Here is a 56856-nt window from a genome sequence, read left to right on the forward strand (position 1 = left end):
CGCCGGAATCTCGTCCTGAGTACACGCTCAACGCACGGGTTTGCCGTCTCGCAGGGTGGGTACACCCTTGCGGTGCCAATACCAGAAGGAGTGAGGCGCGATGTTCTCCAAGATCGCCTTTAAGACGACGGCAGCTGCCGTCGGCATCGCCACGGCGGGAATCCTGACCGCGACACCGGCGTGGGCGGACCCGCAAGCCGTGCCGTTTGGCCAGTCGGCGGAAATTCCCAGCCCCGGCGGAGCCATCAACTACACCGTGGGCGACCTGCAGCCCAGCGGTCACAACGACGGCATCTGGTACTCCGATGTCACGGCCACCGCCGTCAGCGGCACCCCCACCCCGAACATCGCCGACTTCAACGCGCGCGCGGTCAACAGCTCGACGTATGCGGTGATGAAGGGCAATGAGGTGGACGGCCTTCCCAACCAGCCCATCACGATGGGCAGCGAGTCAACCGGACGGCTGTACTTCGACGTCAAGAACGGCACCGCGCCCGACAGCGTCGTCTACCGGGACGCCGCCGGCGTCGACAAGGTTGTCTGGAAGAGCTGACGGCCTCGCCAGCGCCCAGCGTGCACTGGTGGCGGCAATTCTGTGAAATCCCGCCGCCAGCGCACATTCGATGAGTGGAGTCAACTCGCGCGGCCGATGAAGGCGCTCACCGTGCGGCAAAACGCGTCCGGTTGCTCGTGCTCGACGAGGTGACCGCACTCGGCGATGACGACTGCCTGGCAGCCGGGGACTACGGCCGATTTCTTCCGAAAGCGTGTGGCCGGTTTCGGCGCGGCTGGATTCCCCGGTGCCGCGTTGGTCGGGGACCACGACGTAGTGGTCGGCGGCGAACCGGTCGATCTGGCCGATCCAACTTTTACCGGTGCCGCCCGGGCCCGAAATCAACAGCACCGGCGAGTGGGCCGGATCACCGTACGTCTCTTAGTACAGCGAGATGCTGTGGCTCAACGTCGCAACGCGGCACCTGCATCGGGTGGCGAGCAGATCGCCGCCCACGACGAGGTCGCGTTCGTCGCCGCGGTCGGCGGCCAGCACAACCTCATGGCGGTGCTCATCTGCCGCGACGCCGACGATCTGTACCGCTATCTCACCGCAAACCTCGCGGCCATCGACGAGGTCCACGGCTACGACATCAGCGTCCGGGCCCAGCGGCTCAAGCAATCCGCGTCGCTGGTCGCCGGCGGCCGCCTGGTTACTCCCCGCCACGGTTGAGCGCGCCCACCCGTACCGAACGTGCACTCAGATCGAAGAATCCGCGAAAATATCGGTCTGAGTGCACGTTCGGCGAAAAGGGGAAGGCGTCAGTCCATGAGTGACAGCGCGATCCCGTCCAGGATGTCGTGCTCGCTCACGGTCAGCCGGTCGATGCCGGCGCGCGCACGCAGGGCGTAGGCCAACTCCTGCACCACAATCGAGCCTCCCCCGATCACGTCGGCCCGGCCGGGATGCATCGGCCCCAGCGCCGCGCGTTGCGCACGGGTCATGCCGATCAACCGGTCACACACCGCCAACAGATCATCGAAGCCGACCTGCGAAAGATGAATGGCCGCAGGGTCGTACACGGTGAGCTTCTGAGCCAGCGCCGACAACGTTGTCATCGTGCCGGCCACTCCCACCCAGGTGTGAGCACGATCGACCGGAACCTCACGCAGGACCGCGGCGAGCCGTTCGCGAACCACCGCTCGAGCGGCGTCCACCTCGGCGTCCGTAGGCGGGTCGGAATGCAGGCAGCGTTCGGTCAATCGGACACACCCGATGTCCACCGAAAGGCTGGCCCGCGCACCGTCGACGTCTCCGAGCACCACCTCTGTCGAACCGCCGCCGAGATCCACCACGACGTAGGGCGCACCGGCAGAACCCAATTCGGCCACCGCGCCACGAAACGACAGTGCGGCTTCCTCCGTACCGGAGATCACCTCGGCCACCGCGCCGGGGACCACCGCACCAAGAACGTCGGCCGTCATCGCGAAGAACGTGTCCCGGTTGGCCGCATCGCGGGTCGCCGATGTGGCGACCATCCGGACCCGCTCGACGTCGTGACGCGCCAACAATCCGGCATAGTCGACCAGCGCGGTGCGGGTCCGCTCGATCGCGTCCGGCGCGAATTCGCCGGTGGCGTCCACACCCTGGCCGAGTCGGACGATACGCATCTCGCGGTGGATCTCCCGCAGCCCACCATCGGCCGGCTCAGCGATCAGCAATCGAATCGAGTTGGTGCCGCAGTCGATTGCCGCCAGGGCACTCATGCCCACTGCTCCGGCCGCAGAATTCCCGCCATGCCCGGCTCGCCGGCCAGGATCGCCAGCGTCTCATCGCCGAACGGGTTGACCCCGCGACCCTTGGCCAGTGAATGCGCGATCAGCACGTGCAAGCACTTCACCCGGTCCGGCATCCCGCCCGCGGAGAACGTTGTCCCCAGCGACTCGATCGCGTCGCGCTCTGCCAGATACGACTCGTGCGCCCGCCGGTAGGCAGCCGCCAGTTCCGGATCCTCACCGAGACGTTCGGTCATGTCGGCCATCAGCCCCGACGATTCCAGCCGGCTTGCGGCGGCGGTCAGCGCGGGATGGGTGAGGTAGTACAGAGTCGGAAACGGCGTACCGTCAGGCAGTTTCGGTGCGGTCTTGACCACAGCGGGCTCACCGTTGGGGCACCGGTAGGCGATGTCGAGTATCCCGCGGGGGGCACGGCCCAACTGCCGTGTCACCACCTCCAGGTCGGCCGGTTCAACCACCGGGCGAAGCCGGGCCGGGCGGGGGCGCGGGGCTGGGAGCCGGTGGTGGGCCGTGCGGCTCATCGGCGATGGTGTGCCACAGCGCGGTGTACCACGGCCCCTGGCCGGCGGTCGGTGCGTTGCCGGCGCCGTCATCACCGGGAGCGGTGGCCGTTGCCGGCACCTGCACCTGGTACGGGGTTTCGCCCGGCATCACGTAGCCGAGCCGTTCGCGGGCGGTGGCGATGATGTAGGCCGGGTCGGCCAACTGGTCCTTCTTGCGTTGCAGGTCGTTTCGCTGCTGCTCCGTGCGTGCCTCGACGGCGGCCAGCTGCTTCATCTCGGTGCGCTGCGCGAAGTAGGTGCGCACCGGGCCGGCGATGGTCAGGGTCAGCACGCAGACCACTGCGGCCAGGATCGCCGCCCGCCGCGCGGTCAGGCCCAGCCGCTGTTCGGAACGCAGCTCCGCCGACTCGACGATCGACCGTCGGATCGGCTCCACCACCGGGTCCGGCGGCTGATCGGCCGGCCGGCGGGTGGCCGCCGATCGGCGCGGACGCCCCCGCGTCGAATTACCGGGCCGACCCGGCCGGGAGGCCGGGGACCGTCGTTTCGGATCGGGTCGTTTCGCGTCGGGCATGTCAGTGCCGGTCGGCGGTCTACCTGGATTCCGGCGCGTAACGGGGGAACGCCAAGTCACCGGCGTAGCGGGCGGCATCCCCGAGGGCTTCCTCAATCCGCAGCAACTGGTTGTACTTGGCGACGCGCTCACTGCGCGCCGGGGCGCCGGTCTTGATCTGCCCGCAGCTGGCCGCCACCGCCAGATCGGCGATGGTGGTGTCCTCGGTTTCGCCGCTGCGGTGGCTCATCATGGTCCGGTATCCGCTGTGGTGTGCCAGGGCCACCGCGTCCAGCGTTTCGGTCAACGTCCCGATCTGGTTGACCTTGACCAGCAACGCGTTGGCGGCACCCCGCTCGATGCCGTCCTCGAGGCGTTCGGGGTTGGTGACGAACAGGTCGTCGCCGACCAACTGCACCCGGTCGCCGATCTCGGCGGTCAGCGCCACCCAGCCGTCCCAGTCGTCCTCGGACAGCGGGTCCTCGATCGACACCAGCGGATAGTCGTTCAGCAGCTGGGCGTAGAACTGCGACATCTCGGCCGCCGTACGAGTCTGCTTCTCGAAGCGATACCCGCCGTCGGTGTAGAACTCGGTGGCCGCCACATCGAGCGCGAGCACCACGTCGGTACCCAGCTTGTATCCGGTGGATTCGATCGCCGCGCTGATCAAGTCCAGCGCCGCCGCGGTGCCCGGCACATCGGGGGCGAACCCGCCCTCGTCGCCCAACCCGGTGGACAGACCCTGCTTCTTCAACACCGCCTTGAGCGCGTGGTACACCTCGGCGCCCCAGCGCAACGCCTCGGCGAAGCTGGGCGCCCCGATCGGAGCCACCATGAATTCCTGCACGTCGACGCCGGTGTCGGCGTGCGCGCCGCCGTTGAGGATGTTCATCATCGGCACCGGCAGGATGTGCGCGTTGGGGCCGCCCAGGTAGCGGAACAACGGCAGATCAGCCGAATCGGCGGCGGCTTTGGCCACCGCCAGCGAGACACCCAGGATGGCGTTGGCGCCGAGCCGGGACTTGTCCGGGGTGCCATCCAGGTCGAGCAGCGCCTGGTCGACCAGCCGCTGGTCGTCGGCGTTGAGGCCGATGACGGCCGGAGCGATCTCGTCGAGCACGGCCTCGACCGCCTGCTTCACGCCCTTACCGCCGTAGCGGGACCCACCGTCACGCAGCTCGACCGCCTCGTGCTCCCCGGTCGAGGCGCCCGACGGCACCGCTGCCCGGGCGAACGTCCCGTCGATCAGGGCCACCTCGACCTCGACCGTGGGGTTACCGCGGGAATCGAGGATCTCGCGGGCGCCGATCTGCTCGATGATGGGCACAGGGTTTCTCCTTGCGTCGTAGGCCGCGGGGGCGGGCGGTTCCAGTCCCTAAGCGTAAAGTGTCGCTTTCAAAGCGGATGACCGGCCGCATAGGCCGTCGCCCAGTCGCGGACTGCGCGCGCGTACTGCGTCGAGTCGTTGTAGGCGTACAGCGCGGTGATCCAGCCGCGCGGGGTGGCCAGATTCTTTCCGGTCCAGCACAGGTACCCGGCCGCCGACAACGCCGCGTCGTCGACGTTGTCGACGTTGACCTTGCCGTCGTTGTTGGCGTCGACCCCGTAGAGCCGCCAGGTCTCCGGGATGAACTGCATCGGGCCCATCGCACGCGCCACGCCGTCGTCGTCGGCGAGGTCGGCCTGCTCGCTCTCGATGATGCGCAGGTTGCCGCCGGTGCCGTCCAGGCGTACGCCGCGGATCGGTGGCGATACGTCCCCGTTGGCCGCCACCTGCGCGTGCCGGTAGGTGCCGTGATGGCTTTCGATCTGCCCGATCGCGGCCAGTGTCGGCCACGCGATGTGGCACTTCGGGTTCTCCACCTCAGCAACCCGGGCGGCGTAGGCGTAGGCCTCCAGCGCGGTCACCGGGATGGCCAACGCCGGTGCCCGCTCAGCCGCCCAGCCGTGCAGCTGGTCGGCGGGCCGTCCCTTGGCCAGGTGGGTGTCGACCGGCGGCACCGGATCCCCCACCGGCGGCGGCACCCCCGCGGGGATCGGGGTGCCAAGTTCCCAGGTGCAGCTGGAGGCCATGAGCACGGCCGTCGCTCCCACGACGATCATGGTTCGCAGCCAACGCACCGGCGACACCACCTACCCCTTACGACTCGTTCCCGCCATCGTCCCATGAGTTCGGCGGTGCCCGCGTCGGCCGCCGACGCACACCCGGGTCACTGCAGCGTTTCGCTGTCCGGGCTACCCGGCCATCCGGCCCGCCATTCCTGCTCACTGATCCCGTCCAACGGCGCGTCGTCGAGTTCCCCGCCGCCCTCGCCACCGCGGCGCGCCTCGGCGATCGCCGCCTCGGCCGCGCGAACGGCGTCCATGAACTCCAGAACCGCCGAACGCAAGGCGGTTTCCGCGTCCACACCCGAATCCACGGTGATCGAGGTGATCTCATCCGGGATCAGATCCGGCGGTACACCGGCTTTGCCCGACCGCTCAACCACCTTCTGCGCCAATGCCAAAGCCGGCTGGCCGGTCGCCACGTCGTCCATCGCCGAATAGCGGCGTTTCTCCCGCTTTTCCAGCGCTTTACGTTCCTCCCACTGCGCCAGCTGGTCCTCGAGCGAAATCTCCTTGCCGGCAAGAACTGCCGGAACGCGGTTGACGAGTTTGCGCAGCAGCGTGTCGGCGACATCGTCGATGCTGAACGGCTGGGTGAGCGCGTCCTCGGCGATACGGGCGTGGAAAAGCACCTGCAGCAACACATCACCGAGCTCTTCGCGCAGCTCGTCGACGTTGCCGCTGCGGACGGCGTCGAAGAGTTCGTAGGTTTCCTCCAGCAGAAACCGGCGCAGCGAATCGTGGGTTTGTTCGCTTTCCCACGGGCCGTCGGTGCGTAGCCGGTCCATCATGGCGACGGCGTCGATCAGCCGTTCGCCCGGCGGTGGTTCCGGGGCGGCGATCAGGGTCTCCCCCGCCGCCAGCCGCGCCACGACCTCGGGATGGTCGCGGTCGGAGGACAGCAACACCGGGGCGTCGGCTCCGGAGTGCACCGGCCGCGCCGACGGCAGCGACCAGGGCACCGCGACCGGCATCTCCTCGGTGTAGGCCACCTCGCCGGCCAGCAGCGCGATGGCGGACACCGGGACCAGAGCGGGGCGTCGCGGGTCGACCAGGACGACGGTCATCGGACCGGATCCGGTGTCGCGGGCAGGCTGGTGATGTCGACCGTGCCCTGAGGTTTCCCGTCGAGCGCCAGCACCAGGTCGGCCACCATCTGCAGCAGTTCAAGGTCGCGGATCCGCGGCGCACCCAGGGCGGCACCGGCCCCTCCGGCACGGGGTATCGGCACCTGGACGGCCGAGGTGGTGGCCCGGTACTGCGCGCCGGGATACACCCGCTTGAGCCGCAGCTGCGCCGAATCCGGCAGCGTCAGCGGCGCCAGCCGCAAGGTGGACGCGCTCGCTGTGCTGACATCAGTGATGCCGTAGCCGCGGCACAGCAGCCGCAACCGGGCCACCGCGACCAGCAGTCGCGCCGGTTCGGGCAGCGGACCGTAGCGGTCCATCAGCTCGGCTACCACCGCGCCGACCCCCTCGTCCGAGGCCGCTGCGGCCAATCGCCGGTAGGCCTCCAGGCGCAGCCGGTCGCTACCGATGTAGTCCGGCGGCAGGTGGGCGTCCACCGGCAGATCGATCCGCACTTCCTTGGGTTCCTCGGTGGTCACGACCTCGCCCTGATAGGCCGCCCGATAGGCCTCGACGGCTTCGCCGACCAGCCGCACGTACAGGTCGAAGCCGACCCCGGCGACATGCCCGGACTGCTCGACGCCGAGCACGTTGCCGGCACCACGGATCTCCAGGTCCTTCAGCGCGACCGCCATCCCGGCACCCAACTCGTTGTTCTGCGCGATGGTGGCCAGCCGGTCGTGGGCGGTCTCGGTGAGCGGGGTGTCCTGCGGATACAGGAAGTAGGCGTAGCCGCGTTCCCGGCCCCGGCCGACCCGGCCGCGCAACTGGTGCAGTTGCGACAGGCCGAAGGTGTCGGCCCGCTCGACGATCAGCGTGTTGGCGTTGGAGATGTCCAGGCCGGTCTCCACGATCGTCGTGCAGACCAGGATGTCGTAGTCGCGGTTCCAGAAACCCTGCACGGTGGTCTCCAGCGCGTCCTCGGGCATCTGCCCGTGCGCGACGACGACCCGCGCCTCGGGCACCAGCCCCCGCACCCGGGCGGCCGCGGCGTCGATCGAGCTGACCCGGTTGTGCACGTAGAACACCTGCCCGTCGCGCAGCAGTTCACGGCGCAGCGCCGCGGCCACCTGCTTGTCGTCGTGCTGGCCGACGTAGGTCAGCACCGGGTAGCGCTCCTCGGGCGGGGTCAGGATCGTCGACATCTCGCGGATACCGGCCAGGCTCATCTCCAGGGTCCGCGGGATCGGCGTGGCGCTCATCGTCAGCACGTCGACGTGGCTGCGCAGGGCTTTGATGTGCTCCTTGTGTTCGACGCCGAACCGTTGCTCCTCGTCGACGACCACCAGACCCAGGTCCTTCCAGCGCACCCCGGTCTGCAGCAGCCGGTGGGTGCCGATCACGATGTCCACGGATCCCTCGCCCATGCCGTCGAGCACCGCCCGGGACTCGGCGGGGTCGGTGAACCGGGACAGGCCCTTGACGGTCACCGGGAACCCGGCCATCCGGGTCGAGAAGGTCTGCAGATGCTGATCGGCCAGCAGCGTGGTGGGCACCAGCACCGCCACCTGTTTGCCGTCCTGCACCGCTTTGAACGCCGCGCGCACCGCGATCTCGGTCTTGCCGTAGCCGACATCACCGCAGATCACCCGGTCCATCGGCACCGGCTTTTCCATGTCGGCTTTGACCTCGGTGATGGCGGTGAGCTGGTCGACGGTCTCGGTGAACCCGAAGGCGTCCTCCATTTCGGCCTGCCACGGGGTGTCGGCCCCGAACGCATGCCCGGGGGCGGCCTGACGTTTGGCGTACAACGCCACCAGTTCGGTGGCGATCTCGGCGACCGCCTTGCGGGCCTTGGTTTTGGTGCTGGTCCAATCGCTGCCGCCCAGCCGGCTCAGCGCCGGGGCCTGCCCGCCGACGTAGCGCGACAGCTGGTCCAGGGAGTCCATCGGCACATACAGCTTGTCGGTGCTGTTGGCGCCGCCGCGTTTACTCGACGCGTACTCCAGCACCAGGTATTCGCGGCGGGCACCGCCGACGGTGCGTTCCACCATCTCCACGAACCGCCCGATGCCGTGCTGGTCGTGCACCACCAGGTCGCCGGCGGTCAACGCCAGCGGATCGACGATGTTGCGCCGCTTGGCCGCCAGCCGTTTGCCCTGCGGGCCGGTGACCCGGTTCCCGGTCAGGTCGGTCTCGGTGATGACCACCAGGTTGGCCGGTGCGCCGGGGATGATGACGCCGTCGTGCAGCGGTCCCTGCAGCACCCCGACCACCCCGGGTTTCGGGGCGGCGCCGAGCTCCAGCATGGCGGCCGGGGTGTCGGATTCGGCCAGCTGCTCGACGACGCGGTGGGCGGTGCCGACGCCGGGCGCCACGATCGCCGCGCATCCTCCGGTGATGACGTGCGCGCGCAGCATCGCGAAGATCTCGTCGATGTCGCGCTGGTGCCCGCGCGCCGACGGCGCCGCGCGGATGTCGAGTTCGATCGCCGACTCGTCGGACAGCTGGGACAGCGTCCACCATCGGTACCCGGCCTGCACCGCGATGTCCTGCGCCTGGTTGAGTTCGACGAATCCCGAGCCGCCGAGCTGCTCGACGTCGACGGGTGCGTCCCCGCCGATCGCGGCAACCGACCAGGATGCCTCCAGGAATTCCCGTCCGGTCTTGATCAGGTCGGCCGCGCGGGCGCGCACCTTCTCCGGGTCGCAGACCAGCACCGCGGTGTGTTCTCCCAGCTGATCGGTCAGCAGCGCCGGCGCCCCTTCCTCCTGGGGGCGCAGCACCGACAGCAACGCCTCCATCCCGTCGACCGGGATGCCTTCGGCGAGCTTGGCCAGCATGTCGCCGATGCTGCCGGTGACGTTGTTCTCCGTCGGCGGGTGCTGGGCGGCGAGCTCGGCCGCACGGCCGCGTACATCAGCGTCGAGCAGCATCTCCCGGCACGGCACCGCGATCAGCGTGTCGACGTCGATTTCGGGGATGGAACGCTGGTCGGCGACGGCGAACATCCGCATCTCGGTGACCTCGTCACCCCAGAACTCGACCCGCACCGGATGTTCGGCGGTGGGGGCGAACACGTCGAGGATTCCGCCGCGCACCGCGAACTCGCCACGCTTGCCGACCATGTCCACCCGGGTGTAGGCCAGCTCGACCAGCCGGGTCTGCACCTCCTCGAAGGCGATCTCGGTCCCGACGGCCAACGCGACCGGTTCGATGTGCCCCAGCCGCGGTGCCATCGGCTGCAGCAACGAGCGCACCGTGGTCACCACCACCTGTAGCGGCGGCCCCAGCCGGGCGTCGTCGGGGTGGGCCAGCCGACGCAGCACCAGCATCCGGGCACCGACGGTGTCCACCCCCGGCGAGAGTCGTTCGTGGGGCAACGTCTCCCAGGACGGGAACATCACGGCGGCCTCGCCCAGGACACCGCGCAGTTCGGCGGTCAGGTCGTCGGCTTCGCGGCCGGTGGCGGTGACCACCAGCAGCGTCGTGCGGCGAGCCAGCGCGGCGGCCGCGAACAGTCGGGCGCTGGCCGGACCGACCAGCTTGAGTTCCTCGGGGCGGTCGGCGGCGAGGTCGGTGAGCTGGTGAAACGTCGGCGCGGTCAACGCCAGGTCAACCAGCCCCGCCATCGGGGTGCGAACAGAATGGTGCCCCGGTGCGGTCATGATGTCCGATATTGTAGGCGCCCGCGATTTACGTTGCGGCGCTGGCCAACCCACGGCAGCGGTAGCGGTGTGAGCCGTTGAATTTGCAGTCCGGGTTGTGATCGCGCCCTCAGCACAGCCCTGGGCGCAAAGACACGACGGGTGCGGTCGGCGGGGCGTTACTCGTCGAGCAGGTCGGGGTCGGCCTCCAGCCCGGTCAACCCGTTCCAGCACAGGTTGACCAGATGCGCGGCCACCACTTCCTTTTTGGGCTCACGCACGTCCAGCCACCACTGCGCGGTCATCGACACCGAGCCGACCAGCGCCTGGGCGTACAGCGGCGCCATCTCCGGGTCCAGGCCGCGGCGGGAGAAATCACCGGCCAGGATCGAGGACACCTGGTTGACGGCGTCGTTGAGCAGCGTGGAGTACGTGCCGGCGCTGATCGCCGCCGGTGAGTCGCGGATCAGGATCCGAAAGCCGTCGGTGCGTTCCTCGACGTAGGTCAGCAATGCCAGCGCCACCCGTTCGATCCGCAGCCGGGAGCGGTTGTTGGTGGACTGGGTCAGCGAGGACGTGATGCCGTCCAGCAGCGCCGACATCTCGCGGTCGACGACGACCGCGTACAGCCCCTCTTTACCGCCGAAGTGCTCGTAGACCACCGGCTTGGACACGTTGGCGCGCTGGGCGATCTCCTCGATCGACGTCCCCTCGTAGCCACGTTCGGCGAACAGCGTGCGGGCGATGTCGATCAGCTGATGACGCCGCTCGCTGCCGGTCATCCGGGCGCGCGGCGCCCGCAGTCCTTTGTCCGGAGCAGCCACGCCTACCAGGATATCCAGTTCGGTTAGAGTCTCCTTGCAATCCATCCGTCGTGGTGTAATCGGCAGCACCTCTGATTTTGGTTCAGATAGTTCAGGTTCGAGTCCTGGCGACGGAGCTCATTCGCCCGGTCTTTTGCCGCGAAGGTGCGCAGAATGCCACGCTAGACGGCGTGTCGCCGTACATTCACGCACACTCGCGACCAAAGAGGTGGCCATGACAACGCACGACGGCCTGGCGGTGCTGGTCCTGGCAGCCGGGGCCGGGACCCGGATGGTGTCCGACACCCCCAAAGTGCTGCACACCCTGGCCGGCCGGTCCATGCTCTCGCATGCACTGCACTCCGCCGCCGGCGTCGCACCACAACACCTGGTGGTGGTGGTGGGACACGGCCGCGACCAGATCACGCCGGCGGTCGCCGAGCTGTCCGACACCCTGGGCCGCACGGTGGACGTCGCGGTCCAGCAGCAGCAGCTCGGTACCGGGCACGCCGTGCTGAGTGGGCTGGCGGGGCTGCCCGACGATTTCGACGGGGTTGTCGTGGTGACCTCCGGCGATGTCCCCCTGCTGGATGCCGGGACGCTGACCGAACTGGTCGCCGCGCATCGTTCCGGGGACGCGGTGGCCACCGTGCTGACCACCACGCTGCCCGATCCCACCGGCTACGGCCGCATCCTGCGTGACGGCGACGCCGGGATCAGCGCCATCGTGGAGCAGGCCGACGCCACCGCGGCGCAGCGCGAGATCCGCGAAGTCAATGCCGGGGTGTACGCCTTCGACGCGGGCGCGCTGCGCTCGGCGCTGTCCCGGCTCACCTCCGACAACGCGCAGCAGGAGCTGTATTTGACCGACGTCGTCGGGATCGTCCGCGGTGACGGCGCCGCCGTGCACGCCCGCCACGTCGACGATGCCGTGCTGGTGGCCGGCGTCAACGACCGGGTGCAGCTGGCCGCGCTGGCCGCCGAACTCAACCGGCGCATCGTGGCCGGCCACCAACGCGCCGGGGCCACCGTCGTCGACCCGGCCACCACGTGGATCGACATCGACGTCGTCGTCGGCCGCGACTCCGTCATCGCGCCCGGCACCCAGCTGCTGGGTGCCACCCGGATCGGCGCGCACTGCAGCGTCGGGCCGGACACCACCTTGACCGACGTGACCGTCGGCGACCGGGCGTCGGTGATCCGCACCCACGCCACCTCGGCGGTCATCGGGGCCGACGCCGCCGTCGGGCCCTTCACCTATCTGCGGCCGGGCACGGTGCTGGGGGCGGACGGCAAACTCGGTGCGTTCGTCGAGATCAAGAACTCCACCATCGGGGCCAGCACGAAAGTGCCGCACCTGACCTACGTCGGGGACGCCGACATCGGCGAGCACAGCAATATCGGCGCGTCCAGCGTGTTCGTCAACTACGACGGCCAGACCAAACGCCGCACCACCGTCGGCTCCCATGTGCGCACCGGGTCGGACACCATGTTCGTGGCGCCGGTCACCGTCGGCGACGGCGCCTACACCGGCGCCGGCACGGTGCTGCGCGACGACGTCCCGCCCGGCGCGCTGGCCGTCTCCGCCGGCCCGCAACGCAACATCGAAGGCTGGGTGGCGCGCAAACGGCCAGGCAGTGCGGCTGCGGAGGCGGCGGCACGGGCACAGGCGGGCGCCGAGGCACCCGAACAACGGTCCTAGAGCCGCGCATGTGGGAACCCGGCCACATTGCGGGCGTTCGGATACGTACCATTAGGCGACCATCTCGATCCAACCGCGGGGGCAGCACGTGAGTCACGAGTGGACCGACAATCGCAAAAATCTGATGCTCTTCGCGGGTCGTGCGCACCCCGAGCTGGCCGAGCAGGTCGCCAAGGAACTCGATGTCCCGGTGACCGCGCAGACCGCCCGCGATTTCGCCAACGGTGAGATCTTCGTGCGGTTCGACGAGTCGGTGCGCGGCTGCGATGCGTTCGTGCTGCAGTCGCACCCGGCGCCGCTGAACCAGCATTTGATGGAACAGCTGATCATGATCGACGCGCTCAAGCGGGGCAGCGCCAAGCGGATCACCGCGATCCTGCCGTTCTACCCGTATGCCCGGCAGGACAAGAAGCACCGCGGCCGCGAACCCATTTCGGCGCGCCTGGTCGCGGATCTGCTCAAGACCGCCGGTGCCGACCGGATCGTGACCGTCGATCTGCACACCGACCAGATCCAGGGCTTCTTCGATGGCCCCGTCGACCACATGCGGGCCCAGTCGCTGCTGTGCGGCTACATCCGGGAGAACTACCTGAACAACGGCGAGGACGTCGTCGTGGTCTCCCCCGACTCCGGGCGGGTGCGGGTCGCCGAGAAATGGGCCGACTCGTTGGGCGGGGTGCCGCTGGCCTTCATCCACAAGACCCGCGATCCTCGGGTGCCCAACCAGGTCAAGGCCAACCGGGTGGTCGGCGAGGTCGCCGACAAGACCTGCGTGATCACCGACGACATGATCGACACCGGCGGCACCATCGCCGGCGCGGTCGGGCTGCTGCGCGAGGCAGGCGCCAAGGATGTGGTGATCGCCGCCACCCACGGCGTGCTGTCCGACCCGGCCTCCGAGCGGCTGGCCGCGTGCGGCGCCCGCGAGGTCATCGTCACCAACACGTTGCCGATCGGTGAAGAGAAGCGCTTTGCGCAACTGACCGTGCTGTCCATCGCGCCGCTGCTGGCCAGCACCATCCGGGCGGTGTTCGACAACGGCTCGGTCACCGGACTTTTCGACGGGAGCGCCTAGATGGCCGACAGCGATGGCGCCACGATCTACCACAACCCGCGCTGCTCGACCTCGCGCAACACCCTGGAGTTGTTGCGGGACAACGGTATCGAGCCCACCGTGGTCGAGTACTTGAAGACTCCACCGTCACGCGACGAACTGGTCAAGATGATCCGCGACGCCGGCATCCAGGTGCGCGACGCGGTTCGCACCCGCGAGTCGCTATATGCCGACCTGAACCTGGCCGAGGCCTCCGACGAGCAACTGCTGGACGCGATGGCGCGACACCCGATTCTGATTCAGCGACCGTTCGTTGTGACCGGGAAAGGAACGCGGCTCGCCCGCCCGCTCGACGCGGTCCGCGAGATTCTGTGATCCGGCTGGCCGGGATGGTGATCCTGGCCGCACTCCTCGTCGGTTGCGAAGCCAAATCACCCGATTACCAATCGATCTGGACCACCGCGCCGCCGAGCGCCACGTCGGCGGCACCGACAACGACCAGCGGCGCGCCGGTGCCGTTCTCCCAGTATCTGAAAGAGCTGGGGGTATCCGGTGAGCAGGTCGATCCGGGGTCGCTGCCCGATCTGACGGTATCGATGCCGACCCCGCGGGGGTGGGCCAAGTACACCAATCCGCACTACACCAAACAAACGGTGGCCATCAACAAGGGCGAGTCCTATCCGCTGGCGATGCTGATGGTGTTCAAACTCAGTGGCGACTTCAAGGCGGCGGATGTGGTCCAGCACAGCTTCGTTGACGCCGAGATGCAGCAGGAGTTCACCAAGTTGGACTCCTCCACCGCCGACTTCCACGGATTCCCGTCGGGGATGATCCAGGGCTCATACAACCTGCTCGGTCAGCGACTGCACAGCTACAACCGGGTTGTCATCGCCACCGGATCGGGCGCCGAGCATCCGCGCTACCTGGTTCAGTTCACCGTCACCACGGTGGCCACCAACGCCGTCGCCGAGGCCGATGACGTCGAGGCGATCATCAACGGGTTCACCGTCGCCGCCAAGTAGCCGCGGCGATCGCAAGCGCGGCGCAGCCGGGCGCAGCGGGTCGCCGCCATCGAAACCGCGGCGATCGCAAGCGCGGCGCAGCCGGGCGCAGCGGGTCGCCGCCAAGTAGCCCGCCAACCGGCATCTGGCCTGCTAATGTGCACGGGCCGGCAGCCATGTCGCTCGCCATATCCCCGGAAGGGAGTTCCGCCAATGGCCTTCACCTCATCGAGCACCCCTCGAACCTTCCTGCGTGTCGCAGGCAGCGGCGTAGCGGCGTTGAGCATCGGTTTGCTGGCACCGGCGGTGGCGATGGCCGACCCGCAGCCCAACTGCACCGCCGCCGACCTGGCCGGCGTGGCCGCCGGTGTCGCCGCGTCGACCTCCGCCTATCTGTTCACCCATCCCGACGTCAATGAGTTCTACACCGGCCTGCACGAACGGCCGGAGGGCGATGTACCCGAAGCGGTCCGCAGCTATTTCGACGGCAACCCGCAAGCCCACGACGACCTGCTGGCCATTCGTCAGCCGATGGCCGATTTCCGCGGCCGGTGCGGGCTGGCCCCGCGCGACCAGCCCCTGTTGGGGGAATGATGGCAACCGCCACCGCGTCTCAGCGTTCGGCGCGGCGAATCTGCGCCGCGGCCGCCCTGACCCTGGCTGCGGTGCCGGGGGCCATCGTGGTCACGCCGGCCGGTACCGCGGCGGCCGACGTCTGTGCCGGGGTGGGCCGTCGCATCACCGTCAGCGGATGCACGAATCTCGCCGACACGGTCGCACCGCCGCCCGGCTACTACGCCCCGCTGCCCGAGGACGTGCCGCCGCCTCCGCCGCCCCCACCGCAGATCACCCCCTGCATCGGCTACAACGGCCGGTGGGTCCACGCCAACGGCTGCAACTGACCGCCGACGGGATCAGCTTTTGACGGCCTTCGGCGGGGTCCACGCGCCGTTGAGCGCCTCCGCCTTGGGCCAGTACAGCCGCAGGATCATCTGGAACGACCCGGCCGGCGCCGGCAGCCAGTTGGCGTCCTTGCCCGGTCCCGGAGACCGGCTCTGCACGTAGACGGTGATTCCGCCGTCGGGATCACGGGTCAGGCTCGGCAGCATCGGTGAGTTGATCAGATACCGGTTGATCGGGTTGGCCACCAGCAGGCTCTGCGGCATCTCGTACATGGTCAGCGACCAGAATGAGTTGACCGGCGGCAGCTGTCCGGGTGCGAACCGCAGCGTGTAGCCGTTGGCCCCGTTCAGCGGGGCACCCGTGGAGTCCACGGCGAGCACCGGATAGATGGCCTCCTCCTGCGAGTTGCCGTAGATGCCGAGCACCGCACCGGCCATCCGGTACAGGTAGTTGCCGTTGAGGAACTCCCGGGTACCGAACAGCTGCCCCGAGGTCACCTGCCCGGTGTCCAGCTTGTCCTTCTTGAAGGTGTTCAGTTCGGCCCAGGCGTCGGCCATCCCGGCCTGCACGGCCTCCCGGGTCTGCGTGCTGAGTTTGTCCGCGTAGAACGCACCGCCGGGCCCGATGCCGATGCTGGCGAAGCGTGCCCGCAGGTCCTGCTCGCCCGGCAGCACCGGTGCGAACTTCAGGATGAAGCCGAGGACCTCGAAGAACTTCGGCGAGGTCTTCTGCTCGTCGGGACTCAGCGGTGCGATGAAATCCACCGGCGGGGCGCTGATTACGGGCTGCTTGAGGAAGGCCGACAGCGGCTCGACGGTGTAACCGGCCTGGATCTTCTGGACGTTGTCGATGTCGGCGGCGTCGAACAACTGGGTGCGATAGATGACCAGCGCGAAGTCGGTGTCGGAGCGGATCACCTCGTTGACACCTTCCGGTTTGTCGCCTTTCCAACCGGGCCCCGCCAGCAGATACTTGCCGCCGCCGTTGCCGGTCGCGCGGCTTCCCACGTAGGCGAAGTTGTAGGTGTAGCCGTCGACGAACTGCAGCGAGTAGTAGCGGCCGGCCTCGATCAGCGGCACGCTGAGCACCAGCGGCTCGGCCCGCAGGTCGGCGCCGAGCATGGTGTAGGGCGTATCGGAGTTGGGCGTCTGGATGGTGGTGTCCTCGGGCGTGTACACCCGCGCGATGCTGTGCGTCTGATTCCAGTCGCCCTTGTACTGCGGATTCTTCTCGTCGACGAAATAGGCGTGCTGGATGCGGTACGAGTCGACCATCGGGTACCCGTAGACGTAGGCCTCTTTGGCGATCTGGCGCACCTGATCCGCGGTGACCTGGGTCGAGGTCGGGGTGCTGGAGGATTCCGACGACTGCTTGCCGCCACAGCCAGAGACCGCGGCCAACATCAGGACGATGAACCCAAGCGTGGTCCAATGCTTCACGATTCGCTCCCAGTCTGCTCAGCTGCACAAGGCCCGGCGAACCGCCGTGGCGATGACACTATGCGACGATCCCGCCGCCAGGTACGCAACGACGCTCGCCGTTAATCTGTCAGGCATGACTTCCTGGACCGCCGCTGAGCTGCCCTCCTTTGCCGGCCGCACCGTCATCGTCACCGGTGCCAACAGCGGCCTCGGCGCAATCACGGCCCGCGAGCTGGCCCGGGTCGGCGCTCGCGTCACCTTGGCGGTCCGCGACACCGCCAAGGGGCAGTCCGCCGCGGCGGGGATGCGCGGCGACGTGACGGTCCGCGCCCTGGACTTGGCGGACCTGTCCTCGGTGCGCCGGTTCGCCGACGAGGTGTCCGCGGTCGATGTGCTGATCAACAACGCCGGGATCATGGCGGTGCCGTATGCCACGACTGCCGACGGCTTCGAGAGTCAGATCGGCACCAACCATCTGGGCCATTTCGCCCTGACCAACCTGCTGCTGCCCAGACTCACCGACCGGGTGGTGACCGTGTCGTCGTTCGCACACTGGATGGGCGCCATCAGCCTCAACGACCTCAACTGGAGGACGCGTCACTACTCGGCGTGGCGGGCCTACGGCCAGTCCAAGCTGGCCAATCTGCTGTTCACCAGCGAACTGCAGCGCCGGCTGGCAGCGGCCGGTTCGCCGCTGCGGGCGCTGGCCGCCCACCCCGGCTACTCGAATACCAACCTGCAGGGCCATACCGGGAACAGGATCGGCGACCTGCTGACGCGAACGATCGGCAACCGGCTGATGGCCACCGACGCCGATTTCGGCGCACGACAGACCCTGTACGCCGCATCCCAGGATCTGTCGGGCAACACCTTCGTCGGGCCGCGGTTCGGCTTGGTCGGCCGCACCGGGCCGACCCGCCGCAGCATGCGGGCCAAGCGCGGCTCCACGGCCGCCGACCTGTGGCAGCTGTCCGCCCAGCTCACCGGCGTCGAATTTCCGCTCTGAGGTGCCGATGCGCTAGCCTGACCAGGCGTCACGGCGAGGGTGGCCGGCAAGTGCTGGACCACCGTTATCGACGGCGACCCGATGGTTGTCGCGATTCTTGCCGTGCCCCTGACACAGGAGCGACATCATGGCCAAAGCGACTTCGACCCCCAACCAGCTGACCGCGTCGGTGCGCAACGAGACCGGCAAGGGTGCCTCCCGCCGTGCACGGCGCGCCGGCCGTGTGCCCGCGGTCCTCTACGGCCACGGCTCCGAGCCCCAGCACCTGGAACTCAACGCCCACGACTACGCCGCGGTGCTGCGCAACTCCGGCACCAACGCCGTGCTCACCCTCGACATCGACGGCAAAGAGCAGCTGGCGCTGACCAAGGCACTCGACATCCACCCGATCCGGCGCAGCATCCAGCACGCCGACCTGCTGGTCGTGCGCCGCGGCGAGAAGGTGGTCGTCGAGGTCAACGTCGTCGTCGAAGGTGACGCCGTGTCCGGGACCCTGGTGACCCAGGACGCCAACACCGTCGAGATCGAGGCCGAGGCGCTGTCGATTCCGGAAAACCTGACCATCTCGATCGAGGGCGCCGAGGCCGGCACCCAGTTCACCGCGGGCCAGCTGACGCTGCCCAAGGGCGTCACCCTGATCTCGGACCCGGAGCTGCTGGTCGTCAACGTGGTGACCGCGCCGACCGCCGAGGACATGGAAGGCGGCGAGGAATCCGGCGAGGCCGAGGCGGGCGCCGAGGATGCCGGCGAGGAAGCCGAGAGCCCGGCCGCCGAGTCCGAGTCCGAGTAACCAGATCGGAGCCTCGCAGACATGGCCGAGCCGTTGCTGGTGGTCGGCCTGGGCAATCCGGGGCCGAACTACGCCAAGACCCGGCACAACGTCGGGTTCATGGTCGTCGACCTGCTGGCACAGCGGGTGGGTTCGGCGTTCAAGGTGCACAAGCGCTCCGGTGCCGAAGTCGCCACCGGGCGGCTCAGCGGTCGCTCGGTGATACTGGCCAAGCCGCGCTGCTACATGAACGAGTCCGGCCGCCAGGTCGGGCCGCTGGCGAAGTTCTACTCGGTCCCGCCGGGTGATCTGATCGTCATTCACGATGACCTCGACCTGGACTTCGGTCGCATCCGACTCAAGCTGGGCGGCGGCGAGGGCGGCCACAACGGACTTCGGTCGATCGCGAACGCGTTGAGCACCAAAGACTTTCAGCGAGTCCGGTTCGGGATCGGCCGCCCGCCTGGGCGCAAGGATGCCGCGACGTTCGTGTTGGAGACCTTCACCGCCGTCGAGCGTCCGGAGATACCGGCGATCTGCGAGCAGGCCGCCGACGCGACCGAGCTGCTGATCAAGCTGGGCCTTGAGCCCGCCCAGAACCTGGTGCACGCCTGGTAATCCCTTGGCGCGAACGGCACTTCGGCGACGCGCCGACGGCGTGTCGCGTCGCGAGAATGCCTCTCGCGGGGCGGGACGCGGCGCTCAGCTCTCCGCGGTGATGCGGCGCCGGTAGGTCGACGGCGTCTCCCCGCAGAACGCGGTGAACGCCCGGGTGAACGCGGACAGGCTGTCGAACCCGACTGCGGTCGCGGTCTGCTGCACGCCCTGATCGGGTGCGGCCAGCAGGGCCATCGCCTGCAGCATCCGGGCGTGCAGCAGATAGGTCCGCCACGACATGCCGATCACCGCTTCGAACTGGCGGCGCAGGGTGCGCCCGGAGACCGCGACGGCGTGGCTCACCTGCGCCGCGGTCACCGACGCCAGGTGCGCCTTGGTGTAGGCCATCGCCGCGCCGACGACCGGGTGATCCGAGGTGGGCAGGCTCAGCGGCGCCTCGAGATCCAGTGCGCCCGAGACCAGGTGACCCAGCGTCCGGAAGAAGTCGTCGGAGACGATGTCGCCGTCGGGCCGCTCGATCGGCCACCGCAGCGAATACAACATCATCTCCCGGATCAGCGGCGACACGATCAGGATCCGCGCCCGGTCACCGGCGTGTGAAACCAACTCCGGGTCGAACATCACCGCCACGGTGCGAACCTCGGGTCGCATGGTGGCCTGATGCTGTAGGCCGGCGGGAATCCAGGCCGCCTGCTGCGGAGGCAACAGATAGTGCGCCGCCGCGGTCTCGACCTCGACCACGCCGCCGACGGCGTACTCGATCTGGTGCATGTCGTGGGAGTGCCAGCCGGTGACCAGGTGCTGCCCCTCGTAGAGGTAGCTGCCGGCCGGGGCGCGGCCGCCGCGGCGCAGATCGATGTTGGCCGGTTCGGCAAAATCTATGGCCGAACGCGCGGAGACGGTCACGGTTTTCCAGGGTACTAGTAGGAGTTATGAAGACCGACGACTTGATCCTGGTCAGCATCGACGACCATGTCGTGGAGCCGCCCGACATGTTCCTGCGGCACGTCCCGGCCCGATATCGGGACGAGGCGCCGATCGTCGTCACCGACGACAAGGGCGTCGACCAATGGATGTACCAGGGCCGGCCGCAGGGCGTCAGCGGCCTCAACGCGGTGGTGTCCTGGCCGGCCGAGGAGTGGGGCCGCGACCCGGCCGGCTTCGCCGAGATGCGCCCCGGCGTCTACGACGTGCACGAACGGGTCCGCGACATGAGCCGCAACGGCATCCTCGCCTCGATGTGCTTTCCCACGTTCACCGGATTCTCCGCCCGGCACCTCAACATGACCCGCGAGAACGTCACCCTGGTAATGGTGTCGGCCTACAACGACTGGCACATCGACGAGTGGGCCGGCTCCTACCCGGACCGCTTCATCCCGATCGCGATCCTGCCGACCTGGAACCCCGAGGCGATGTGCGCCGAGATCCGCCGGGTGGCAGCCAAGGGCTGCCGGGCGGTCACCATGCCCGAACTGCCGCATCTGGAGGGCCTGCCCAGCTACCACGATGACGAATACTGGGGCCCGGTGTTCACCACGCTGTCGGAGGAGAACGTGGTGATGTGTCTGCACATCGGCACCGGTTTCGGGGCGATCAGCATGGCGCCGGGCGCCCCCATCGACAACATGATCATTCTGGCCACCCAGGTGTCGGCGATGTGCGCCCAGGACCTGCTGTGGGGGCCGGCAATGCGCAACTACCCGGACCTGAAGTTCGCGTTCTCCGAGGGCGGTATCGGTTGGATCCCGTTCTATCTGGACCGCAGCGACCGGCACTACACCAACCAGAAGTGGCTGCGCCGCGACTTCGGCGACAAGCTGCCCTCCGAGGTGTTCCGCGAACACTCGCTGGCCTGCTACGTCACCGACAAGACGTCGTTGAAGCTGCGCCACGAGATCGGCATCGACAACATCGCCTGGGAGTGCGATTACCCGCACTCGGACTGCTTCTGGCCGGACGCGCCAGAGCAGGTGCTCGCCGAGCTACAGGCCGCCGGCGCCGACGACGCCGACATCAACAAGATCACCTGGGAGAACTCCTGCCGGTTCTTCGGCTGGGATCCGTTCGCCCGCACTCCCCGTGAGCAGGCGACCGTCGGCGCGTTGCGGGCGACGGCCACCGACGTCGACGTGTCCATCCGGCCACGCAAGGAATGGGCGCGCCGCTACGCCGAGAAGCAGCCGGCGCAGGCCTAGCTGCCGTTGAGATCGCGGGGCTAGCCGATATCCGCCGCCCAGGCCAGCAGCCGGTCCCACAGCCGGTGACGGCTGCTCGCCATGTTCTGGCAGTGCGCGCTGGAGTCCAACACCATCGTGGTGACATCCGGACTACGCCGGTAATAACCGGCTTCGACCGACGGATCCGGCGAGACGTCGACGACTCCGTAGCCGAGAAAGACCGGCACATCGATCAGCCCCGCCTCCTCGGCGGCGATGCCGGGAACCGCGCCGGCCCCGAAGCTGCGCGGCACCACCGACAGCGTGGTGTCATGATCGGCCTGCACGACGGCGGGCGGGACATCGGGCAGGTGAAACCAGCCCTGCAGGTCACCGCGCGGCGTCTCGATGTAGGGCTCGGGGATCGCGGCGGTGATCTGTTCCACGAGCTGGGTGCGTCCCGCCCGGGTGGCTGCTTTCGCGATGAACCCGGCATCGAGGTTCAGCGGCGCGACGTGCTGGTTGGTGCAGCCCAGCATCGCCATCGCCGCATAACTGCCGAAGGCGGACTGCTGCAGGATGGCCAGATACCCGCCCAGCGAATGCGCGACGACGGTGGGGCGCCCGCACGTACCGGTCAGCTCCTGCAGCGCTGCGGTCGCCGCGCTCAGCGCCGCCGCGATATCGGTCAGGGCGATGTCGCGCACCGGCCGGCTGCTGTCGCCGGTACCCAGCGGGTCGATGGCGACCACGGTGAAGCCGCGTTGTGCGGCGTATTCGGCGAAGTTGTAGCCGGGGTGGCCGGGCACGTCGAAGTGCCAGTACGACCGGTTGTAGGTGCCGCCGGGCAGGCACACCAGGACGCGCGCCGCAGGCCCGGGATAGACGGTGGCGGCCAGCGTCGCCGGCTCGCCGACGACATCGCTGACGTCGAGCCGGGCCTGGGTGGGGCACATCATGGTGATTGTGCCCGCCCCCCGGCCGAGCAGACGCAAATGTGCCCAATTCCGAGTGGAATTGGGCACATTTGCGTCTGCTCGCCAAACCTTAGGTGACCAGGGCGACCGAGTTGGCCCGACGCAGCTTGCCCGACGGTGTCTTGGGGATGCTGCCCGGTCCGAGTACGACGACGTTGCGCGGCCGCATGTCGACCTCTTTGACGACCTCGTGGGCGACCTCGTGCTCGATACGGCGCACCTCGGCGGGGTCCTGGTGGGCGTTGGACTCCACCGCGACGGCGAAGGTCTCCCGGGAGTGCCCGGCGTCCAGGCGCACCGCGACCGCACAACCCGGACGCACCCCGGCGACCCGGCCGGCCGCCCGCTCGATGTCGGTCGGGTAGATGTTGCGTCCGGCCATGATGATGACGTCCTTGACCCGGCCGCAGACCACGATGTGGCCGTTGTCCATCAGGTAGCCCAGGTCACCGGTGTCATACCAGCCGTGCTCGTCCTGCGCCGGGATGAAGCCGGCCATGGTGAGGTAGCCGGGGGTCACCGGTTCGCCGCGCAGCTGGATCACGCCGACGCCACGGGTCGGCAGTACCGTGCCGTCCTCGTCGACCACCCGGGCCTCCAGACCCTCCAGCAGCGGGCCCAGCGACACCAGCCGACGGGTGTTGCCCTTGGTCGCCGGCACCGCGCGGCGCAGCGCCGCCAGCAGGTCGGCGTCGACCTCGTCGACCACCAGGCCGTCGCCGAGTTCGGAGAACGACACCGCCAGCGTCGTCTCCGCCATGCCATAGGCCGGCATGATCGCCTCGCGCCGCATCCCGAACGGCTTGCCGGCGTCGATCAGATCCTCGACGTCGGCCGGGTCGACCGGCTCGGCACCCGACAGCGCGAACCGCAGCGAGGACAGGTCGAACTGGCCGGGCGTGGCCTGCTTACGCAGCCGCTTGGCGAACAGCGCGTAGGCGAAGTTCGGGGCCGCGGTCATGGTGCCCTTGTACTTGTCGATCAGCTTGGCCCACAGCAGGGTGTCCCGCAGGAAGTCCATCGGGGTGACCTTGACCAGCTCGACACCGAAGTACATCGGCACCGTCAGGAAGCCGATCATGCCCATGTCGTGGAAGCACGGCAGCCAGCTGAGCATGACGTCGTTGCCGGTGGGGTCCATCTTGGCGCCGATGAACATCGCCTCGGCGTTGGAGTGGATGTTGCGGTGGGTGATCTGGACGGCTTTGGGTGAACCGGTGGACCCCGACGTCAGCTGCATCACCGCGAGGTCGTCCTCCCCGGTTTCGATCGGGTCGATGGGTTCGGCGGCCAGCAGGTCGGCGACGGTGACCACCGTGATGCCCTTCTCCTGCAGCACCGGCATGGCAGCCATGAACGGTTCGGAGACGACGACGGTCTTGGCCTCGATCATGTCGACGACGGTCAGGGTGTCCTCGGCCCAGGCAACCAGGTCGGTACGGGGGGTGGGCTGGTGCAGCATGGTCAGGCTGGCGCCGCGCATCCACAGTCCCTGCGCGGTGGGAGCGATCTCAACCGGGGCGCCGGCCAACACACCGACACTGTCGCCGTGACCGACTCCGGCCGCGGCCAGACCGCCGGCGATGCGGCGGGCGCGTTCATGCACCTCCAGCCAGGTATGCCGGACCGGTGCATGCGGCTCGCCGGTGACCATGCCCTTCACACTCTCGCGGGCGTTGCGGAACATCGTCTCGGTGAACCTGCTCACGTCAACCTCCTCGGTTCCGGGCACCCCGTATAACACACGGCCCGGGATCTAATGCTGCTCCTGGCTGGGGATACTTGGCGCCAGGCGCGCTCACACAATTGGGGAGCAGTTCTGTCTCGAAACGGTGATGAGCCAGGAGCGGCAGGCCCGCCGGGTTCCCCGGCGCGCTGTTCCCAAGCGCTAGTCGTCACCGCCGAACATCTTAAACTCCCCTTAAGTAACTAGCCAAACCTATGCGGTCCGCGTCACACTTCGGTCGGAGCGGGCACCACCCGGGCACCCTGCACCGGACCGCTGGCCACCCGGACGGTTCGGCACACCCCGGCGCCGGCCAGCTCGGCACCGACGGCCACGGCGGACTCCGCCGAAGCGCACAAGAACGCGCACGTCGGCCCGGAGCCCGACACGATCCCGGCCAAGGCGCCGGCCTCGGTACCGGCCCGCAAGGTGCGGCGCAGCCCCGGATCCATGCTGACCGCCGCCGCCTGCATCTCGTTGCCCAGCAGCGGCGCCAACCGTTCCGGATCGCCGGCAGTCAGCGCCGCCAGGATCGGCTCGGGTTCGGATAGCCGGGGCGGCTTCCCCACGTCGCGCAGCCGGTCCAGTTCGGCGAATACCGCGGGGGTCGACAATCCCGCGTCGGCGAACGCCAGCACCCAGTGGAAGGTGTTGCGGGCCAGCACGGTGGTGAGTTTCTCGCCGCGGCCGGTTCCCAGCGCGGTGCCGCCGTGCAGCGCGAACGGAACGTCACTGCCCAGCTGCGCGGCAAGGACATGCAGGTCGCGGCGCGGCACCCCCAGTTCCCACAGGGTGTTCATCGCAACCAGGACACCGGCGGCGTCCGCACTGCCGCCGGCCATACCGCCGGAGACCGGAATGGACTTCTCGATGGTGATCGACACGTCGGGACGACGCCGCACATGGTCGGCCAGCAGCATCGCGGCCTGCCAGGCCAGGTTGCGCTCATCGGTGGGCAGCGACTCGGCGCCTTCGCCGAGAATGTCGATGGACAGCACGTTGGAGGTGCGCACGGTCACCTCGTCTACCAGCGAGACGGCGTGGAACACCGTCGTCAGCTCGTGATAGCCGTCCTCCCGAAGATCCCCGACGGCCAGATGCAGGTTGACCTTGCCGGGCACCTGCACGGTGACCGATCCGGTGGGCACCCATTCGGTGGCGGTGTTTCCATCGTTCGGCACCGGACGAGACTACCGCCGAGCGTCCGAACCACCCCCTGAGCCCGCCGAGTGTAGGGATGATGCACGCCTGATCGCGCTCGGCGTGACACAACCCGACACTCGGCGCCCCCCGCTCAGCTGAACAGGCCCGCGAAGTCCGCCTGGATCGCGGACAGCGCCTGCTGGATCACCTCGAACTCGAACCCGGCGGCCATGGTGAACAGGCCGACATCGGCCGCAATCGGGTTGCCGAACGCCCCCAGCAGGTCACCGGCTTGCAGCGCCTCGGTGAACAGCTGGACGTTGTACGCCGGGATGCTGGTCAGCGTGGCGTTGAGGATGTCCAGCGTCGGCTGCACGATGCCGTAGGCCGACGAGAGGGCGCTGGAGATCGCGTTCACGAGCTCGGTCAGGCTGGGCATCGTGAAGGCGGCGACATCGGCGCCGTCGCCGCCCAGGGCGGCGGCCGGGTTCGTCAGGTCGGCGAGGAAGTTGTTCCAGCCCTCCTGGGCTCCGTTGCCCAGCGCGGTGAACACGTCACCCCAGTCCAGGTTGGTCGGGAACAGCGAGAACTCGGTGGGCAGGTTCGCCGGACCGGGGTCCCAGCCGTCGTCGATGTTGCCGTAGCCCAGGTTGATCAGGATGGTCAGGTCCGGCCCCAGCAGGTCGGCCAGCGGCTTGCCGATCACCGGCAGCGAGCCCAGCAGGGACACCAGCGGCGCTTCCTGCTCGATCATCCAGTAGTTGGTGTTGACGGCGGCGTCGACGCCGTCGGGCAGGGTGCCGGTGTAGTCCGTCGACCCCGGAAGCAGGATCGCGTCGGAGATCTGCTGGTCGGTCAGGTTCGGGTAGGTTCCGTGGATCGTCATGATGCCCAGGAACGCGTTGAGGTCCGCCAGGAAGTTGATCGGATAGCGCGGGAAGTCCGCGTAGCCGTCGTACTCCAGCGTGTAGATGTCGGTGTGGTAGATCGTGTCGTCGGGTGTCGCGCCGTAGAAGGGCAGACCGACGCTGGGCAGGTCGAGTCCGGCGAAGCGTTCCAGCAGACCACCGTTGGGGTTCATCGGGTCACCCAGCAGCACGAACGACAGCTGGTCGGCTCCCGGCGCGTCGGGGTTGTTGGCGAGTTGCTGCATCTCCAGCGAGGAGATGATGGCGCTCTGTGAGTAGCCCAGTACCGCGAGATTGTCGCCGAGGAAGCCGTGGTTGGGCGAGTCGGGCGCGGTGGTGATCGCATTGTTGAGGATGGTGACGCCCTGGCTCGCCGAGACGTTCAGCGGCAGGCTTTTGACCCCGGTCAGCGGGTACAGCCCCTCCGGGGTGACCAGACCCTGCGGGACATAGGCGCCGTAGCCGTTGGGAACCATGAACTTCTGGAACAGGTCGGTGACGTAGTCGGCCGGCGGGATCGGCAGCCCGCTGCCGCCCATGATCAGCGCGACCTCGTCGGCCAGCAACGCCACTTCGGCCGCCACGATTCGTGCCGCGGACGTCATCGTCGTGGTCAGGCTCACCGCGAGCGCGCCGACGATCGCCAAAAACACCATGGCCAGCGAACGGAATCGGAGCAACATGTCGACCTCCAAGCAGCGGGGCATGCGACAGAACTTCATGCAGGATAACTGAGATACGACTAAGAGCAAGGAATTATGGCCATAAAAATTTGTTCTTACCCGTCGTCACACTCCGGTCAGCCTGGAGCCAGGATCGCGCGCCAACCGCAGCACACCTCGGTCCCAACCCGCTTCGAGGATGCTGAGGACTTCGTGAGAGGCCTGCGTGTCAGCGCGCCGGGGTTTGCGGCTCCTGGTCGGCCGCGGACCGCTGCAGCAGCCGGACGAAATCGGCGATGCCCAGCGTTTCACCGCGACGCGCCGGGTCGATGCTGGCCGCCAGCAGTCGGCGTGCCGACTCGTTGCCCGAGCCCGCCCACTCGGCGAACGCGTTGCGGGACGTCTTGCGTCGTTGCGCGAACGCGATGTCGATCAGCTGGAAAACCTGCCGGCGGAATCCCTCGTCGGTCGGCCACGGCGCCGCCTCGTACCGGTCGATGCGCACCAGGCCGGAGTTGACCCGCGGTATCGGCCAGAACACGGTGGGCGGCACCGTGCCGCAGCGGCGGACCCGGCCGAAGAAGCGCGCCTTGGCGCTGGGCACCCCGTAGTCCTTGCCGCCCGGCTCGGCGGCGAGGCGCTCGGCGACCTCCAGTTGCACCATCACCATCACGGTGCGCAGCGAGGGGAACTCGGCCAGCAGGTGCAGCAGGGCCGGTACGGCGACGTTGTAGGGCAGGTTGGCGACGACGGCTGTCGGCGCCCGATCAAGCTCCGCCCGGTCCAGTCTCAAGATGTCGCGGTTGAGCACCGTGAAGCGATCCGCGGCTTCCGGGGCGTGCTCGGCGATGGTTCGCGGCAGTCGACCGGCCAGGACCGGGTCGATCTCGATGGCGCTCAGGGTGCTGCCGTGCTCCAGCAACGCCAGGGTGAGTGAGCCCAGCCCGGGCCCGACTTCCAGGACGTGGTCGTCGGCGCTTATCCCGGCGCCTGCCACGATCCGGCGCACGGTGTTGGCGTCGTGGACGAAGTTCTGTCCAAGTGATTTGCGTGGCCGCAAGTCGAGTTCTTGGGCCAGAGAACGGATCTCGGTGCGGCCCAGCAGCCGAATGGTCAGCGCCGCCCGCTGCACACCGGCCAGGCGCCCCAGCCCTGACGCGCCTGGGTGACCTCGGCGATCGCGATCTGCTCCTCGCGGGTGGCCAGGTCGGCACGCGGGGCGTAGCGCAGCCCACCGTTGGCGGCCCAGGTCCCCAGATCGAACTGCACACCGCCGTAGAATCCGTTGCCGGTGTTGATCGCCCAGTTGTTGTGCGACTCGCAGTTGGCGATGCGGTCCCATGCCTCGCCGTAGGCCGACGGCGGCACCTCGGTGCCGGGCTTGGCGCCGACCCGCAGCACCGATTCGCGGGCCGGGGTGACGACCGTGTTGGACACCGGCAACCGGCCGGTCTCGACACCGTTGACCTTGGCCACCGCGAACGTCACGTCCTGGGTGCCGGGGGTGCCCGGGTCCTCGACCACCTGCCGGCTCATGTTCAGTTCCGGGTCCTCGATGCGGCGGGCGGCCGGAACCAGCTCGACGCGTTCGGTGACCTGCTCGACCCGGATACGGGTCACCTGGATCTGCATGCCCTCGGTGACCGGCGTCGACGCGGCCGGAGTCACCGTGTCGCGCTGCTGCAGCGGGACGCCCGCGGTCTGCAACAGGCCCGCGACCGTCGGCGCGGCCAGGTGCAGGGTCCGCACGGTGCCGGCATCGTCGAGCTGCACGGTCTTGGCGCTGACCACCGGCAGCGCCATCCCGGCCAGCGGCACCCGGCTGCCGCGGGAAGCCGCGGCCGGGGCGGTGTCGGTCATGGACAGCTGAGCCAGCGCCTCGTCGACCGTCAGCGCCGTCGTCCAGACCTCCTGGGTGGCCGGGCCACCGTCCAGCGAGATCTGCAGCGGCCGGCTGCGCCGCAGCGTGATGGCGTCCGCGTCGTGCACCCGCGCGTCGGCGGCGGGAACCAGGGCGTCGCGTTCGGCGACGGTGAACCCGTTCTCCTCGACGACGTCGATCACCCGGGACTTCATCGTCGTCACGGTGACCGGGGTTCCGTCCACGTTCAGGGTCACGGTCTTCTGTGCGGAGACCGCGTAACCACCGGCGAAGGCGAGCACCAGCAGGAGTGCGCCGACCAGCATCCGAAGCATCGGCGACGGCGCCTGATGGAGCTTGGTGAGTACGTTCACGTGCGAATTCCCGACCTCAGTGGCTGTTCAGCAGACCCGTGTGGCCCGCTACGACACAACAAATGGGCCCGTGGGCCCACCGTTCGATAACAAGACGGTAACGAAATGGCCTATAGCGAGCAACTTTGACACAGCTGCTACGGCAGGTCGTACACCCGCCGCGCGTTGCGGCTGGTGACCGAGGCCAGATCGCCAGCGGGCCGATCAAGCAGTCCGGCCAGCGCTTTCAGAGTGTAGGGCAGGCAGTATGGCTCGTTCGGCGCTCCGCGGTAGGGGTGCGGCGTCAGGAACGGCGCGTCGGTCTCGACCAGCAGCTGCTCCTCGGGGATCAGCGGCACGGCTTCGCGCAGGTCAGCGGCGTTTCGGAAGCTCACCGTGCCGGACAGACTGAGCAGCCAGCCGGCGTCGACGCAGGTGTGAGCCATCTGTCGACCCGAGGAGAAGCAGTGAAAGATCACAGTCTCGGGCGCGCCCTCGGCAGCCAATACGTCCAGTACCTCGGCGTCGGCATCGCGATTGTGAATCATCAGCGGCTTGCCGGTCCGCTTGGCCAGGTCGATGTGCCAGGCGAACGCCTCGCGCTGGATGTCCGGCGCCGCGCAGCCCTCCAACCGGCCCGGCCAGTACAGATCCAGCCCGGTCTCCCCGATCGCCACCACGCGCGGGTGCGCGGCCAGCTGCTCGATCTCCGCGCGCGCCGCATCGGTGAGCGTGGTGGCGCGGGTCGGATGCAGCGCGACGGCGGCGTAGACGCGCTGATCCCAGTCGGCGGCCCGGGTCACCCAGCGCGCCGAGTCCAGATCGTCGGCGACGGTGACGACCGATTCGACCCCGGCCGCGGCGGCGCGGTCCATGATCACCCGCAGTCCCTCGGCGTCGGCGGCTCCGCACGCGTCGAGGTGGGTGTGCGCATCGATCAACGGGCCCACCGGCTCCGGCACCGGCGGCGCTTCTCGTTCGGCTGACCGTTTGGAGCTCACCAGCACACCATAAGGTGGTCCCTTGATGAAGCCCTTCTACGTCACCACCGCGATCACCTACCCCAACGGTGATCCGCACATCGGGCACGCCTACGAGTACATCGCCACCGACGCGGTTGCCCGCTTCCACCGGCTCGACGGGTTCGACGTGCGCTATCTGACCGGCACCGACGAGCACGGGCTGAAGATGGCCGAGACCGCGGCCGCCGAAGGCATCCCGACCGCGGAGTTGGCCCGGCGCAACTCCGATGTGTTCCAGCGGCTGCAGGAGAAGCTCAACATCTCCTTCGACCGGTTCATCCGCACCACCGACGCCGACCATCTGGAAGCCAGCAAGGCGATCTGGCAGCGCATGGTCGACGCCGGTGACATCTATCTGGACGCCTACAGCGGCTGGTATTCGGTGCGCGACGAGCGTTTCTTCACCGAGGCCGAAACCACGGAGGCCGACGGTGTGCGGGTGGCAACCGAAACCGGGGCGCCGGTCACCTGGACCGAGGAACAGACGTATTTCTTCCGGCTCTCGGCGTACACCGAGAAGCTGCTGGCGCATTACGACGCCAACCCCGACTTCATCGCCCCGGACGTGCGCCGCAACGAGGTGGTCAGCTTCGTCTCCCGCGGGCTGCGTGACCTGTCGATCTCCCGGACCACGTTCGACTGGGGAGTGCCGGTCCCCGGGCATCCGGACCATGTCATGTACGTCTGGGTGGACGCCCTCACCAACTACCTGACCGGGGTGGGTTACCCCGACACCGACTCCGAGTCGTTTCGCCGGTACTGGCCGGCCGATCTGCACATGATCGGCAAGGACATCATCCGGTTCCACACCGTGTACTGGCCGGCTTTTCTGATGTCGGCCGGAATCGAGTTGCCGCGCAAGGTCTTCGCGCACGGGTTTTTGCTCAACCGGGGCGAGAAGATGAGCAAGTCGGTGGGCAACGTCGTCGAGCCGGTCGCGTTGGTGGACCGGTTCGGGGTGGACCAGGTGCGGTATTTCCTGCTGCGGGAAATCCCGTTCGGCCAGGACGGCAGCATTTCCGACGAAGCACTGATCGGCCGCATCAACGCCGATCTCGCCAACGAGCTGGGCAATCTGGCCCAGCGGTCGCTGTCGATGGTGGCCAAGAATCTGGGCGGAATCGTCCCGGAGCCAACGAATTCGACGCCAGACGACGACGAGCTGCTGGCATCGGCCGACGGGCTGCTGGATCGGGTGCGAGCCCATTTCGGCGTCCAAGCAATGCATTTGGGCCTGGAAGCGATCTGGCTGGTACTGGGGGCGGCCAACCGGTACTTCTCGGCCCAGGCGCCGTGGAAGCTGGCCAAGAGCGAATCCGCCGCCGACCAGGCCCGGTTCGCCACCGTTTTGTACACCACGCTGGAGACGGTGCGGATCGCGGCGCTGCTGGTGCAGCCGGTGATGCCGGAGTCGGCGGGCAAGCTGCTCGACCTGCTGGGCCAGACCGAGGATCAGCGCAGCTTCGCCGCGGTGTCGGCGCGGCTGGCGCCGGGGTTGGCGCTGCCGGCGCCGAGCGGGGTGTTCCCCCGGCACCAAGGCGACTGACCCCGCCGCCGCCCGGGGGCAGCACGGTGCAGGGTGCAAATGGTCCCGAGTCGGAATTTCACGACGCGACACGCCTGATCCGTGTCGTGAAATTCAGAGTCGCCAACGCCGCCCCGCCGATGGCCGCCTGAACCGGTGACCGGTTCTTTCCGAGCAGACGCAAAATCGCATGCCAGAGGCCAGTTTTGTGCGATTTTGTGTCTGCTCGCCGACCGCCGGCCCAGTGAAACAGGTCACACGCTGTCACATCTCGACCGGCCGCGGTGTCTTGAGGGCATAACCCGAGAGACAGGAGCAACCATGACCCGCACACACGTCGTCATCGTCGGCGGCGGCTACGCCGGAACGCTGGCGGCCAACCACCTGCGCGTGCGCCCCGACGTCGACATCACCCTGATCAACCCGCGGCCGGCGTTCGTCGAACGCATCCGGCTGCACCAACACGTGGCCGGCACATATCAGGCCGCTGTCGACTACGGCACCCTGCTCGGCGAGGGAGTCCAACTGCTGGTCGACACCGCCGCCCGCATCGACGCCGCCGACCGGCGGGTGTTGCTGGCGTCCGGGCGCGAGGTGGGCTACGACTACCTCATCTATGCCGCCGGAAGCACCGGTGCCGTCCCCGCCGCCATCCCCGGCGTCGCCGAATTCGCCTACCAACTCGCCGAACTGGAGCACGCAATGCATCTGCAGGCGCGTCTGGAAGACCTGCACCCGGACGCCCCGGTGGTCGTCGTCGGCGGCGGGTTGACCGGCATCGAGACTGCCGCTGAGCTGGCCGGACAGGGCCAACCGGTCACATTGGTTTGCGGTGAGATCCTGGGACCGTCGCTGAATGCGGCGGGCCGCCGCTCCGTCGCCAAGGCGCTGCGCAAGCTCGGCGTCGACGTGCGCGAAGCGGCCGTCGTCACCGAGGTGCGCCCCGACGCGGTGGTGCTGGAAGATGGCACCATGCTGCCCAGCGCGGTGACCGTGTGGACCGCCGGCTTCGGTGTCCCGGATCTGGCCTCGGCCAGTGGTCTGGCCACCGACGCGCTGGGCCGCCTGCTCACCGACGAGACCCTGACCAGCGTCGACAACCCCTGGATCGTGGCGGCCGGCGACGCGGCCGCACCGTCGGGCAAGCCGTTGCGGATGAGCTGCCAGGCCGCCATCCCGATGGGCGCCCAGGCCGCCAACACGGTGCTCGCCCGTATCGCCGGCACCCAGCCGGCCGCGCTGAACCAGGCATTCCTGAGCCAGTGCGTCAGCCTGGGCCGACACCAGGGCACCGTGCAGCTCTCCCGCCTCGACGACACCCCGGTCAAGGCGTACGTCGGTGGGCGCTTGGCCGCGGCGGTCAAGGAGGCGATCTGCAAAGGCACCCTGTGGGCGATTCGCCGCGAGGCCGGCAAGCCCGGCTCCTATCTGTGGGTCAAGGGCGGCAACCGGGCCGCGACCGTCGCGCAGGATGCGATGGCGTGATGGACGAGCACGCCGAACGGTTCACCGCGCTACGGCCGCTGCTGTTCACCGTCGCCTACGAGATCCTGGGGTCGGCAACGGAATCCGACGATGTCCTGCAGGACAGCTACCTGCGGTGGACCGAGGTGGACCTGTCCGGCGTCCGCGACACCAAGTCGTATCTGGCCCAGCTGGTCACCCGCCAGGCGCTCAACGCGCTGAGGGCGGGTGCCCGGCGGCGGGAGGACTACGTCGGACCGTGGCTGCCCGAGCCATTGCTGTTGGAGGAGCACGATCCGTCGGACGACCTGCTGCTCGCCGAATCGGTGTCGACCGCCATGCTGGTGCTGCTGGAGACGCTGAGCCCCGACGAGCGCGCCGTGTTCGTGCTGCGCGAGGTGTTCGGGTTCGACTACGACGAGATCGCCACCGCGGTCGGCAAATCCGTGTCGGCGGCCCGCCAGGTCGCGCACCGGGCCCGCGAACACGTCCAGGCCCGCCGCCCGCGGTTCGTCCCGGTCAACCCGGACGAGAACGCCCGGATCACCACGCAATTCATCGCCGCGGCCGGCAGCGGCGACGTCGAAGCCGTATTGAGCATGCTGGCCCCCGACGTGGCCTGGACGGCCGACAGCGGCGGCAGGGTCAGCGCGGCCCGCCGGCCGGTGATCGGCGCCGACAAGGTGGCCAGGATGATCGTCGGGCTGTTCAGTCGAGCCGCCGAGATGCCGGATATCCGGGCGGATATGGCGGTCTGCAACGGCGCACCGGCGGTGCTGCTCTACCGCGCCGATCTGCTCGAGGCGGTGTTCACCGTCGAGCTCGTGGACGGGCTGATCACCAACCTGTACGCGATGCGCAACCCGGACAAGCTGGCCGCGCTGGCCGAGACCCGCAGGATCAGCCGCTTCTAAGCCCCGCCGGCGTCATCGCCCCAGCGCCGGTTGCAGCGATGACGTCAACGGGCCCCACCCGCCGCGTCGCGGTGAAGTATTATCGGCGCCACAGTATGAAGCTGCGTTCTGCTCGCCCGTCGGCACGTCCGATCTGACGACGTAGCCGACGAACTGGGGGTGGCAGCGGTGTCGATACGCATCTGCAGCCCAGCCTGCACTCCCCCGACCAGCGCGGCAGGAAAGCCATGCAGCAGGACCTAGATCTGGTTGCCAGCATCGCGGCTGGATTGATGGAAGTCACAACCTCGACGGTCGCCGAGGTCAGCGAGGACGCGCTGGCGAAACTGGTCAAACACTTCAACGTCGACAGCGGCTTCCTACGCCACAACAACCACACGTTGCGGATCTCCACGCTGATCGCCGAGTGGCCACCGCGGCCCGACCGTCCCGACCCCGATCCGCTGTCGGTCGTGTACTTCAGCACCGCCGACCCGGTGTTGAGCCATTGCGTGCACGGCACCGCCCTGGCCGTCATCCAGCAGAGCGCCTCGGACCCGCTGTCCCCGCACCGCGGCATCAAACGCCGCCGGGCCGAATCCTCGTCGGTGGCGGCGGCACCGCTGATCTCCGGGGACGTCACCACCGGGATGCTGGGCTTCGTGCGGTCCGACCGCAAGGATTGGAAGCCCGAACAGCTGAACATGATCACGGCGATGGCCTCGCTCTTCGCGCAGTTGCAGGGCCGTATCGTGGCCGAGGAGAAGCTGCACAATCTGGCCGAACGCGACGATCTGACCGGGCTGCACAACCGGCGCGCGCTGGTCAAATACCTCGATGACCGGCTCGCCGACGGCCAGCCCGGACCGGTCGCGGTGCTCTATCTCGACGCGGACCGGCTCAAATCGGTCAACGACTTCTTCGGCCACACCGTCGGCGACTGGTACATCCAGGTACTCGCCCAGCGCCTGACCGCAAACCTGGAGAGTGTCGGCATGATCGCCCGACTCGGCGGCGACGAGTTCGTGGTGGTACCCAACGAGCCGATGCCGACACCGGATGCGGAGGCGCTCGCTCGCCGGATCTGCACGATGCTCAGCGACAGACTCAAAATCGGCGGCGACGTGATCACCCCCACCGTCAGCATCGGGGTGGCGACCGGCATGCCGGGACGCGACAAGGACAGCGACCTGATCCACCGCGCCGACGAAGCGGTTCTGGCCGCCAAACGCCTGGGCGGCAACCAGGTGGTGGCTGCCACCAACGACATGTCGCTGCGCAGCGACTTCCGCAACGACATCGAACTGCACCTGCAAGACGACATCGACAGCGAAGCGCTTCGGCTGCACTACCTTCCCGAGGTCGATCTGTGGACCGGTGCGATCGTGGCCACCGAGGCCCTGGTCCGCTGGCAGCACCCCACCCGGGGACTGCTGCTGCCCGATTCGTTCATCGGGGTGGCCGAATCGACCAACCTGGCCGGCGAACTGGGCCGCTGGGTGCTACGCAAGGCCTGCGCCGACTTCAGCCGCTGGCGATCACGCGGCGTCGGGCACAACGCCATGTTGCGCATCAACGTCTCGCCGGTCCAGCTGGTCACCGCGAGCTTCGTCGGCACCGTGGCCGACACCATCGCCGAGTTCGGAATCGACAGCGGCTCAATCTGTCTGGAGATCACCGAACGCGCCGTGGTGCACGACATCGACGCCACCCGCAAGGCCCTGCAGGAATTGAAGGAGGTCGGCGTCAAAATCGCCGTCGACGACTTCGGCACCGGCTACGCCGTCTTGTCGCACCTGAAGGTGCTTCCGATCGACGTGCTCAAGATCGACACGACCTTCGTCCGCGACCTCGGCACCAACCCCGGCGACCTGGCGATCGTGCGCGCCATCATCGGGCTCGCCGACGCGTTCGGCCTGCAGGTGGTGGCCGAGGGTGTCGAGACCCCGATCGCTGCACTGACGTTGATGCAGCACGGCTGCCATCGGGCGCAGGGCTTCCTGCTCTCACGCCCGATTCCCGGCGACGCCATGGAGGCATTGCTGTCGGCGCGGTGGATGCCGATGCCGTTCCTCGCCGACAGCCACGCGCTGAGCACCGACGCGGTGCTGTGACGTCTTCCGGTTCGGGCTACTGCTCCGCCGGGTACATCGCGTGTTCGCGCACCGGGCCCAACGACACGGTCAGCGGTTCGCCCTCGTGCAGCGGCCGCGTCGGAACCACGAGCGGCGGGCGGGTCGCCGGGGTGGGCAGGCTGGCACGCACCGCGGTCAGCTGACGTCCGGTGAGCCGGTTGAGCCCGGTCCACACGCTCTTGTCGAGGCGTTCACGGCTGTGATAGCGGACCCAGGCCGCGACCTGCGGATGCCCGCCACGGGTCGTGACCCGAATCGTCAGCACGGTGGCGTCGGTGTCGGCCAGCCACAGCTCGTCGAACGTCGCCGAGCTGATGTCGCCCGGCGACACCCAGAAGCTGGTGACATAGCCGTTGGCGTCTTTGAGGAAGCGCCATCCGGGTCGGCTCCAGGACGGCTCCAGGCCGGCCAGCACCGCCGCGTCCGCGTCGACGATTTCGTCGGCGGTCAGCGGCCGTGCCACGCACCGGCGCCGGTCAAGATCCTGCGCCAGCCGTTCCGCACACACCGCCAACGATGAGGCCAGCGAATCACGGGTGGCCACCGCCGCCGCGTTGCGCAGCGGATCCATCCGCAGCACCAACAGGGTCCGCCGGTAGCCGGAATGATCGCTGTCAATTTTTTCGCCGCCGGATGCCGTTCCCACCGAGACGATGTCGATGCCGTCCAGGCGCAGATCGAACTGGAGCAATGCGGCCGCGACCGCTTCCACCGGCAACGCCGCCGCCGAGGCTGCCGGCTGATGGTGCCGGCCCGACGGGGCGTCAGCCAGTCCCTCCACTTCGATCACCGCGACCAGCCGGCCCTGGTACTCACGCACACCGACGACGTCACGGCCGAAACGACGCCGATGGTCGATGGCGGGCGTGCAGGTCACGGTCAACGCCGCCAGCGGGTCACTGGACCAGTCCCACAGCCACCGGCCGACGGCCGCGACCGGCGAGATGCCGCGAACGGTGACCACGGTCGCGACCGTCAACACCACGGCGATGGCGACGCCGACCCACCACGCGATGTGGTGGGCATCCCAGGCCTGCGGCCAGTTGCTGGCCAGCACCAGCACCGCGACATCGACGAGGAATACTGCGCTGATCCCCAACCAGGACCGGTTAAGCCCCAATCGGCGCTGTGCCTTCATCGACGCCTGCAGGATCGTCGCATTGCTGCTCCTCGTGGGTCCGGCACCGCACGTCGCAGCGCCGTAGCACACAATATTGCACCGGACGCCATCCGTCTCGGCAACCTGAGCGCAACGGATGTGGCGGCTGAGCCGGGGTCCGCGCCGTCGACCTTGCCCACCCCGGCGGGGTCGGCTCGGCGGAGTTTGCCAGACCCGACCGGAGTCGGCGGCGGAATCCGCGGTGGCCCCGACAGCCGGGCCCCGCGGCATGCGGGAATGCGCCTCGCGGCCACGTACCCTTGGTATGTATTACGCGAGTTTTCACATTGCTCAGTATCTTCTCGCGTAGGTCGATAGCCTTGAGGTACCACGTCTAGCAATCAGGAAGGCTGATATTCTCGGACCGGTCTGCCAGTCCCCGCAGCCGACAGCATTCGACCTGCTCATAGGGAGGCGTCGCCGGATGAAGCCGAGCCTGCCCAAGAGACGTGCCATCGCCGAGATGTAGCGTCCCTGAGAACACATATGACCGACGCGACAAACGACACCCGGGCAGACACGACGCGGCAACAGATTCTTCGCGCCGCGGCCCGCCAGTTCTCCCAGCGGCCCTACCATGAAGTCGGCCTCGACGATATCCTCGCCGACGCCGAATTAACCAAGGGCGCAATGTATTTCCACTTCCGGTCGAAGCATGCGCTGGCCATGGCGATCATCGACCAACACACCGCCGCCGGCACCCGCGCGGTTGAGGACTTGCTGACTCGCAAGCTTTCCGGGCTGGAAACCCTCGTCGACTTGAGCTACCTGCTCGCGGTGCGGGAGATCAACCAGCCTGCCGGGCGCGCCGGACTCCACCTGCTTGAGACCGTCGGCTGGGCCGGCGGCCTGCAGAGCCGCCTCCTCGGCGAGTGGATCGAGGCCATCGCCCCACTGGCCGAACGGGCCGTCGTCGAGGGCGACATCACCGAACAGTCCGACCCGCTGGACGTGGCACGCCTGTTGATGTCGGTCTATCTGGGGCTGCGCCACACCAGTTCGCTCGATGATCCGCCGCGGTTTCTTCTCGATCTGGAGAAGGCGTGGGGTCTGCTGCTCGCCGGCATAGCGACACCGGAACGTGCCGGTTACTTCACCCAGTTCATCAGGCGGCGCACCGCATTGGCCTCGAGTGCGACGGCCCCGCAAGCCGGCGTGGAATGAGCAAGCCCACACCCGCCCGACGGTCGGGCCCTCGAGACTACGGCTGTTAATGTTGACCGACTTCCTGGCAGGTGCGAGGCGGATCGACGAAGGTCTGGAGGTGCACGGCCATGCCACGCCAGGTCCGATCTGAGAACACCCGGCAGAAGATTCTCGCGGCCGCGGTCGACGTTTTCGGTGAGGTCGGATATGCCGCCGCCGCGTGGAGTGCCATCATCGAGCGCACCGGGATGACCAAGGGCGCGTTGTACCACCACTTCGATTCGAAGGAATCGCTGGCATCGGCCGTCATCGAAGACGCGCCGGTCCTGGCAACCTTCCGCGCGATGGGCGAATCGCCCGCGCCGGCACTGGAGAACATCATCCACGGGATGTTCACCGTGGCCGAGCTGCTGGCGTCGGACCAGGCGGCCCGGGTGGCCGGCCAATTGACTTTCGCCCTAGCCGAATTCAACGAAGTCGCCGCCCGGCTCTATGCCGACTGGGTGAGCGAAATGACCGCTGCCGTACGCCGCGCGATGACCGAAGGCGACCTTCGCGCCGACCTCGACCCGGCGGCGGTCGGCGAGTCGATCGTCGCCGCGATGTTCGGCACGCAGCTGCTGAACCGTGCGCTGCCCGAGGGCGACCCCACCGGGCGGTTGAGTCACACGTGGGAACTGCTGCTTCCCGCGATCACCGCAGAAGCGTCGTTGCCGTACATGCGTGAATTCCTGCGCCGCGAGGGGATGCGGCACACCTGACCGGCTACTGCTCCTCGACCCAGAGCTGCTCGGTCAGGTCCTGGAATGCCGCCAGGGCAATCTGATCGTCGGTTCGCCGCAGCGCGGACTTGCTCATCAACGCCCGCACCACCGAGCCGTCGCTGTGCACCAGTTCGACGACCATGTTCGCGAACGAATTGACCACTGACAGCACCGGTTCGCCCGCGGGCACCCGGTGGAAGATCTGGTCGAACCGAAACGACAGCACCTCCTCGGGAGTGCGACCCAACATCTCCGCGAAGGCGCTGTTCGCGAACAGGATCGTGCCGTCCTGCACGACAGCGAGCAGCGGAACCGGGATCCGTTCCAGGACGATCAATGGAGGCAACTGCTGCAGCGTGTCCATCGGTGACTGATCAGGTGGCCCGCTGCGTCGACGATCCATAAACCCGATTATTACCCGTGCGCAGGCTCCCGCAACCGTCGGGACCGCGAGTCAGGGCGAGCAGGCGCAAAGGTGCCCTGTAACGGGGTTACCAGGGCACCTTTGCGTCTGTTCGCGCAGATCCAGACTCAGGCCCAGCTGGAGCTGACGGCGGAGTCGGTGTTGGCCATGTTGTTGCCGGCGGACTGCACCTTGGTGCCGTGGCTGGCGGCTTGTTCGTAGATGACCTGGAAGTTGCGGCCCAGCTGGGTGATGAACTCCTGGCAGGCCACCGACCCCGCACCACCCCAGAAGTCCCCGGCGGCCAACACATCAGAGACGATCGCCTGATGCTCGGCCTCCAACGAGGCGGCCTGGGCCTTAATCAGCGCACCGTGGGCATCCACGTCACCGAACTGGTAATTAATCGACATCAGAGAACCCCTTAGCTGGACAGGATGGTTTGTGAGGCAGCTTCTTGCTGCTCGTAGTTGTTGGCGTCGCGCACCAGGCCATCGCGCACCCCGTGCAACATCGTCACGATGTTGCGAAACGCGGTCTGCATCTGACCCATGGTGTCGTAAGAGGTCCGCTCGGCAAGCCCACCCCAACCGGCACCGGAAATGTTGGTCGAGGACGCCCACATCCGCCGGGCCTCATCCTCCACCGTCTGCGCGTGGGTGTCGAAACGCCCCGCCATCGCCCGCATCGCATGCGGATCGGTCATAAAACGCGTAGTCATCATGTCTCCTTAGTTTGTAAGCATCGAGTGATTGCGGCGGGAACGACTTAGCGCATGCTCGATCGGCCCCCCTTGGCCTTGCGTTTGGCCTCGTCGTCCTTGGACTTGTCGTCCTTGGGGTCGGTGCGCCCGCCGTTCAGCGCCATCAGCGGCGCCCCGCCGAACAGCGGCATGCCGCTGAACATTCCGGTCGAACCGCCCGCCGCGACGCTGGCCATCGGGAACTCCGCGGCGGCCAGCCGCATCTCCGGCGCCGCGGTGGCCCAGGCCTGCGGCACCGACAATCCGCTCATCGAGGCCGCCTGACCGACACCGGCCGACGTCGCCGACGCGAGGCTGGCCGATGCCCCCGCGGCACCGGCGGATTCCAGCACCGGTGTCAGACCCAATGGCGTGGCCGCCGCGATGGCACCGGGTGCCGCCGCCCCCAGCCCGAAGGGAGACGGAAGCGCGGCGCCGGCAATCGCATATTCGGGAAAGAATGCCGCGATGATGGCGGTGTCGAACAGGGCGTCCTGCGGGATGGCCCAAATGTCGGAAAGCATCCCCAGCGCGTCAAGGCCGGGAAAGTCGCCCGCCGCTGTCGGCACCGTGCCGAGCGCCTGCAACGCGTTCGGCACAGCCGACATCGTCTGCGAGACAGCCGCGTTCCCGGCCGAGGTCCCGGACGCCTGGGCAACCGCGGCGCTCTGCGCTGCCAGCCCATTCGGGTTGGAGTTCTGTTGGGGCGGAAGGAAGGCCGTCACCTGCGAGGCCATCTGCGAAGACGTCGCGTAGCCCAACATCGCGGTCGCGTCCTGGGCCCACATCTCGCCGTAGAGGGCCTCGTTGGCCGCGATCGCCGGACTGTTCTGGCCGAACACATTCGTCGCGACCAGGGTCGCCAATTGTGCGCGGTTACCGGCGATCGCCGGCGGCGGAACCGTCATCGCAAACGCGGCGGCATGGGCGGCCGCGGCCGCCTTGGCCTGGGCGCCGGTCTGCTCCGCCTGCGCGGCCGTGGTGTTCATCCACGCCACGTACGGCGCGGCCGCGGTCGCCATCGACGACGACGACACACCCCGCCACGCGCTGCTGGTCAGGCCCGAGACCACCGACGAATAGTTGGCCGCCGCGCTGTACAGATCGGCTGCCAGCTCGTCCCAGGCCGTGGCCGCGGCCAACATCGATCCCGACCCGGGGCCGGCGTACATGCGCCCGGAGTTGATCTCCGGCGGTAATGCAGCGAAATCCATTGCCAACCGCCTCAGCCGGCCGCGACCGCGTTGGCGGCCTCGGTCGCTGCGTAGGTGCCCGCGCTGCCGTTGAGGGTGGCCACGAACATCTCGTGCACCGCCGTGGCCTGGGCGCTGACCTGTTGGTACATCTGGGCGTGCGTGACGAACTGCGACGCCGTCAGCACCGACACCTCATCGGCCGCCGCCGGAACGACACCGGTGGTCGGGGCCGCGGCCGCCGCGTTGCGAGCACTCAAGGTCGCGCCTATCGAGGCTAAGCTGCCGGCCGCCGCTTCCAGCGCCTCGGGCTGTGCGGTTACGAAAGACAATGACTTCTCCTTTACGAAAGCAAGCCGACCCGTAACTCAGGTCAACCCACGGTCAACAAATGACCACCTTGGTCCACCGGAGAGAAGTTGTTAAAGTGTGTTAACGATCTCTTTACATTTGTTAATGCTTGGGTTACACGGCTGCCTCCGACCGCCCGTCGAAACCGGACAGATCCGATAAATGCCAGTTCAAACGGCCTTTTTCAGACCCGTCGAGGCCCGTGTCAGCGACGAGCCGAGAGCATGCGGCCTGCAGATTTGCCCTTTGCCGACCCGCCGTCGCGCAGTGGGCATGAGACAGCCGTTAACGCCTGCTTAATATCCGAGTCGGTCTTGTAAAAAAGACTTCACAGCAGGTCCCGGAGCACTGTGAAGGTCGCCTCGAGCCCCACAGCGGCCGGCCGGGTTGGGCCTGAACAGGCACATACCGGCGGAAGCCGGCCGGTCTGTCAAGCTGGAACCGTGCGAATCGACCGGCTCGGCGCCCTCGGCGAAGCACCCGAGGTGCTGCGCGCAGTCGGCGAGGCCACCGCGCAACGGGGCCTGCCCCCGCCGGCGGCGCTGACCGGGGAGTGGTTCGGGGCGCGGGCGGTCATCGCCCCCAGTCTGGCCGCGCAGCCCGTCGACCCCGCCGCTGCGTTCGCGGTACGACCCGGCGCTGATGCACCCGCCATCGGTGGCGGCTGGATCGGCTATCTGTCCTACCCCGACGGCGCGGCCGATGGCCGGCCCGCCCGCATCCCCGAAGCCGCCGGCGGCTGGACCGATTGCGTCCTGCGCCTCGATCACGACGGGCAATGGTGGTTTGAAAGCCTGTCCGGTGCCGCCATGCCGGGCTGGCTGTCGGAGGCGTTGACCACCCCGGCACCGCTGCGGGTGTGTCACATCGACTGGGAGCAGGCCGACCGCGAGGCGCACCGCGCCGGGGTGTTGGCCTGCCTGGAAGCGATCGCGGCCGGGGAGGTCTATCAAGCGTGTGTCTGCACCCGCCTGACCGGGACGGTGGCCGGCGCACCACTGGATTTCTTCGCTGACGGGGTAGCCCGCACCGCGCCGGCACGCGCGGCGTATGTCGCCGGCGCGTGGGGCGCGGTGGCGTCGCTCTCGCCGGAACTGTTCCTGCGCCGCCGCGGCGACGTCGTGGTGTCCAGCCCGATCAAGGGCACCCTGCCCCGGGCGGCCCCACCCGCCGCGTTGCGCAACTCGGCAAAAGACGTCGCCGAGAACGTCATGATCGTCGACCTGGTCCGAAACGACCTGGGAAGGGTGGCGGTGACCGGGTCGGTCACGGTGCCCGAATTGCTGGAGGTTCGCCCCGCTCCCGGCGTGTGGCATTTGGTGTCGACGGTCTCGGCGCAGGTACCCGTCGAGGTGCCGATGTCCGCACTGCTGGATGCCGCCTTCCCCCCGGCGTCGGTCACCGGGACTCCGAAATTGCGTGCCCGCCAACTACTCTCCGCATGGGAGCCGCATCGGCGCGGGGTGTATTGCGGCACGGTCGGAATGGCGTCTCCGGTCGCCGGCTGCGAGCTGAACGTGGCGATCCGCACGGTGGAGTTCGACGGTCGCGGTAGCGCCGTGCTCGGGGTGGGCGGCGGCATCACGGCGGACTCCGACGTCGACGCCGAGTGGCAGGAATGCCTACACAAAGCGGCCCCCATCGTGGGGCTCGCCGCGTCGTCGGTGTTGACGCGGCGCTGATCTGCTCAGCCTCGCGAACGCAGCACCGCGTCGTAGAGCTCACGGCGCGACGGCGCCCCCGGATGCGCGGCGACCACCAGCCCGCACGCCTCTTTGACGCGCATCCCGTCGCGGGCCAACGCCTCCACCTCGGCCACCAACGCCGCCGTGTCGGCGCGTGGCGCCGCCCCGGCCAGCACCACGGTGATCTCGCCCAGCACGCCGTCGCCGGCCCACGCCGCCAGCTCCGCCAGCGTTCCGCGGACCACTTCCTCGTGGACCTTGGTCAGTTCGCGGCACACCACCGCGGTGCGCTCGCCGCCGAGTTGGTCGACCGCGTCGTGCAGGCAGGCCGGCAGCCGGCGCGGCGACTCGAAGAACACCGTGGTGCGCCGCTCCCCCGCCAGCGTCGCCAACCAGCTGCGGCGCGCGGACGGTTTGCGGGGGGCGAAACCCTCGAAACAGAACTTGTCGGCGGGCAGCCCGGACACCGCCAACGCGGTGGTCACCGCGGACGGACCGGGCAGGCAACTCACCGGTACTCCGGCGGCCACACACGCCGCCACCAGTCGGTAGCCGGGGTCGCTGACCAGCGGCATCCCGGCGTCGCTGACCAGCAACACCGTCGCCCCGTCGGTGAGCTCGGCGATCAGCGAGGGCACCCGGGAGGCCTCGTTGCCGTCGAACAGACTGATCACCCGGCCGCCGATGCGCACATCCAGCGCGTGCGCCAACGTGCGCAGCCGCCGGGTGTCCTCGGCGGCAACGACATCCGCGCTGCCCAGCGCGGCCATCAACCGCGGCGAGGCATCTGCGGGCTGGCCCAGCGGAGTCGCAGCCAGCAACAGTCCACCGGCACCCATGACGGACAGCCTACGATCGTGGCGATGCGCAGACGCGGCAACAGGTGGCCGTCGACGCCGTAGAGCGGAACGGGGAAGGAGCGGTGCCGGTGGTAACAGCTGCGCCGCTCGACACCGAGGCCCCGCCGCGCGCGGCACCGATGATCAGCCCCGGCCCGTTGGCGCCGGTCGCCGATTTCGGCCCAGTCGACCGATTGAACGGCTGGGCGGTGACCCTGGCGGTGACCGCGCTGGCGGCGGTAACCCGGCTGATGAACCTGGGATCCCCGACCGATGCCGGCACCCCGATCTTCGACGAGAAGCATTACGCGCCACAGGCCTGGCAGATGCTGGGCAATCACGGCGTGGAGGACAACCCCGGGTACGGCCTGGTGGTTCATCCCCCGGTCGGCAAGCAGCTGATCGCGATCGGCGAGGCGATCTTCGGCTACACCGGGCTGGGCTGGCGGTTCACCGGGGCAGTGCTCGGGGTGGCGATGGTGGCGTTGGTCATCCGCATCGTGCGCCGGATCAGCCGCTCGACGCTGATCGGCGGGGTCGCCGGGCTGCTGCTGATCGGCGACAGTGTCAGTTTCCTGGCCGCACGCACCGCCCTGCTGGACGGGTTGCAGGCGTTCTTCGTGGTCGCAGCGTTCGGGGCGCTGATCGTTGACCGCGATCAGGTCCGGGAACGAATGGCGGCGGCATTGACGCGCGACGGCGCGGGGTTCGGCACCCCATGGGGGCCGCGGCTGGGTGTGCGCTGGTGGCGCTTCGGCGCCGGCGTCCTGCTCGGATTGGCTTGTGCCACAAAATGGTCCGGACTGTACTACGTGGCGTGTTTCGGGCTGATGTCGCTGGCCTTCGATGTCGCGGCGCGACGCCAGTACCGGGTGCTGCGGCCCTGGCTGGGAGCGTTGCGCCGGGATTTGGCGCCGAGCCTGTATGCGCTGCTGATCATTCCGTTCGGCGTTTATCTGGCGTCCTATGCGCCGTGGTTCGCCTCCGAGACCGGTATCGACCGCCACGAGGTCGGAAACACGATCGGTCCCGACTCCGTCGTTCCCCTGCCCGACGCGATCCGGTCGCTGTGGCACTACACCTACCAGGCGTATCACTTCCATGCCGGCCTGACCAATGCGGCCGGCAACCACCACCCGTGGGAGTCCAAGCCGTGGGCGTGGCCGATGTCATTGCGGCCGGTGCTCTACGCCATCGACCAGCAGAACGTTCCCGGCTGCGGGGCGCAGTCGTGCGTCAAAGCCGTGATGCTGGTCGGCACCCCCGCGATGTGGTGGGTGGCGGTGCCGGTGCTGGGCTATGCGCTGTGGCGGATGCTGGTGCGGCGGGACTGGCGCTACGCCGTGGTGCTGGTCGGTTATTGCGCCGGCTGGCTGCCCTGGTTCGCCGACATCGACCGGCAGATGTACTTCTTCTACGCGGTGCCGATGGCCCCGTTCCTGGTGATGGCGATCGCGCTGATTCTCGGGGATCTGCTGTATCGACCCGGCCAGACCACCGAACGGCGCACGCTGGGTTTGATCGTGGTGTCCTGTTATGTGGCGATGGTGTTGACGAACTTCGTCTGGCTCTACCCGGTGTTGACCGGTCAGCCGATCTCGCAGACCACCTGGAATATGGAGATCTGGCTGCCCAGCTGGCGATAGCTCATCTGGCCGCCGCCGCTGCGCTGACTCTGGGCGCTGCTTTTGCGTGTAGGGCTGTTGATTCGCGTTATCCACAGCCCTACACGTCGAGGACCATCGGGTCATGGGGGTGCTCCGTGGACCCGAGGCGATATCGGCGGGGCGGCTGAGCCGCGGCCAGTTGCGGTGGAACTACCAGGCGATATTTCCCGGTATCTACCTACCGCGGGCGGTGACACCGACACTGCGATGTAAGACCGTGGGCGCATGGATGTGGTCGAACCGCACCGGCGTGATCGCCGGACGCGCGGCGGCAGCACTGCACGGCGCGCAGTGGGTAGACGCAACGACGCCAATCGAGATGATCTGGCGCAGTGGCCGTCCGCCGGGCGGCATCGTTGTGCGCAATGAACGCATCGACGCTGACGAGATCGTCGAAGTCGACGGCATGCCGGTGACCAGCCCGGCCCGGACCGCGCTCGACCTCGCCCGCCATCTGCCGCTTGACGTCGCGGTGCGCCACCTCGACGCGCTGGCTCGCGCGACGGGTGTGACGGCCCGCGACGCCATGACGTTGGCACAACGTCATCGCAAAGCACGCGGCCTACCCCGATCGGAGGTCGCCCTCGCGCTGATGGATCCCGGCGCCGAATCGCCGAAGGAGACCTGGTTGCGGTTGGTCCTCACCGACGCCGGACTGCCACGGCCCAGAACACAGATACGGGTGACCGACGGCTTCAACGAGGCGTTCATCGACATGGGCTACGACGACGCGATGGTCGGCCTCGACTACGACGGCCGTCACCACAGCACCGATCGCGCCCGATACGTGCACGGCATCGGGCGCGCCGAGCTGATCGAACAACAAGGCTGGCTGGACATCCACGTTGTGGCCGAACACAGTCGCCAGTTCATCTTGCACCGGGTGTCGGAGGCCTTTACCCGCCGCGGTTATCCGCCGAGATCGCGCCTAGGGTCGTGACGTCGGGCCAGCGGCAACCCTCGCCGCGATCTCAACACCGCAATCGAACTGATGTGCGATAGGCTGGCCGGCGTGGCGATACCGGTTCAGGAGTCGCTGTTCGACTGCGAGGCACGTCGGGCGCTTGGCGACGGAGCGTGGTTGGAAGTGCGCTCGGGTTGGGCCGGCGAGGCCGACGAGTTGCTCGACGCACTGTTGTCCAGCGTGCCGTGGCGCGCAGAGCGCCGCCAGATGTACGACCGACTGCTCGACGTGCCGCGGCTGGTGAGCTTTTACGACCTGACCGTCGAGGATCCTCCCCATCCGCTGCTGCTGCGGTTGCGGCGCCGGCTCAACGACGGCTACGCCGGCGAGCTCGGCGAGCCCTTCACCACTGCCGGACTGTGCCTGTACCGCGACGGCTCGGACAGCGTCGCCTGGCACGGCGACACCATCGGACGCGGCAGCACGCAGGACACCATGGTCGCCATCGTCAGCCTGGGCGCCACCCGCACCTTCGCGTTGCGGCCGCGCGGCGGCGGGACGTCGTTGCGGCTGCCGCAGCGGCACGGCGACCTGTTGGTGATGGGCGGCTCGTGTCAGCGCACCTGGGAGCATGCGATCCCGAAGACGTCGAGGCCCGCCGGGCCGCGGATCAGCGTGCAGTTCCGCCCGCGCGGCGTCCGCTGAGTGTGACGGCGGCGACCCGCTGCGCCCGGCTCCGCCGCGCTTGCGATCGCCGCTGAGTGTGACGGCGGCGACCCACTGCGCCCGGCTCCGCCGCGCTTGCGATCGCCGCTGAGTGTGACGGCGGCGACCCACTGCGCCCGGCTCCGCCGCGCTTGCGATCGCCGCTGAGTGCGTCGGCGCCCGCTAGCTGCGGACCGCGGCCACCGCAGCGGTGAGCAGATCCCGGGCCCGGGCGGTGTCGACCGGCGGGGATGGCTGACCACGCTTCACCACCTGGTTGGCGGTGACGATCACCTGGAAATTGCCGAAGTGCGCAGTGTAGGTGTACAGCTCACCGCCCGCGCGGGGCTGGCCGTCGACCACGACCTGCCGGATGCGCCGGACACCGATCGTGCGCACCCCCTCGATGCGCGGGGCTTCGACGACCTCCACCATGCCCTGCACCTTGCCGCCGACGAAACCCACCCGCTGACAGCCGCGGCCCGGATCGTTGAACGGCACCGGCTTGGAGGTCTCCATCGCGATGGTGATGTAGCGCCCGGCGTCGCCCTCGGCGGCAACCGCGGCCATATTGCCCTGCACATTGTCCGGCATCTGCTGATTGATCACGAATTTCGAGCATTCCGGGGGGTCGAACTTCAGCCCGTCGGGCAGCTGGCGGTTGGCGAACATCTGCGGATCGATGCCCGTTTTGCCGTAGTCCTTGACCTTGAAGTCCGAGCCGAATTTCGACTTGATCTCGGAGACCTTGGTGATGTCGGCGTTGACATTGGACTCGGAGCTGCCGGACCCGCATGCGGCCAGCACGGCCGCGCATCCGATCACAACAAACGTTCTGGGATTTCGCATCGAGGTCAATGTACTCGTTCAGCTGCGCAACGCAGCGACGGTTTTGATCAGCAGGTCTGCGGCGAAGTGAGAGTCCAGTGCGGGATGCTGCGCGCCGGGGTCAGCGACCAACGCGGTGAACACGTAGTAGCCGCCCAGGTAGGCGGCGAACGTGTCCGCGTGCGAGACGATCTCGCTGCCACCCTCCACCACAGTGTTGATCTCGCTGACCATTCCGAGCGTCGCGGCACCGTCGATGTGCGGTGCGTCGATCAGGTGCACGCGGGCGGTGGTCCGCCCCTGGGTCATCGTCCAGCGGCCACAGCCGGCAACCCGCGCGCCGTCGAGCACCACCGGCCCACCCGCCGAGGCGGTCACCACCGCGTAGCTGATGCCGCTCGGGCCCGAGGCGGACAGCCCGCGGGTGGATCCACTGTGGCCGGCGAACGGGTCGGCCAGCGCCGCGCATTCCGGTGGGCTCGCGGTCCATCCGTCGACCAGGCCCCATGTCGCCGGAGGCGCCGATGCCCCGGAGACCCCGGCGATCTCGTGGCCGGCGGGCATGCCGGCCGCGACGTGGGTGATGTTGCCCGGGTTGATGTGCGCAGTCCCGCGATCACCCGGCGGGTGGGCGGGCCCGGGGACCTGCGATGGCCGAGCACACGCGGCCACCAACAACACCATCGCCACACCCGCCCAACACCACGGCGGCGATGTCATCCGTAGATCTGAATCACTTGGCGGGCAACGTTTTCGATCTTGCTTGCCGTCGCACGATCGAACGGCAGCCGATCGACTGCCGGCACGTCGATCACCGTGGTCACCACGCCGGGGTCGTCGCGCTGCCAGAACGCACCGTTGTGGTCCATGATGGCCCGCATCGGGACGTTGTCGGAAAGCACTCGTGCGGTGAACTTTTCCACGCCACCGACCCGGGCCGCGACGGCCAGCGCACCCATCAGGAAGGTGCCGATCCCCCGGCCCTGGTAGGCGTCGCCGACGGTGAAGGCGATCTCTGCGACGGTCTGATCGTGCTCGTCACGGACGAATCGGGCGTCGGCGACCGGCGACCCGTCGAGTTCGGTCATCACCCAGACGTAGTGGTCGAAGTAGTCGACTTCGGCCAGGTAGCGCATCAGCGGTGCGCTCGGGATGCGTGCCGACATGAACCGGCGATAGAGCGTGTCGTGGGAGAACAGCACGTGGCCGTGCAGGGCGCGCTCCTGATCGCCGGGCAGCACCGGTCGCAACAGCAGCACGACGCCGTCGCGATCGGGGACCGGGATGGGGGTGATGAACGCGGCGAGGCGTTGCCGCACGGTGCGCACCAACCGCTCCATGACCTGCGGAATGTGCACCAGCTGGGCGAACGCCTCGGCGTCACCGGCCCAGCCGGTCAGCGGCGTGGCGGCGGTCACGGTCGCGGTGCGCGGAATGTCGCGCAACAGGGCGATCTCGCCGACGATCATCCCGGCGGACACCTCGTCGGTACTCACCACACCGTCGTCGCCGCGGTGGCTGACCTCGGCGGTCCCCGATGAGATGAGCAGGAACGAGACGGCCTGCTCCCCCTGTTGCATGAGCAGCTGACCGGCGGCGGCGCGCCGCGGCTGCAAGCTGGTGGCCAACGCCGCCAATTCCTGCGGCGTGCAGCCCTGGAAGATGTCCATGGCGGCGAGATCATCGGCGCGCAAGATCGGTTCGGCCACCGTAGTCCTCACCCATGTCGAGGTCGTCTGAGTCAGGTTATGGCTCCACCGCGTGGTGGGCAATCACTGTTGCGCCCCGCGTCGAAGCCCATGACCAGCGGTCGTTAACCTCACAAGCTGACCCGACACCGTGTGAGGAAGACCAGGCATGACCCGGCTCGACGACAAGCTGCGCCACATCTACGACGAAGTGTTGCGCCGCAACCCCGGCGAAACCGAGTTCCATCAAGCCGTCTACGAGGTACTCACCAGCCTTGGCCCGGTGGTCGCCAAGCATCCCCAATACGCCGACACCGCCGTCATCCGGCGGATGTGTGAACCCGAACGCCAGATCATCTTCCGCGTCCCGTGGGTGGACGACCGCGGCGCCGTGCAGCTCAACCGGGGTTTCCGGGTGGAGTTCAATTCCGCGCTGGGCCCCTACAAGGGCGGCCTGCGTTTCCATCCGTCGGTCTACCTCGGCATCGTGAAGTTCCTCGGCTTCGAACAGATCTTCAAAAACTCGCTGACCGGCCTGCCTATCGGCGGCGGCAAGGGCGGGTCGGACTTCGACCCCAAGGGCCGCAGCGACGGGGAGGTGATGCGGTTCTGCCAGTCGTTCATGACCGAGCTGTACCGCCACATCGGCGAGCACACCGACGTCCCGGCCGGGGATATCGGCGTGGGCAGTCGGGAAATCGGCTACCTGTTCGGCCAATACAAACGGATCACCAACCGCTACGAGTCCGGCGTGCTGACCGGCAAGGGCCTGACCTGGGGCGGATCGCAGGTTCGCACCGAGGCCACCGGATACGGCGCCGTGTTTTTCATCGAGGAGATCCTCAAGGCGGCCGGCGACTCGTTCGACGGCAAGCGGGTCGTGGTGTCGGGCTCGGGCAACGTCGCGATCTATGCGATCGAAAAGATCCACGAACTCGGCGGCGTCGTGGTCGCCTGCTCGGACTCCGGCGGGTACGTCGTCGACCAGCAAGGCATCGACCTGGGGCTGCTCAAGGACGTCAAGGAGCAGCGTCGGGAACGCCTCGAGGTCTACGCCGCCGAGCGTCAGGGGTCGGCCCAGTTCATCAGCGGCCGCCTCACCTGGGACGTTCCCTGCGATATCGCGGTGCCCAGCGCCACCCACAACGAGCTCGACGGCGCTGACGCCGTCCGGCTCATCAACGCGGGGTGCCGCATCGTGGCCGAGGGCGCCAACATGCCGTGCACTCCCGACGCGGTCAAGGCGTTCGCCGAGGCGGGGGTGACGTTCGCGCCGGGCAAGGCGGCGAATGCCGGCGGGGTCGCGACCAGCGCCCTGGAGATGCAGCAGAACGCCTCGCGCGACTCGTGGACGTTCGAGTACACCGAGCAGCGTCTGGCCGCCATCATGCAGGGCATCCACGACCGCTGCCTGGCCACCGCGGCGGAATACGGCGCTCCCGGCAATTACGTCAGCGGGGCCAACATCGCCGGGTTCATCCAGGTCGCCGACGCCATGCTGGCGCAGGGCGTGATCTGAACACCCAGCTACCGGGCGATTATTGTCGGGGAAGTCAATCCACCGCAGTAGGTACAGATCGCCCAAAATTGGCTATGGTATACGACGTGCCACGTACAGATGAGAACGGCAGACAGCTCAAGGCTCTCCTGGGGTATCTGCTCGACGGCGACGTCGAAGCGCAGGAGATCTTCGAAGCGCTTGGGATTTCCAGCAGTACGTACTACCGCCGGGTCAAAGAAGCCGACTACCCCGACGCCGAGGACCTGCGCAAGATCGCCGACAGGTTCAAGCTGAACTACTTGGACCTGCAGATCCGGTTCGGGTTGCTCGGACACCACGACGTCGAGCGTTACCTCACGTCGGGACCGTCACCCGTCGCCACCATCGCACCGACACGTACGGCGCGGCGGATGCGGAGGCTGGCTGAACTGCAGCAGCGGCCGGACGCCCCCTCGCTGTAGTCCACCGTTTGACCGAAGGCACGTCGGGATGACATTGACAGCACTCATCACCATCACCCTGCTCTGCATCGCCTGGAGCCTGTGGATTCGCCGGGTTACCTGGACCTGCCGCTGGGAGGTCGCGGCCACCCTGAACATCGCCCTGCAGGGTTGCGCGGTGACCCTGATGTCGCCGTGGGCCTCGGAGACCCTAGGGCACTGGCTGCACAGCCTGACCGGGGAATGGAACATCGAGGACTGGATCGGTCACGACTGCTACATCGTGGCTGCCAGCGCCATCGTCTACAACGCCGTCGGCCGACTCGACGACGACGACGCCTTGCAGGCCAAATTCAAGCGCGACGTCGAGTACCCTGCCACGCTGTGCATTCCGCTGCTGCTGGCAGCGTTCACGTTGGGCAACGGCTCGGCGATCTACCGGGCGGACTTCTTCAACGTGCCGACCGACGTCTGGCTGAGCGTGTACTGGCTGATGCTCTGCGGCACGCTGGCCTACCTGCTGGTGTACGGGTCGCGGGCGCTGTTGATCCTGCGCCGCAATCCGGCGTCCCGCAGGATCGCCGACCTATATCTGATCGCTTCCGCCAGCGGCATCCTCGCCTGCGTGGCGCGGGTGGTGATTTCACTGGTGCCCGCCTTCCAGAACTCGGGCAGCAGCCTGCTGGTGTGGGCGCTGTGCTGTGGCTGCGGCGGCGGGTTCGCCCTGGTGTCGGCGCACTCCTGGCGCATCAAGTTGCGCTGGTTCACCCCGCGGGAATCGGTGAAGCGCTGAGCTGAGCCCGCGGACCGCATTGATGCGCTGAGCACGCGGTCCCCTCTCGAACTTTTGCCTGGTGTCCGCAGAATCAACGTGATGACGGTGCCCGTCGAGTCCGGTTAGCACATCGGGTCCGACCCCGTCAACGGCCTGCTCAGCGATTATTTCGTTTCCGGGGAATTAATTGACGCCGCCTGCAATAATTCTGCCGTTGGAAGCCAGTGCCACAGCGCGATCGGCGGGCACCTGCCATGCAGGCCCGCTCGGCGACAGCATTTGTGACCTTGAGGACAAGGAGGTCCCATGAAGAAAGTGTTCATCTGCGCCGCGCTGTGCAGCGCTGCGGCGGCGTTCGCCGGTACGGCCCACGCCGACGACAACAACAACGGCTTCCTGTCCGAGTCAAGCCAGGCACTGATCCTGGGCGCGACCGGCGTACCGACACCGGATGCCGCCTACATCAGCGCAGCGACAGACCTGTACCTCGACCCGAACGGCTACCTGGGCACGGCCGCGACGACGCTGCCGCTGACCACCCCCGGAGGATGGGACTTCTTCCAGAGCGTGCCGGAAGGCCAGGAGGATCTCGTCAACGCGGTCGTCGCCGCCTACAACGCCGGCGACATGGAGTGCACAGCCTCCGGCGTCTGCAGCGACCCGCTGACCATTTTCACCTACTCGCAGAGCAGTCTGGTCGCCTCCCTTGCGCAATCGCAACTCGCCGAGGAAGGAATCCCCAGTGACGCTTTACGTTTCGTGATGCTCGGGGCCAATCCGCTCGCCGTCCCCGACGACCTTTACCCGACCACGGTGTACAACATCGTCGGCGACTGGTTTGCCGACCCCCGCTCCGTCGGCAACACATTCGAAGAGATCATCTTCGGGATGTTGCTCCATAACGCCTACCTCGGGCTTACACCAGACCAAATCGACGCGGCCACACCGGTAATCGACGGAATGACAACGGTCTACGAAATTCCGACACTCACCGGCACCGAGATGTGGGAGGCGTTCTTCAACGTGCTGCTCCACACCCTCGGCTTGTGATCCGTTGGTGCCGCAGCAAAACCGACGCCCGGAGCGGCGGACATCGACGGACCCGGTGATGATGGGTCACGCCGCCGCGAGGTCACGGCCTCGTCGCACCGGGGAGTTGCTCAGCAACTCCCCGGTTCAGGGGTCCACTTCGCCCAGCGCATTTCGGCCCGACTTTGCCAATTCTTTGTTTGAGTTAACTCGGGTCAGGGAAACATCTCTTCGTAAGCCGGTGCCGTGCGGCACTACCAGAGGAAATATTGGAGAGCCACCTTAAGGACAGGGGTAGCCATGAAGAAAGTGATTCTCGGTACCGCGCTGTGCGGCGCCGCGCTGGCGATGGCCGGTGCAGCCAACGCCGACGGGAGTGACAGCGACTTCCTGTCCGGCTCAACCAACGCACTGATCCTGGGCCCGACCGGCATACCGACGCCGGACGCCGCCTACATCAGCGCCGCGACGAACCTGTACCTCGACCCGAACGGCTACCTCGGCACCGCGGCGACGACGCTGCCGCTGACCACGCCGGAGACCAACGACTTCGAAACAAGTGTGGCGCAGGGCGAAACCATCCTCATCAACGCGATCGTCGCCGACTACAACGCCGGCATGATGGATTGCGACGCCACCGGCGCGTGCAGCGACCCGCTGACGATTTTCACCTACTCGCAAAGCAGCGCCGTCGCCTCCCTCGCCGAACAGCAGCTCTCTGAGGAAGGAATCCCCACCGACGCTTTACGTTTCGTGATGCTCGGCGCCAACCCCGCCGGCGTCCCCGACGACTTGTACCCGACCGAGGTGTACAACATTCACGGCGACTTCTACGCCGAACCCGGCGTGTTGGGCACATCGTGGCAGGACATTCTGTTCGGGATGGAGCTCCATGACGCCTACCTCGGACTGACACCGGCCGAAATCGACTCGGCCACATCGGTCGTCGACGGAATGACCACCATCTACGACATTCCGACGCTCACCACCGCCGAGCTGTGGGCGGCGCTGTTCAGCGCGGCCAGCGCCATGTGATTCATCCGTCCGATTGGCCCCAAGGGCCGTAGTTCACGACGTCACAGCGGCTCGTCGGCTTGCGGGCCACCGCGTGCCGACCGTTTACCCAGCGCGTCGACCGGGCCCACCGGGGCGACCACGCCCGGCCTGTGAGTGTGCTGGGACGATCGTCGTCTCAGTACCGGTTCAGGCCCCAGCGTGGATACGATCAGTACCGCGAGTGTTGGCGAGCGGTTTGAGCATTCGTCAACCAGGGGGGTTCCATGAGCTGTAGTCGTATCCGGTGGCAGAGCACTGAGGCGGTGCTGAGCGCGGCCGGGGTTGCGATGTTCGGGGTCGCCGGCCCGCCCGGCGTCCGCACGGTGTCCGCCTCTTGGTGATCATGCTGAGGGTCACCCGTCTCCGCGGTAAGGACATCGCCTCCCTCGGAGTGTCGGAAGACGCGCTATCGACCTACGACAACGGGGTGTTAGCAGACTTGCTCAGCCCGGTGTTCAGCAGCGTCAACCAGGGGTGGGACCAGGCCAGTGAAGCCGCATTCACCGCCGACCAAGCGTTGGAAGCAGCGGTCTCCGGCGGATCGGCCACCGACATCAGCACCGCCCTGCTTGGCCTGATCGGCCCGACGTATCAGGCGCTGGGCCCTGAACTTGACTCCAGCCTCATCGACGTGGGCGCCCACCTTCTCACCGGTGTCGACCCTCTCGCCGCCGGCCTAGACACGAGCTCGGTGATCGATCCCAACATCTTCACCGACATACTCGCTTCAATCGGTTTCTGAAGATCGGCCACGCCCAGGCGCAACCAAAAGCCATCGGCCGCAGCCACCGCTGCAACATCTGCCGCTCTCGACGGCGGCGAACGCGAGGTCGGTAACCTCACCCCCGACTCCGCAGAGGTCTACCTGCCTTTCACACAGCAGCTGTGGGAGTACGGGCAGAAAAACGGGGCCGGGCTCACCGCCGCACCTGGCAACGACCAAGAGGCAGTAGCCGTTGAGCCAGAAATGGTGCCATTCGGGCACGGCGGTGTCGTGGGTGATCTTCCAGTGCCCGTCCTGCTCGATAAGGACAATCGGTGCGGGAACGTGTTCGTCTTTGGTTGCGAAATACGCACTCGTCGCGCGTTCTCAGATCATTTGCTGCATACGGTCACGAGGAGGGGCGTCCCTTGGAAGTCGCCGGGGATAGTCGCGGTGTTTCCCGGTGCGGCGGGCACGGCTCCGGAGGAGTGGTTGCCAAATGCGCCGTTAACGTCCTTTTGCCAGTTGACCGCACCGTCCTGATACCAGTAAGTCACGTCGATGTCGTAGAAGATACCGAGATAGTTGGTGTAACCGGCATGGGCGTCGAGTTGAGTTCCGTTCTGGGGCAAACAACCCGGGGGGTCTGCGGCCGCAGCGGGGCTTGCGGCCAAAGCGATCGAGACGGCTGCAACCACGGCCGTGGCGACGGCGAGACTGTGTTGTCTGAGTGTCATCTTGTCTACCTGTATCTCTCTGCTAGAGCCCTCAGCTCAGGAATCATTTGGTGATGGAAGATCGGCCGGACGGCGGAGTGTCACCAGGCGGCGGTGTGAGCTATGGGGACGGCGGAGCGCCGTCCAAGGGTGGCGGTGACACAATTGCATTCCAAGCCGAGTTCACACATTCCGGTGGAATCACGTAGTCCGGGTTGGCGCGGTGATGCCGTGCAGCCTTGTGACAGTGTGAGGGCCCGGCACCAGTAGCCAGGTTCGGTGGCTGCGTTACAAC

Annotated in this window: 56 protein-coding genes and 1 tRNA gene; 29 read left to right on the forward strand and 28 right to left on the reverse strand. The window is 67.9% G+C overall.

What is annotated here, in order from left to right; all coding sequences use genetic code 11:
• The first annotated feature begins 100 nt into the window (after positions 1-100).
• Positions 101-553, forward strand: a complete 453-nt coding sequence (locus AC5Y36_RS12970; RefSeq protein WP_500041326.1) for a DUF1942 domain-containing protein — start codon at positions 101-103, stop codon at positions 551-553.
• A gap of 399 nt (positions 554-952) precedes the next feature.
• A complete protein-coding gene (locus AC5Y36_RS12975; protein ID WP_500041327.1) occupies positions 953-1225 on the forward strand; it encodes an Lrp/AsnC ligand binding domain-containing protein in 273 nt (90 codons plus the stop codon).
• A gap of 89 nt (positions 1226-1314) precedes the next feature.
• Here the strand turns inward: AC5Y36_RS12975 and AC5Y36_RS12980 are convergent, their stop codons facing one another.
• The 8 genes from AC5Y36_RS12980 to AC5Y36_RS13015 form a co-directional block, all read right to left on the reverse strand.
• Positions 1315-2259, reverse strand: coding sequence for a Ppx/GppA phosphatase family protein (locus tag AC5Y36_RS12980; RefSeq protein ID WP_500041328.1), 945 nt, complete (start codon positions 2257-2259; stop codon positions 1315-1317).
• Complete coding sequence (locus tag AC5Y36_RS12985; protein WP_500041329.1) at positions 2256-2747, reverse strand: DUF501 domain-containing protein; 492 nt, start codon at positions 2745-2747, stop codon at positions 2256-2258. The genes AC5Y36_RS12980 and AC5Y36_RS12985 overlap by 4 nt, the downstream gene beginning before the upstream one ends.
• On the reverse strand, positions 2740-3366 hold the full coding sequence (locus AC5Y36_RS12990; RefSeq protein WP_500041330.1) for an FtsB family cell division protein: 627 nt from the start codon (positions 3364-3366) through the stop codon (positions 2740-2742). The genes AC5Y36_RS12985 and AC5Y36_RS12990 overlap by 8 nt, the downstream gene beginning before the upstream one ends.
• 19 nt (positions 3367-3385) lie before the next feature.
• A complete protein-coding gene (eno, locus tag AC5Y36_RS12995) occupies positions 3386-4672 on the reverse strand; it encodes a phosphopyruvate hydratase (RefSeq protein ID WP_500041331.1) in 1287 nt (428 codons plus the stop codon).
• Positions 4673-4740: 68 nt separating this feature from the next.
• Positions 4741-5475 (reverse strand): lytic transglycosylase domain-containing protein, encoded by a 735-nt coding sequence (locus tag AC5Y36_RS13000; RefSeq protein WP_500041332.1) that lies wholly within the window; start codon positions 5473-5475, stop codon positions 4741-4743.
• Between the two features lie 80 nt (positions 5476-5555).
• Positions 5556-6518 (reverse strand): nucleoside triphosphate pyrophosphohydrolase, encoded by a 963-nt coding sequence (locus AC5Y36_RS13005; protein ID WP_500041333.1) that lies wholly within the window; start codon positions 6516-6518, stop codon positions 5556-5558.
• Positions 6515-10186: a transcription-repair coupling factor gene (mfd, locus tag AC5Y36_RS13010; RefSeq protein ID WP_500041334.1), complete on the reverse strand. Its 3672-nt coding sequence runs from the start codon at positions 10184-10186 to the stop codon at positions 6515-6517. Before mfd ends, AC5Y36_RS13005 begins: the two co-directional genes overlap by 4 nt.
• Positions 10187-10344: 158 nt before the next feature.
• Positions 10345-10947 carry a TetR/AcrR family transcriptional regulator gene (locus tag AC5Y36_RS13015; protein ID WP_500041430.1) on the reverse strand — a complete coding sequence of 201 codons (603 nt, stop codon included), beginning with the start codon at positions 10945-10947 and terminating at the stop codon, positions 10345-10347.
• An 86-nt stretch (positions 10948-11033) separates the two neighbouring features.
• Between AC5Y36_RS13015 and AC5Y36_RS13020 the strand changes: the two genes are divergently transcribed.
• From AC5Y36_RS13020 to AC5Y36_RS13050, 7 genes are all read left to right on the forward strand, one after another.
• A tRNA-Gln gene (locus AC5Y36_RS13020) sits at positions 11034-11105 on the forward strand.
• A 98-nt stretch (positions 11106-11203) separates the two neighbouring features.
• Positions 11204-12670: a bifunctional UDP-N-acetylglucosamine diphosphorylase/glucosamine-1-phosphate N-acetyltransferase GlmU gene (gene glmU / locus AC5Y36_RS13025; protein ID WP_500041335.1), complete on the forward strand. Its 1467-nt coding sequence runs from the start codon at positions 11204-11206 to the stop codon at positions 12668-12670.
• Between the two features lie 88 nt (positions 12671-12758).
• Positions 12759-13745 (forward strand): ribose-phosphate diphosphokinase, encoded by a 987-nt coding sequence (locus AC5Y36_RS13030; RefSeq protein WP_500041336.1) that lies wholly within the window; start codon positions 12759-12761, stop codon positions 13743-13745.
• A complete protein-coding gene (arsC, locus tag AC5Y36_RS13035) occupies positions 13746-14099 on the forward strand; it encodes an arsenate reductase (glutaredoxin) (RefSeq protein ID WP_500041337.1) in 354 nt (117 codons plus the stop codon).
• Positions 14100-14113: 14 nt separating this feature from the next.
• Entirely contained in the window at positions 14114-14746 is a 633-nt protein-coding gene (locus tag AC5Y36_RS13040; protein ID WP_500041431.1) for an LpqN/LpqT family lipoprotein, read from the forward strand.
• Between the two features lie 192 nt (positions 14747-14938).
• On the forward strand, positions 14939-15319 hold the full coding sequence (locus tag AC5Y36_RS13045) for a heme-binding protein (RefSeq protein WP_500041338.1): 381 nt from the start codon (positions 14939-14941) through the stop codon (positions 15317-15319).
• On the forward strand, positions 15316-15627 hold the full coding sequence (locus tag AC5Y36_RS13050) for a hypothetical protein (RefSeq protein WP_500041339.1): 312 nt from the start codon (positions 15316-15318) through the stop codon (positions 15625-15627). Before AC5Y36_RS13045 ends, AC5Y36_RS13050 begins: the two co-directional genes overlap by 4 nt.
• A 12-nt stretch (positions 15628-15639) precedes the next feature.
• On the opposite strand, the gene AC5Y36_RS13055 is transcribed toward AC5Y36_RS13050, so the two are convergent.
• Positions 15640-17031: a DUF1254 domain-containing protein gene (locus tag AC5Y36_RS13055; protein WP_500041432.1), complete on the reverse strand. Its 1392-nt coding sequence runs from the start codon at positions 17029-17031 to the stop codon at positions 15640-15642.
• A 151-nt stretch (positions 17032-17182) separates the two neighbouring features.
• On the opposite strand from AC5Y36_RS13055, the gene AC5Y36_RS13060 reads away from it, so the two are divergent.
• The 3 genes from AC5Y36_RS13060 to pth all read left to right on the forward strand — a co-directional run bounded on the left by AC5Y36_RS13060 (position 17183) and on the right by pth (position 19442).
• Positions 17183-18055, forward strand: a complete 873-nt coding sequence (locus AC5Y36_RS13060; protein ID WP_500041340.1) for an oxidoreductase — start codon at positions 17183-17185, stop codon at positions 18053-18055.
• A gap of 127 nt (positions 18056-18182) precedes the next feature.
• The gene (locus tag AC5Y36_RS13065) at positions 18183-18845 is read left to right on the forward strand and encodes a 50S ribosomal protein L25/general stress protein Ctc (RefSeq protein WP_500041341.1); all 663 of its coding nucleotides are present in this window, start codon (positions 18183-18185) and stop codon (positions 18843-18845) included.
• Between the two features lie 21 nt (positions 18846-18866).
• Entirely contained in the window at positions 18867-19442 is a 576-nt protein-coding gene (pth, locus tag AC5Y36_RS13070; protein ID WP_500041342.1) for an aminoacyl-tRNA hydrolase, read from the forward strand.
• An 84-nt stretch (positions 19443-19526) separates the two neighbouring features.
• Here the strand turns inward: pth and AC5Y36_RS13075 are convergent, their stop codons facing one another.
• Positions 19527-20348, reverse strand: coding sequence for an AraC family transcriptional regulator (locus tag AC5Y36_RS13075; RefSeq protein WP_500041343.1), 822 nt, complete (start codon positions 20346-20348; stop codon positions 19527-19529).
• A 26-nt stretch (positions 20349-20374) separates the two neighbouring features.
• On the opposite strand from AC5Y36_RS13075, the gene AC5Y36_RS13080 reads away from it, so the two are divergent.
• Positions 20375-21637 carry an amidohydrolase family protein gene (locus AC5Y36_RS13080; protein ID WP_500041344.1) on the forward strand — a complete coding sequence of 421 codons (1263 nt, stop codon included), beginning with the start codon at positions 20375-20377 and terminating at the stop codon, positions 21635-21637.
• 20 nt (positions 21638-21657) lie between these two features.
• Here AC5Y36_RS13080 and AC5Y36_RS13085 read toward each other — a convergent pair whose 3' ends face one another.
• The 7 genes from AC5Y36_RS13085 to AC5Y36_RS13115 form a co-directional block, all read right to left on the reverse strand.
• The gene (locus tag AC5Y36_RS13085; protein ID WP_500041345.1) at positions 21658-22554 is read right to left on the reverse strand and encodes an alpha/beta hydrolase; all 897 of its coding nucleotides are present in this window, start codon (positions 22552-22554) and stop codon (positions 21658-21660) included.
• 91 nt (positions 22555-22645) lie between these two features.
• On the reverse strand, positions 22646-24283 hold the full coding sequence (locus AC5Y36_RS13090; RefSeq protein WP_500041346.1) for a fatty acyl-AMP ligase: 1638 nt from the start codon (positions 24281-24283) through the stop codon (positions 22646-22648).
• 245 nt (positions 24284-24528) lie between these two features.
• Entirely contained in the window at positions 24529-25482 is a 954-nt protein-coding gene (locus AC5Y36_RS13095; protein WP_500041347.1) for a 4-(cytidine 5'-diphospho)-2-C-methyl-D-erythritol kinase, read from the reverse strand.
• A gap of 113 nt (positions 25483-25595) precedes the next feature.
• Positions 25596-27035: a PE-PPE domain-containing protein gene (locus AC5Y36_RS13100; RefSeq protein WP_500041348.1), complete on the reverse strand. Its 1440-nt coding sequence runs from the start codon at positions 27033-27035 to the stop codon at positions 25596-25598.
• A gap of 208 nt (positions 27036-27243) precedes the next feature.
• A complete protein-coding gene (gene rsmA / locus AC5Y36_RS13105) occupies positions 27244-28155 on the reverse strand; it encodes a 16S rRNA (adenine(1518)-N(6)/adenine(1519)-N(6))-dimethyltransferase RsmA (RefSeq protein WP_500041433.1) in 912 nt (303 codons plus the stop codon).
• The gene (locus tag AC5Y36_RS13110; protein WP_500041349.1) at positions 28128-29249 is read right to left on the reverse strand and encodes a resuscitation-promoting factor; all 1122 of its coding nucleotides are present in this window, start codon (positions 29247-29249) and stop codon (positions 28128-28130) included. The genes rsmA and AC5Y36_RS13110 overlap by 28 nt, the downstream gene beginning before the upstream one ends.
• Positions 29250-29386: 137 nt before the next feature.
• Entirely contained in the window at positions 29387-30235 is an 849-nt protein-coding gene (locus AC5Y36_RS13115) for a TatD family hydrolase (protein ID WP_500041350.1), read from the reverse strand.
• Positions 30236-30254: 19 nt separating this feature from the next.
• On the opposite strand from AC5Y36_RS13115, the gene metG reads away from it, so the two are divergent.
• The 4 genes from metG (at position 30255) to AC5Y36_RS13135 (ending at position 36246) form a co-directional block, all read left to right on the forward strand.
• Complete coding sequence (gene metG, locus AC5Y36_RS13120; protein ID WP_500041351.1) at positions 30255-31796, forward strand: methionine--tRNA ligase; 1542 nt, start codon at positions 30255-30257, stop codon at positions 31794-31796.
• A gap of 300 nt (positions 31797-32096) precedes the next feature.
• A complete protein-coding gene (locus AC5Y36_RS13125) occupies positions 32097-33260 on the forward strand; it encodes an NAD(P)/FAD-dependent oxidoreductase (RefSeq protein ID WP_500041352.1) in 1164 nt (387 codons plus the stop codon).
• Positions 33260-34153, forward strand: coding sequence for an RNA polymerase sigma-70 factor (locus AC5Y36_RS13130; RefSeq protein WP_500041353.1), 894 nt, complete (start codon positions 33260-33262; stop codon positions 34151-34153). The genes AC5Y36_RS13125 and AC5Y36_RS13130 overlap by 1 nt, the downstream gene beginning before the upstream one ends.
• 227 nt (positions 34154-34380) lie before the next feature.
• Positions 34381-36246 carry a putative bifunctional diguanylate cyclase/phosphodiesterase gene (locus AC5Y36_RS13135; protein ID WP_500041354.1) on the forward strand — a complete coding sequence of 622 codons (1866 nt, stop codon included), beginning with the start codon at positions 34381-34383 and terminating at the stop codon, positions 36244-36246.
• 16 nt (positions 36247-36262) lie between these two features.
• Here the strand turns inward: AC5Y36_RS13135 and eccE are convergent, their stop codons facing one another.
• The gene (gene eccE / locus AC5Y36_RS13140) at positions 36263-37405 is read right to left on the reverse strand and encodes a type VII secretion protein EccE (protein ID WP_500041355.1); all 1143 of its coding nucleotides are present in this window, start codon (positions 37403-37405) and stop codon (positions 36263-36265) included.
• Positions 37406-37912: 507 nt separating this feature from the next.
• Here eccE and AC5Y36_RS13145 point away from each other — a divergent pair.
• Positions 37913-38590: a TetR family transcriptional regulator gene (locus tag AC5Y36_RS13145; protein WP_500041356.1), complete on the forward strand. Its 678-nt coding sequence runs from the start codon at positions 37913-37915 to the stop codon at positions 38588-38590.
• A 110-nt stretch (positions 38591-38700) separates the two neighbouring features.
• On the forward strand, positions 38701-39333 hold the full coding sequence (locus AC5Y36_RS13150) for a TetR family transcriptional regulator (RefSeq protein ID WP_500041357.1): 633 nt from the start codon (positions 38701-38703) through the stop codon (positions 39331-39333).
• 4 nt (positions 39334-39337) lie between these two features.
• Here the strand turns inward: AC5Y36_RS13150 and AC5Y36_RS13155 are convergent, their stop codons facing one another.
• The 5 genes from AC5Y36_RS13155 to AC5Y36_RS13175 form a co-directional block, all read right to left on the reverse strand.
• Positions 39338-39700, reverse strand: coding sequence for a PAS domain-containing protein (locus AC5Y36_RS13155; protein ID WP_500041358.1), 363 nt, complete (start codon positions 39698-39700; stop codon positions 39338-39340).
• Between the two features lie 167 nt (positions 39701-39867).
• Positions 39868-40152: a WXG100 family type VII secretion target gene (locus tag AC5Y36_RS13160; RefSeq protein ID WP_500041002.1), complete on the reverse strand. Its 285-nt coding sequence runs from the start codon at positions 40150-40152 to the stop codon at positions 39868-39870.
• Positions 40153-40163: 11 nt separating this feature from the next.
• Positions 40164-40460: a WXG100 family type VII secretion target gene (locus tag AC5Y36_RS13165; RefSeq protein ID WP_500041359.1), complete on the reverse strand. Its 297-nt coding sequence runs from the start codon at positions 40458-40460 to the stop codon at positions 40164-40166.
• Positions 40461-40507: 47 nt separating this feature from the next.
• Positions 40508-41695 carry a PPE family protein gene (locus AC5Y36_RS13170; protein ID WP_500041360.1) on the reverse strand — a complete coding sequence of 396 codons (1188 nt, stop codon included), beginning with the start codon at positions 41693-41695 and terminating at the stop codon, positions 40508-40510.
• 11 nt (positions 41696-41706) lie between these two features.
• Entirely contained in the window at positions 41707-42006 is a 300-nt protein-coding gene (locus tag AC5Y36_RS13175) for a PE family protein (protein ID WP_500041361.1), read from the reverse strand.
• Positions 42007-42468: 462 nt separating this feature from the next.
• Here AC5Y36_RS13175 and AC5Y36_RS13180 point away from each other — a divergent pair, with 462 nt between their 5' ends.
• The gene (locus tag AC5Y36_RS13180; protein ID WP_500041362.1) at positions 42469-43707 is read left to right on the forward strand and encodes an aminodeoxychorismate synthase component I; all 1239 of its coding nucleotides are present in this window, start codon (positions 42469-42471) and stop codon (positions 43705-43707) included.
• A 5-nt stretch (positions 43708-43712) separates the two neighbouring features.
• On the opposite strand, the gene rsmI is transcribed toward AC5Y36_RS13180, so the two are convergent.
• Positions 43713-44549, reverse strand: a complete 837-nt coding sequence (gene rsmI, locus AC5Y36_RS13185) for a 16S rRNA (cytidine(1402)-2'-O)-methyltransferase (RefSeq protein WP_500041363.1) — start codon at positions 44547-44549, stop codon at positions 43713-43715.
• 140 nt (positions 44550-44689) lie between these two features.
• Here rsmI and AC5Y36_RS13190 point away from each other — a divergent pair, with 140 nt between their 5' ends.
• The 3 genes from AC5Y36_RS13190 (at position 44690) to AC5Y36_RS13200 (ending at position 47825) form a co-directional block, all read left to right on the forward strand.
• Complete coding sequence (locus AC5Y36_RS13190; RefSeq protein ID WP_500041434.1) at positions 44690-46195, forward strand: dolichyl-phosphate-mannose--protein mannosyltransferase; 1506 nt, start codon at positions 44690-44692, stop codon at positions 46193-46195.
• A 103-nt stretch (positions 46196-46298) separates the two neighbouring features.
• Positions 46299-47156, forward strand: coding sequence for a type IV toxin-antitoxin system AbiEi family antitoxin (locus AC5Y36_RS13195; protein WP_500041364.1), 858 nt, complete (start codon positions 46299-46301; stop codon positions 47154-47156).
• Between the two features lie 72 nt (positions 47157-47228).
• Positions 47229-47825 (forward strand): alpha-ketoglutarate-dependent dioxygenase AlkB, encoded by a 597-nt coding sequence (locus tag AC5Y36_RS13200; RefSeq protein ID WP_500041365.1) that lies wholly within the window; start codon positions 47229-47231, stop codon positions 47823-47825.
• 183 nt (positions 47826-48008) lie between these two features.
• Here AC5Y36_RS13200 and AC5Y36_RS13205 read toward each other — a convergent pair whose 3' ends face one another.
• From AC5Y36_RS13205 to pat, 3 genes are read right to left on the reverse strand one after another with little or no spacing between them, the layout of a single operon-like run.
• Positions 48009-48674, reverse strand: a complete 666-nt coding sequence (locus AC5Y36_RS13205) for a DUF5642 family protein (protein WP_500041366.1) — start codon at positions 48672-48674, stop codon at positions 48009-48011.
• Positions 48675-48692: 18 nt separating this feature from the next.
• Entirely contained in the window at positions 48693-49373 is a 681-nt protein-coding gene (locus tag AC5Y36_RS13210) for a DUF5642 family protein (protein ID WP_500041367.1), read from the reverse strand.
• Positions 49370-50323 (reverse strand): acetyltransferase Pat, encoded by a 954-nt coding sequence (gene pat / locus AC5Y36_RS13215; RefSeq protein ID WP_500041435.1) that lies wholly within the window; start codon positions 50321-50323, stop codon positions 49370-49372. Before pat ends, AC5Y36_RS13210 begins: the two co-directional genes overlap by 4 nt.
• A gap of 187 nt (positions 50324-50510) precedes the next feature.
• On the opposite strand from pat, the gene gdhA reads away from it, so the two are divergent.
• The 6 genes from gdhA (at position 50511) to AC5Y36_RS13245 (ending at position 55884) form a co-directional block, all read left to right on the forward strand.
• Complete coding sequence (gene gdhA, locus AC5Y36_RS13220) at positions 50511-51860, forward strand: NADP-specific glutamate dehydrogenase (protein ID WP_500041368.1); 1350 nt, start codon at positions 50511-50513, stop codon at positions 51858-51860.
• Positions 51861-51946: 86 nt separating this feature from the next.
• Entirely contained in the window at positions 51947-52303 is a 357-nt protein-coding gene (locus tag AC5Y36_RS13225) for an XRE family transcriptional regulator (RefSeq protein ID WP_500041369.1), read from the forward strand.
• A gap of 28 nt (positions 52304-52331) precedes the next feature.
• A complete protein-coding gene (locus AC5Y36_RS13230) occupies positions 52332-53075 on the forward strand; it encodes a hypothetical protein (protein WP_500041370.1) in 744 nt (247 codons plus the stop codon).
• 288 nt (positions 53076-53363) lie between these two features.
• The gene (locus AC5Y36_RS13235) at positions 53364-54107 is read left to right on the forward strand and encodes a PE-PPE domain-containing protein (RefSeq protein WP_500041371.1); all 744 of its coding nucleotides are present in this window, start codon (positions 53364-53366) and stop codon (positions 54105-54107) included.
• 279 nt (positions 54108-54386) lie between these two features.
• Positions 54387-55121, forward strand: a complete 735-nt coding sequence (locus tag AC5Y36_RS13240; protein ID WP_500041372.1) for a PE-PPE domain-containing protein — start codon at positions 54387-54389, stop codon at positions 55119-55121.
• Positions 55122-55479: 358 nt separating this feature from the next.
• Positions 55480-55884, forward strand: a complete 405-nt coding sequence (locus tag AC5Y36_RS13245) for a hypothetical protein (protein WP_500041373.1) — start codon at positions 55480-55482, stop codon at positions 55882-55884.
• 353 nt (positions 55885-56237) lie between these two features.
• Here AC5Y36_RS13245 and AC5Y36_RS13250 read toward each other — a convergent pair whose 3' ends face one another.
• Positions 56238-56582, reverse strand: a complete 345-nt coding sequence (locus tag AC5Y36_RS13250; protein WP_500041374.1) for a hypothetical protein — start codon at positions 56580-56582, stop codon at positions 56238-56240.
• Positions 56583-56856: the final 274 nt, after the last annotated feature.

This window comes from Mycobacterium sp. NGS50 (assembly GCF_059812545.1).

Coding starts and splice junctions, on each gene's coding strand:
- AC5Y36_RS13080 (WP_500041344.1), top strand. CDS start 20,375: ATGAAGACCGACGACTTGATCCTGGTCAGCATCGACGACCATGTCGTG.
- AC5Y36_RS13130 (WP_500041353.1), top strand. CDS start 33,260: ATGGACGAGCACGCCGAACGGTTCACCGCGCTACGGCCGCTGCTGTTC.
- AC5Y36_RS13250 (WP_500041374.1), bottom strand. CDS start 56,582: ATGACACTCAGACAACACAGTCTCGCCGTCGCCACGGCCGTGGTTGCA.
- AC5Y36_RS13210 (WP_500041367.1), bottom strand. CDS start 49,373: ATGACATCGCCGCCGTGGTGTTGGGCGGGTGTGGCGATGGTGTTGTTG.
- AC5Y36_RS12980 (WP_500041328.1), bottom strand. CDS start 2,259: ATGAGTGCCCTGGCGGCAATCGACTGCGGCACCAACTCGATTCGATTG.
- metG (WP_500041351.1), top strand. CDS start 30,255: ATGAAGCCCTTCTACGTCACCACCGCGATCACCTACCCCAACGGTGAT.
- mfd (WP_500041334.1), bottom strand. CDS start 10,186: ATGACCGCACCGGGGCACCATTCTGTTCGCACCCCGATGGCGGGGCTG.
- AC5Y36_RS13060 (WP_500041340.1), top strand. CDS start 17,183: ATGACTTCCTGGACCGCCGCTGAGCTGCCCTCCTTTGCCGGCCGCACC.
- AC5Y36_RS13045 (WP_500041338.1), top strand. CDS start 14,939: ATGGCCTTCACCTCATCGAGCACCCCTCGAACCTTCCTGCGTGTCGCA.
- AC5Y36_RS13195 (WP_500041364.1), top strand. CDS start 46,299: ATGGGGGTGCTCCGTGGACCCGAGGCGATATCGGCGGGGCGGCTGAGC.
- AC5Y36_RS13040 (WP_500041431.1), top strand. CDS start 14,114: ATGGTGATCCTGGCCGCACTCCTCGTCGGTTGCGAAGCCAAATCACCC.
- AC5Y36_RS13190 (WP_500041434.1), top strand. CDS start 44,690: ATGATCAGCCCCGGCCCGTTGGCGCCGGTCGCCGATTTCGGCCCAGTC.
- AC5Y36_RS13065 (WP_500041341.1), top strand. CDS start 18,183: ATGGCCAAAGCGACTTCGACCCCCAACCAGCTGACCGCGTCGGTGCGC.
- rsmI (WP_500041363.1), bottom strand. CDS start 44,549: ATGGGTGCCGGTGGACTGTTGCTGGCTGCGACTCCGCTGGGCCAGCCC.
- AC5Y36_RS13165 (WP_500041359.1), bottom strand. CDS start 40,460: ATGACTACGCGTTTTATGACCGATCCGCATGCGATGCGGGCGATGGCG.
- pat (WP_500041435.1), bottom strand. CDS start 50,323: ATGGACATCTTCCAGGGCTGCACGCCGCAGGAATTGGCGGCGTTGGCC.
- AC5Y36_RS13160 (WP_500041002.1), bottom strand. CDS start 40,152: ATGTCGATTAATTACCAGTTCGGTGACGTGGATGCCCACGGTGCGCTG.
- AC5Y36_RS13205 (WP_500041366.1), bottom strand. CDS start 48,674: ATGCGAAATCCCAGAACGTTTGTTGTGATCGGATGCGCGGCCGTGCTG.
- AC5Y36_RS13170 (WP_500041360.1), bottom strand. CDS start 41,695: ATGGATTTCGCTGCATTACCGCCGGAGATCAACTCCGGGCGCATGTAC.
- glmU (WP_500041335.1), top strand. CDS start 11,204: ATGACAACGCACGACGGCCTGGCGGTGCTGGTCCTGGCAGCCGGGGCC.
- pth (WP_500041342.1), top strand. CDS start 18,867: ATGGCCGAGCCGTTGCTGGTGGTCGGCCTGGGCAATCCGGGGCCGAAC.
- AC5Y36_RS13240 (WP_500041372.1), top strand. CDS start 54,387: ATGAAGAAAGTGATTCTCGGTACCGCGCTGTGCGGCGCCGCGCTGGCG.
- AC5Y36_RS12970 (WP_500041326.1), top strand. CDS start 101: ATGTTCTCCAAGATCGCCTTTAAGACGACGGCAGCTGCCGTCGGCATC.
- AC5Y36_RS13145 (WP_500041356.1), top strand. CDS start 37,913: ATGACCGACGCGACAAACGACACCCGGGCAGACACGACGCGGCAACAG.
- arsC (WP_500041337.1), top strand. CDS start 13,746: ATGGCCGACAGCGATGGCGCCACGATCTACCACAACCCGCGCTGCTCG.
- AC5Y36_RS13150 (WP_500041357.1), top strand. CDS start 38,701: ATGCCACGCCAGGTCCGATCTGAGAACACCCGGCAGAAGATTCTCGCG.
- AC5Y36_RS13230 (WP_500041370.1), top strand. CDS start 52,332: ATGACATTGACAGCACTCATCACCATCACCCTGCTCTGCATCGCCTGG.
- AC5Y36_RS13050 (WP_500041339.1), top strand. CDS start 15,316: ATGATGGCAACCGCCACCGCGTCTCAGCGTTCGGCGCGGCGAATCTGC.
- AC5Y36_RS13100 (WP_500041348.1), bottom strand. CDS start 27,035: ATGTTGCTCCGATTCCGTTCGCTGGCCATGGTGTTTTTGGCGATCGTC.
- AC5Y36_RS13155 (WP_500041358.1), bottom strand. CDS start 39,700: ATGGACACGCTGCAGCAGTTGCCTCCATTGATCGTCCTGGAACGGATC.
- gdhA (WP_500041368.1), top strand. CDS start 50,511: ATGACCCGGCTCGACGACAAGCTGCGCCACATCTACGACGAAGTGTTG.
- AC5Y36_RS13055 (WP_500041432.1), bottom strand. CDS start 17,031: ATGTTGGCCGCGGTCTCTGGCTGTGGCGGCAAGCAGTCGTCGGAATCC.
- AC5Y36_RS13015 (WP_500041430.1), bottom strand. CDS start 10,947: ATGACCGGCAGCGAGCGGCGTCATCAGCTGATCGACATCGCCCGCACG.
- AC5Y36_RS13085 (WP_500041345.1), bottom strand. CDS start 22,554: ATGTGCCCCACCCAGGCCCGGCTCGACGTCAGCGATGTCGTCGGCGAG.
- AC5Y36_RS12990 (WP_500041330.1), bottom strand. CDS start 3,366: ATGCCCGACGCGAAACGACCCGATCCGAAACGACGGTCCCCGGCCTCC.
- AC5Y36_RS13235 (WP_500041371.1), top strand. CDS start 53,364: ATGAAGAAAGTGTTCATCTGCGCCGCGCTGTGCAGCGCTGCGGCGGCG.
- eccE (WP_500041355.1), bottom strand. CDS start 37,405: ATGAAGGCACAGCGCCGATTGGGGCTTAACCGGTCCTGGTTGGGGATC.
- AC5Y36_RS13135 (WP_500041354.1), top strand. CDS start 34,381: ATGCAGCAGGACCTAGATCTGGTTGCCAGCATCGCGGCTGGATTGATG.
- AC5Y36_RS13125 (WP_500041352.1), top strand. CDS start 32,097: ATGACCCGCACACACGTCGTCATCGTCGGCGGCGGCTACGCCGGAACG.
- AC5Y36_RS13005 (WP_500041333.1), bottom strand. CDS start 6,518: ATGACCGTCGTCCTGGTCGACCCGCGACGCCCCGCTCTGGTCCCGGTG.